Genomic DNA, 56,732 nt, shown 5'->3' on the forward strand with positions numbered 1-56,732 from the left:
GAACCGTAAAGTCGGCAGCGTATCGTCGGCGTCGACGGCCGGAGCGCTACGCCGGGTCCGCGCATACTACGCGTTGCAGCTTTCAGAACCCATGCGTGCTCGGTGACGGCGCACCGCCGGCTATTTTCCGGCTGCGTGTGTGCCGTCGATCTGCGCAGCGTGCGGGCCGCCGTGCTGGAACACGCCCGATTTCCAGATCATCTGCGACGCCGCGACGAGCACGAACAGCAGGACGACCATCCGGAAGATTTTCGGCGACATCCTGTCACGCAGCGGGCGCACCAGCCACATGCCGGCGAGGGCCGGCAGGCTGGCTGCCGCCGAGATCGCCAGGTCCGCGCCGCTTGCATGCGCGGCGCCGCTGAACGTCGTGATCAGCGTGACGATCGACACCACGAGGATGATCGCGATCTGCTTCGTGAACACGCGCCCGGTCGCGCCGGACGAAATCAGGTAGGTCGCGAGCAGCGGCCCGGGAACCGACGCGATGCTTTCCATCAGTGCCGCGCCGAAGCCGAGCGCGAACCCGACGGGCTTTTGCCATGCTTCCGGCAGGTTGAGTTTCGGTGCGGCGAGCATCAGCGCCGCGGCCACGATCAGCAGTGCGCCGGATGCCGCCTGCGCATGGCCGGGATTGAGCGACAGCAGGATCGCGACGCCGACGATATTGCCGATCACGGTGCCCGCGATCGGCGCGGCGATCTTCCGGGCCGTCGCCAGCACCTGGCCGCCTTCCAGCGCCTGCGGAATGTTGCGGAGGATGATCGGCATCGACAGCAGCAGCACCGCGTGCCGGATCGGCAGGAACTGGCTGAGGATCGGCATCGCGATCAGCGGCACGCCGATTCCGGTGATGCCCTTGGCCATGCCGCCCAGCAGCAACGCAATGGCGATGCCGGCCAGGTCGAGCACCGTGAGCGCCTGCAGGCTGGAAACCAGCACACCTTCAGTCAGATTGAAATGAATCATGGAGCGGCCTGTCGCGGCAGATCCGGCAGCGAGCGCTGTCGGTCGAACCCGTTGCGGTCGCGTGCGTTTCGCACGCATTCGTTCTTGTCTGGCTTGAACCGGTCATGCGATCGCATGGCACCGCCTCGTGTGCGGCCGGCGGGCGCGCGGCTCCGGTCCGGGCCGGCAGGTCGTGCCGGCAAGCATGAGCAACGCGGTGGCGTGGTTCAACATCGATTGTCGACCGCCGGCCGGTGCGCATGCAAGGGCGCGGCGGATCGAGCGTGCATCTTACCTGAGCGATGCGGACACGGCGTTTCATGCGATGGTGTCGATTCAATATAATTCATGACGGCTTGCCGCGTCATGCGGCGAATACATGCCATCGACACAAGGAAATCCGATGACGCTTGCCCAGTTGCAGGCCCTCGCGGCCGTAGTCGAACTCGGTTCGCTGACGGCGGCTGCCGATCGGCTCAGCCGCAGCCAGTCCGCGATCAGTCACGCGCTGACCGAGCTGGAGGACATCACGCAGGTCAAGCTGCTGTGGCGTGACCGGCAGCCGGTCGTCCTGACGGCGGCGGGCGAACGCCTGTGGCCGTACGTCCAGAGTGTCGTCCGTGAAGCGCAGATGCTGCGCCAGCAGTTCAGCCTGTCGCGCGGGAAGCTCGAAGGGCGGCTGGTGGTCGCGTCGTTGCCGAGCGTGTCGCTGGCGTTCGTCGTCCCCGCGCTCGAGGCGTTGAAGGCGCTGCACGAGGGCGTATCGGCGGTGCTGCTCGAAGGCACGGACAGCGAAGTCGAAGGGTGGATCGACGACGGGACCGCCGACATCGGCGTCGTGGCCGGCACGAAGACGTTCGCGCACAACCTGCCGCTGCTCGACGAGGATTTCGTCGCAGTGGCGGCGAACGGGATGTTCGCCGGCCGCAAGAGCGTGTCGGCCAGGCAGTTGTCCGCGGCGCCGTTCATTTTTTCGAAGGGCGGGTGCGGGCCGGTGATCGCGGATTACTTCGCGCGCGGCGGCGCGCCGCTGCAGGCGGCGTTCAACGTGGTCGAGATGCGCACCATCCTGTCGATGGCGGAGGCCGGCATGGGCGTATCGATCGTGCCGCGCATCACGCTCACGTATACGCCGTTCGGCGGCCGCGTACTGGAACTGTCGCCGCGGCTGCATCGTTCCGTGCGGCTGGCGTGGAATACGGCCGGCAACGCGGTAGCCGATGAATTCGTGAGGCTCGTCGACGCACAACGTGCGAAGGCGGGGAAGGCGATCCACGCACGCGCAAGGAGGGCCGGTAGCAAGCAGGCGGCACGATGAACGGCGTTCATGGGTGACTTGCAGTTTATTCATGCTGACGATGCCAAAAATGCAATACATTGATCGGACCTCATTCCCGTCGCCCCGAAGGAGATTGCCGTGCCGGCCTTGCCTACCCTGTTTGCGTTCGGACTCGTAGCGCTCGGCATGGTGCTGACGCCTGGACCGAACATGATCTACCTGGTGTCGCGTTCGATCTGCCAGGGCCGCCGTGCCGGGCTCGTGTCGCTCGGCGGCGTCGCGCTGGGCTTCGTGTTCTACATGGTGTGTGCGGCGCTGGGCATTACCGCGCTGGTGATGACCGTGCCGTATGCATACGATGCGCTGCGCTTTGCCGGCGCGCTGTATCTGGCCTACCTGGCGTGGCAGGCGCTGAAGCCCGGTGGCCGTTCGGCGTTCCAGGTCCGGCAGTTGCCGCACGACAGCCGCGTCAGGCTGTTCGCGATGGGGTTCGTCACGAACCTGGCGAACCCGAAGATCGCGGTGATGTATCTGTCGCTGTTGCCGCAGTTCATTTCGCCGGGCCACGGCAGCGTGCTCGCGCAATCGCTGGTGCTGGGCTGCGTGCAGATCGCGGTGAGCGTCAGCGTGAACGCGCTGATCGCGTGCATGGCCGGTTCCATCGCGGGCTTTCTGGCGGGCCGGCCGTTCTGGGCGTCGGTTCAGCGCTGGTTGATGGGCACCGTATTGGCCGGGCTGGCCGTGCGTATCGCGCTGGAGTCGCAACGCTAGAACACGGTGGCCGGCGCCCGGGAGAGCGGCCGGCAGCAAGCCGGCCTTGCGTCGACAGCTTCGGGCAACGTCACCCGTTGCAATTGCCTTCGGCCGCTTTGCCGACGCGAACGGGCGCGGCCTTGGCCTGGCGCCGGCTGCGCGTCGAGAGCCAGCACAGGATCGACCCGCCGCACACCATCGATGCGCCTTGCCAGAATTCGACCGACAGCGGCGCATGCAGCAGCGTCGCGGCGAACGCGGCGGCGAGCACCGGCGTGAAGTACGACGCGCCGACGATGACCGTCACGTTGCCGTGCATGATGCCGGTGTTCCAGGCCGCATAGCCGAACCCCAGCGCCGACGCCGCCAGCACGAGATACAGGACCGCGTGAAAGCTGAACGTCATGCCGCCGCCGCCTTCGATCGCGAACTTGATCCAGAGCGCCGCGGCGACCAGCATGAAGAACGGCGTGACGCCGTTCTTGCCGTCGGCGAGGCGTGCGGTGACCGTGCAATAGCCGGCCCAGATCAGCGCGCCGATGAACGCGAGGCCATAGCTCAGCGGATTGTCCGCGACGTTGCGGAGCATGCCGGCCGGATCGAGGCCGCGGTCGCCGCCGAGCACCCAGCAGATGCCGAGCATCGACAGCAGGACGCCCGGCACGACCAGCAGGTTTGCCCGCTGCTTGTTGAACACGATGGCGGCGACCAGCGTGAGGCTCGGCCACAGATAGTTGACCATTGCGACTTCGATCGCCTGCTGCCCGTTGCTCGCATAGCCGATCGACAGTGCGAGGCACAGTTCGTACGACACGAACAGCAGGCCGCCCCAGAGCAGATAGCTTCTCGGGAATCTGCTCAGATCGGGGAAGCCGACCGAAAACAGCAGCAGCACGGACGCCACCGTATAGATCATCGCGGCGCCGCCGGTCGCGCCGAGACTTTCGCTGACGCCGCGGACGAGCGCGACCACCGAGGCCCATAACAGCACCGCGCCGAGCCCGGCGAGCGTTGCCTTGTTCTTGCGTTTCATGCTTCCTGCCTGCTTCGACATGCCGATTCGATTGCGGATGATACGAGGCCGTTCGCGCGTGCTGCTGTCGCGAGCGGAAATGCGATGGAGTGATTTCGCCGGAAGCGCGCATTTTAACGGGGCGAAGCCGTTGCAGCGATCCGGCCGGACTCGTGTGTACGGCCTGCGGTCGATTCAGGCGCGCGAATCGGTCACGCGTCGTCGATCCGCCATGCGGCGCCGGTTGCCTGCCGCAGGGCTTGCGCGATGGCATCGAATGCGGCGGCTGACGGGATCGTGTGGATGCGATATTCGAAACTCATCTGCGCGGCCCGGTGTGCGAGCCGGGCAGCCTAACCCGTGCCGCGGCATCCCGTCCTCGCAGGCAGCGCAACCGGCGCCCGCCGCAGCGGGCGCCGGCGTGATTACCGCTCGCGCCGCTTCTTGCTCAGCTCGATCGTTTCGAACAGCTCGTACTGCGCGGTCGGGTGCTGGTCGGCACCCGGCGCGTGGTAGTAGCGCATCGTGATCGTCGTGTGCCCGCCCGGCTTGCCCGGATCGTGGTCGAACACGGCAATCCCGTAGCCGGTGCCCGTATCGCGGCGCGCGGACCAGATCGCATCCTCGAGCGCATCGGCCGGCTGGCGCACGAACGTGTTCGGCGTGCTGCCCGGCACCGGCCGGTTCGGCTTCGTGAACACCTTCGCACGCGCGAAACCGGTCGACGGGTTTTCGCCGTACACGTCGAGCGGTGCGCTGGTGCCGCCGCCGCCGAGGATCAGGTGGATCGTGCCGTGGCTCGTGTCGAACTTCGTGCGGTCCGGGTCGTTCGAGCCGACCGGGCGCGGCTGCAGCGTCTCGACCACTTCGCCGGTCGTCGCGTCGACGCCTGCGCGGTGATTGCAGCCGCGCACCGGGTAGCTGCGTTCGTAGTCGTGATCGTGGCCGCACAGCACGAGGTCGACGCCGTAACGATCGAACAGCGGCAGCCACGCTTCGCGAATGCCCTTGTCGGAGCCGTTGCCCGTCTTCGACGAACTGAGCGCGTCCTGGTGCATCTGCACGACGATCCAGTCGATGTCGTCGTCATGGGCGGCGTGACGCAGCGTGCGTTCGAGCCAGCGCGTCTGCTCGCCGTTGCTGTAGCCGCGCACGTAGAACGACGTGCCGGGTTCGATCGGCGGGCGGCCCGTGCTCGCGGCCGGCACGAGCGGCGCCGGGCCGCCGACGAATGCGGCGGCATCCTGGTACACGACATCGTCGGCATCGAGCGACACGAACAGCACCGAGCTCACGCGGAAGCTGTACCAGCGGCCGGGGAAGTGCGTGCCGTTCTCCGGCAGCGTATAGCGCGCGAGATACGAGTCGAGCCCCTGCGGGCCGTTGTTGAACTCGATCTCGTGATTGCCGGGGCAGGGCATCCACGGGCGGTTCGCAGCCGACGTCTGGTTGTTGTTGCCGAAATCGCGCCACACCTCGGGCTGGTGCGCGGGGTTCAGGTTCGCGTAGCAGAGGTCGCCGTTCAGCAGGTGGAACAGCGGCTGGAACTGCTCGACGGCCTGCACCGCGAAGCGGCTTTGCGGTGACGACAGCACCCACGCGCCGTTCGGCGTCGCGAGATCGCCGTAGCTCGTGAAGCGGAACGGCGCACGGCCGCGCGGCGCCGTCGAGAAGGTCGCGGAGAACGGCTGCGCGGCGTTGCCGTCGTTGTCGGCGGTGATCTCGTAGCGGTAGTGCGTATCGGGCTTCAGCCCGTGCACGCGCGCGTGGTACGCAAACACGGTTTCGCCGTTCAGGCCGTCGGTGTACAGGCGCTGGACGCCGTGCACGGTACGCGCCGGCTCGCCGTCGGCGACGATGCGCGCACGCGGGTTGACGGCCGGCGCGAGCGATGCCCACGAGATCACGACCTCGGACGTCGGGTCGTTGCCCCACGTCAGGTGGACCTGTTCGGGCGTGCCGTCCGGATTCGAGGCGGCGGCGCGCGCGGCCGCGAGGCCGCCGGCAGCGGTGGCGAGGCCGGAGACGCCGGCCAGTTTCAGGAAGCCGCGACGCGATACCGAGGCGGCCGGCTCGTTCGGCTGATCAGGGGAGGTGTCCTGGTTCGACATGGTCGGTGTTTTCGTGGGTGGGGACGCGAGAGGGTGGAACCGCGCGGCCATGCGCGAGCGCGGCCGGGGCGTGGGCCGGAAACGAGCGGGATCCCGGTCGCATGCATTGTCGAAGGGCAGTTTTGCCGCGATGTGACAGCCCCGCAACCCGGCGCGGGCGGCCGCCAATACGCAGGATCTTGCAGGATCTTGCCGAGCGGCACCGCGGCACATGCCGACGCCACGTCGGTCTCCCCGAAATTTATTTGCAGACTCCGCGACGGATTCCGTTCGCCGGCGCCGTTTAACGCATGAACGACCGCAACCGGTCGATGCCCGTTACTTCGGAGTCTTTCATGAAACTTTCTGTTCCACTGCGATTCGCTGCGGCATGCGTGGCCGCGCTGGCGGCCTCCGCGTCGTTCGCGCAGGCCGTGATCGTCGCGCCTTACGCGCCGCCGCCGCCGCGCGTCGAAGTGCTGCCGGCGCCGCGTGCGGGCTACGTCTGGGATCAGGGCCACTGGCACTGGCGGCAGGGCCGCTACGTCTGGATTCCGGGCCACTGGCAAGTGGTGCGCGCCGGTTACCACTGGGTGCCCGGCCATTGGGCCGCGCGCGGGCCGGCCTGGCGCTGGGTGCCCGGTCACTGGGCGTGACGCATGCGCCGCCGCATGGCACGCGGTGCCGGCGCGGCAGTTACTTCGTGCAACATCATGAGTCGAAGCCATGCCTTTTCGAACCATCGTGATCCTCGCGGCCGCAGCCATCGTGCTGGCCGGCTGCGTCGTGGTGCCGGCCCGTCCGGTGTATTACCGGCCCGCGCCGGTCGTCGTATATTGAGCGCGCCGGCCGCCGGTCGCGCGGCCGGCCGACAGGATCGACATGCCGCGCGAACCGGATGTCGATGAAACGGACATGGCCGACGCCGTGTGCGACGCCGGGCGCGATGCGCGCGGCAGTGCCGAACAGTCGGTGTGGCGCCGTCCGGTGATGGCCCGACGCATGCAAGGAGAGCACGACGATGAGCTTCAGCCGGGCGGCGGGTACCCCTGCCGTGACAGTGCGGCGCCCGCGCGCCGCGCGACGGAGCAGGCGGCGTTGAACGATCGCGGCGACCGCGATCCGGACGCGGAACTCGTCGCGCGCGTCGGCGCGCGCGATTCGTCGGCCGTGCGCGTGCTCGTCGCACGCAAGCTGCCGCGGCTGCTCGCATTGGCGACGCGCATGCTCGGCGACCGGAACGAAGCCGAGGACGTCGCACAGGAGACGTTCTTGCGAATCTGGAACCAGGCGCCGCGCTGGCGCGAAGGCGAGGCGCGCTTCGACACGTGGCTGCATCGCGTCGTGCTGAACCTGTGCTACGACCGCCTGCGCGGCCGGCGCGAGGAGCCCGTCGATACGCTGCCCGACGTGCCCGACACGCAGCCGGAGCCGGCCGCGCAGGCGGAGCTGCGTTCGCGCGATGCGCGCGTGCGGCAGGCGCTGGCCGCATTGCCGCCGAGGCAGCGGGAAGCGCTCGTGCTCCAGTACTATCAGGAAATGTCGAATGTGGAAGCGGCCAACCTGATGGGCATCACCGTCGATGCGCTGGAAAGCCTGCTCGCCCGCGCGAGGCGCAACCTGCGCGCGCAGCTGGCCGGCGACCCACCTAGCGAGGACAAGCGATGACACCCGAACGATTTCGCACCATCGTCGCCGCGTACGGCTCGGACGCGCGGCGCTGGCCGGCCGGCGAGCGCGCGGCCGCCGAGGCGTGGGCGCACGCGAACCCGCGCGAAGCGCTGCTCGCACTGGACGACGCAGCCGACCTCGATGCGTGGCTTGCATGCGATACGGTCGCGCCGCCCGCGCCGTCGCTGGTCGAGCGCATCGTCGCGACGGCGCCCGCGCCGCAGCGCGCACGCAGGCGCGGCAAAGTCTGGTGGTCGGGCGCGGCGTTCGCGGGCGTCGGCCTGGCCGGTGCGCTCGCGGGCGCGGTGGCCGTGTCGATGCTGATGCTCGGCGGCGCGCCGATGTCGCAGCATGAACCGGGCTATCTGACGACGACGTTCGGCGGCCCGAGCATCGACTGGAGCGATGAATGACTGAACGTGGCTGGAAATTCATCCTCGTCGGCTCGGTCGTGCTGAACGTGTTCATGCTCGGCGCGATCGGCGGCGGCGCCTATCAGTGGTTCTCGACGCATCGCGACCTGCATGCGGCGGGCGCCCCTGCATCGCGCACCGCGTTGCGTTTCGCGGCGGACGAATTGCCCGATGCACGGCAGCGCGAATTCGCGGCCGCGCTGAAGGCGGCGCGCAAGACCGGCCGCGATTTCGCGCGGGAAGGGCGCGACGGCCGGATCACCGTGCTGGACCTGCTCGCCGCGCCGCAACTCGATCGTGCGGCGATCGATGCCGCGCTCGACCGCACACGCGCGGCCGATACCGCGATGCGTGCGCAGGTCGAACGCAGCGTCGTCGATTTCGCGGCGACGCTGACACCCGACGAGCGCGCGAAGTTCGTCGACGGGTTGCAGCGCAGCGGGAACTGGCGGTTGCCGCCGAAGAAGCGGGGCGTACCGGAGAGTCAGTAATCGTCGTCGCGAGCCGGCATTGCGGCGGGCGTCACCGAGCGCACGGTCCTACTTGCCGACGCTGTTATCGAGGCGGCTCGCCGTTGCCGTCCGGCTGATTCGCACCGCGGACGCGTCGTCGGGAAAATGCGCGAGTCGTGCCGCCAGCGCCCGATCGAAGCCGGGTGTCGTTCTCGCGAGATCCAGCCAATTCCGCAGATAGGGAGAGTCCGGCGCATCGTATCGCACGTGCGACAGCACCATCGCCGCCGCCGCGTTGCCACCGGCGGCGCGCACCAGGGTCTCGGGTGCGACGACATTGCCTGCGTCCAGCACGGTGCGCGTCGTGCCGCCGTCCTTCGTGCGAATGCTGGCCGGCGGCCGGGTAAAGACGTAGTCGGCCGAAGCGGGCTGCCATCGCAGCGGCGCGAGCCAGTGCGGCGGCGGCGCGGCTGCGCTGCCGTAGGCGGCCGTCCACAGGCGCAGCGGCGCAGCGGCGGCGACGGTGTAGACGAACCGCGCATGCAGAAAACCGAGCGGCGCATCGAACGACTCGATCGGCTCGCCATCGGAAGTCGCGCTGACGATACGGATATCGCGGCCGCCGTGAACGGTCACGTCGGCTGACGCACCCGGTTGCAGTTCGACGTGCCGTCCGTCGATCGTCGCGGACACGGTGCGCGCGAGGCCGTTGTACACGGAGACGGTGACGCGGCCTTGCATCCAGCCGAACACGAGCACGGATCCGACGATTCCGAGTGCCACGGCCGCGCGCGCAATCCCGGGAAGCACGCCGCTGGCCGTGCCGAAGCGCTCGCGAAAGGTCGGCTGGTCGACGTGCAGCACGCGCTCGGTGCCGACGACCAGCGTGTCGTACGCGGCCGGAACGGATGGCGCCGGCGGCGGCGCATCCGTCGCCGGTGCGCCGGAACCCGCATGGGCGGCGGCGACGATCGCTTCCGCGCGTAGCAGTTCGTCGAGCGTGGCGCGGCGCAACGCGGAAAGTTGACCGGCCGCATGCTTGACCCAGCCGCCGGCGGCACGCAGCCAGTCGTCTATGTTGCTTCGTACAGGCTCGCCGAGCGCGAAATACCCGAGCGCGTCGGGCCAGGTGTCGATGCCGAGCGCGTCCAGCACGGGCGCGCCCGGGCGTACATCCTCCGCATGGTGGAAGACTTGTGCCAATGCACGCTGCAGCTGCTCGGCCGCGCGGACGATATGGCCGATGCCGTGCTCGGTGATCGTCCCGCCTGCCGTGGCGCGCTGCCGCCACAGCGACAGATGCGCGTGAGCGTCGCGCACATTCGCTTCGGTGTGCTCCGCATAGTGAAGCAGGCTCAGCAAGCCTTCGAGATACGCGCGCCATGCGGGCGACAGCGTGTCGGCGGCGGCCAGGTGGGCGCTGCGTACCGCCTTCAGCACCGCATGCAGGCGGCCGCGGGCGATGGATCGCTCGGCATCGACCGCATCGATCGCGCCGGGCAACTCGGCGCGCCGGAGTACCCGGCCGCGGTGGCGGATGACCCCGTCGATCGCTTGATAGCGCCCGTCGCGCAGCGAGCAAAGCAGCGCATGCTCGCGATCGAGCTTGCGCAGCCGCTCGAGGTCGTGGCCGATGGTGGCAGCGTACAGCGTGTCGGTATCGAGCGGACCGACGCGAGTAACGCGCTCCGTCAACGACTGCACGGACCGCGCGTGCCGGGTAGCCGGGAAACCCATGTAGATGCCGCGATATTGCGGCCCAAGATGTTCCTGCACGAAATGTTCGTCCAGTTGCCGCAGCGAAACGTCGGGATCCACCGGCGCGTGTCCGGTGTCGCCGACCAGCGCGGCCGTCAGGTGCTCGCGCAGGCTGGGCGCGTCGTCGAACAGGAGCCACGCGCTGCGTTCGTCCACGGGCGCGGCGAGATACGTGCGTTTCGCGTTTTCCTCCCGTTCGTGATTCTGCGGGTGCGTGGCCCACATGCGCGGCGGCTGCGCGATTTCCCGGTCGAACACGCGGAATGCGTCGGCTGCGTCCGCCGGCACCTGCGGGCGCTGGCCGTAAGCCGGATCGTTGTAGATGCGGCCGAGGCGATCGGCAAAAGCCAGCTGCACGACGAATGCATCGCGCGGCGGCCGGCCGTTGGCGACTTCTCCACGCAGCAGGCCCAATGTGCGGTCCCATGCGTCGTCCGCAATCTGCAACCGGTGCAACGCATGCACGATGGCATCGCTGCCGGTCAGCGACACGGCGACCAGGTCGGCTTGCATCTCCATTTCACGCGACAGCGCACGTTGCGCGACGACAACCAGGCGGAACGCCATGTCGATGATCGATCGCAATGCCCAGACGGCGAGACCGAGCAGCCAGCCGATCCACGAGATGCGCACGTCCACGTTCGACAGGCGGTGCAGCACGCGGTCGAGGAGGTCGCGCTGCGCCACGATATGGACGGCGATCTGCTGCGCGGTGTAGACCCATCGGCCCAGCGCCATCGACCGCTGCGCGAAATGCCCGAACTCATGCGCACACACCGCCTTGAATTCAGTGAGATTGAGCATGTTGACGAGCGCGAGCCCGATCTCCAGATGCTTGAGCGAAGGCCGAACCAGATTCAGCAGCGACAGGTCGTAGAACACGGCCGCATTGACCCGCGCACTGACGAACACCTTGTTCGGGGGCGGCGCGCCGGCGTCTTCCGCGATACGTTCGAGGAATGCGAACAGCCGCGGCTGCTGTGCGCGCGTCAATTCAACGCGGCCCGTACTCTCGTCTTTCCGGACGAAGAAGAGCGCCTTGGCCAGGAATACCGCCAGGAACAGGCTGCCGCCGCACGAGAGCCATTCGGGCAACCCGGCCGACCCGCCATCCAGCGCGAGCCGCAGTGCACCGGTGATTGCCGAGAAGGCGAACCACGCGGTCAGCGCGAAATACAGCAGGATGAACAGCACGAGGCCCGCGACCGCCAGCCACACGTTGCGGCGATACGCGGTGCTCGCGCGCGTGAGTCCGGCCGGCACGTCGCGTGGCCCGGCGGGGTAAAGAGTGACCATCGTGTTATCGACCCATGAGCGTAAGCAGCGCGTCTGTCGCGCGATTAGGACATCGGACTGTGACAGCCGATCGATCGTGCCGGCATGGCGTTTCCTGGAATCGCGAGGCCTTCGAAGGCGAAATGAAAACCGGATGAAAGCATTCGCGCCGCGTTGCGTATTCGAAACGCCCGACCGGCAAAAATCGCCACCCACCGAAAAAAAAGATCAGGCAGAATAAGCCGCCGTGTCGTTTCGGACTGGCAAACAAATATCAATGAAACGCGCATGCCGGAGCGTATTCCGGAATTCGGGGGAATGCCATGTTCGTCTTCTGGGGGCGGAAGTTAGTCTATCGCAAGCAAGGCTACGTAGCGGACTTCTGTCCGATCTGCCGAACGCCGCGTACGTTCGAATTGCAGCGGGTCGGCTCCGCCGGTCATGTCTACAACATCTCGGTTGGGGAAGGGCGGCTGGTCGGATATCAGCGAACTTGCCAGACTTGCCGAACGCCGGTCAAGAGCGAGCTGTCCACCTATGCGAGCGTGTCGCCGAAGGCCGCGCCGCTGCCGGAGCTGACCGCGCAGACCTTTCCGAATCTGGAATCGGCATGGAGAGACCGGCTCGTTCTCGAAGAGCGGGTACGCACCGCGCTCCCATCGCTGCAGCCCGACGAGCGACAGACGCTGATTCGCGATCCGTTCGTTGTGCTATCGACGAAGGTCGAACGCTATTTCGCATCGAGCCGGGTCAACTGGCGAGACATACTCGCGATATTCGTCGCCTTCGCCGTCGCGATCGTAGGGTCCGTGACGGTCGGCATGGTCGCACCGGACGCGACGAACTACGGCATCTATTTCTTCATCGCGCTTGGCATATTGATCGTTGTCATGCAGATCAAGGCGACGGGGCGTCGTTATATGGTCAAGCAGATTGTCCCGCCGCTCGCGTCTGCGCTTGCGCCATTGCAGCCGACCCGGGAGGAAATCGATTCGGCGTTTCGCGAACTGGGTCTTTCGCAGCCGCGGATGGCGCGCAAGCTGCCGATCGAGGCGTTGATGTCGAGCCTGTCCGGCAAGCATGCTGCGGGGCTCGGCGACGCGGGTGCCGGCCGCTGAGGTAACCGTACGCGCCTGACGGCGATTGAAAGCAAACAGCAAGCCATCTGGTTCACCGGCCGCGAAGCACAAATATTTCGCAGTCCCGCGACGGATTTCCCGGCGCTCCCGCGTTGAACGTGGGTACGCACCGCGAGAGAGCCCGTCATGGATCACCCGAACGACATCACGCCGGCCGCGATCGCGCTGAACCGCTTCGGTCTCGGCGCGCGGGCCGACGAAGCGCCGCCAGCAGACCCGAAGGCGGCACTCGTCGCGCAATTCGATCGTTACGACGCACGGCCCGCCGCGTGGGCCGGCGAGCCCGATGCGGTGGCGCTCGCCACGCGTTTCGCGAATGCACGCAACGCGATGACGGGCGACGACGCGGCCGCGAAGCGTGCGATCGGGCAATCGATCCGGCGCGACGGCTACGACGCCTATCGCAGTGCCGTCGCCGCCCGCATGAACAGCGCGCTGAACACGCCCGCGCCGTTCGTCGAGCGTCTCGTGCATTTCTGGGCGAACCATTTCGCGGTCTCGGTCGACAAGGGGCAGGTGGCTGCCTATGCGGGCGCGTTCGAACGCGACGCGATCCGACCGCACGTGCTCGGCCGCTTCGAGGACATGCTCGTCGCCGTCGAGCGGCATCCCGCGATGCAGGTGTTCCTCGACCAGGCACGCTCGGCCGGCCCCGACAGCCCGGCCGCGTTGCGCGCCGAAGCGCGCAATCCTTCGGCAAAGCGCGGGCTCAACGAGAACCTCGCGCGCGAAATCATGGAGCTGCACACGCTCGGCGTGCGCACCGGATACACGCAAGCCGACGTGACGGAATTCGCGCGCGCGCTGACCGGCTGGAGCATCGCCGGCGGCCGCGGCCCGCAGCCGGGCGATGCCGCTCCCGGTGCATTCGTGTTCCGCCCGAAGCTGCACGAACCGGGCACGCGCACGGTGATGGGACGCACCTACGACCAGACGGGCGAAGCGCAGGCGCGCGCGATCCTGCACGACCTCGCGCACTCGGACGCAACGGGCCGGCACATCGCGTTCCAGCTCGCACGTCATTTCGTCGCCGACAATCCGCCGCCCGCGCTGACCGACCGGCTGGCCCGCGCCTTCGATGCGAGCGGCGGCGACCTGCCGACCGTCTATCGCGCGCTCGTCGATGCGCCCGACGCGTGGTCGCCGGTCAACCGCAAGTTCAAGACGCCGTGGGAGTGGGCCGTATCGTCGCTGCGCGGGCTCGGCTGGAGTGATACGGGCGACCTGAAGGCCGCGCCGCTGCTCGCTCAGCTCGGCCAGCCGGTGTGGCGGCCGGGCTCGCCGGCCGGCTACGACGATGTCGACGCGAGCTGGGCTGCGCCCGACGCGCTCGTGCGCCGCGTCGAGATTGCACAGCGGCTGGCCGCGCGCACGGGCGACCGCCTCGATCCGCGCACGCTCGGCAACACGCTGCTGGCCGGTTCGATGAGCGCGGCGACCGCGACTGCGCTGTCGCGTGCCGAAAGCGCGACCACGTCGCTCGCGCTGCTGCTCGTTTCGCCCGATTTCCAACGGAGATGACCATGGCCCTGTCACGCCGACAATTCCTGAGCGTTGCCGCCGCGGGTGCGGGCGCGATCCTCGTCGCGCCGCGGATCGTGTTCGCGAACGTCGCGACCGACCGGCGCTTCGTGTTCGTGATCCAGCGCGGCGCGGCCGACGGCCTGAACATCGTCGTCCCGTATGCGGAACCCGCGTATGCGTCGCTGCGCGGCCCGCTCGCGATCGACACGGCGGCCGCGACGCGGCTCGACGGCACGTTCGCGCTGCATCCGTCGCTCGCGCAAACCGCGCAGCTGTATCGCGACGGGCAGGCGCTGTTCGTTCATGCAATCGCGTCGCCGTATCGCGACCGCTCGCATTTCGACGGCCAGAACGTGCTCGAAACGGGCGGCCGCGCGCCATACCAGGTGAAGGACGGCTGGCTGAACCGGCTCGCCGCGCTGCTGCCGGCGACACGCGAAAACGCGATCGCGTTCGCGCCGACCGTGCCGCTCGCGTTGCGCGGCGCCGTGCAGGCCGCGTCGTATGCGCCGTCCGGTTTGCCGGCCGCGCCGGACGACCTGCTCGCGCGCGTGTCGTCGCTCTACGAGGCCGACGCACAGCTCGGCCCGCTGTGGCAGTCGGCGATGGATGCGCGCGGCCTCGCCGGCGACGCGCATGCGCGCCAGGACCCGACCGGCGTCGGCAAGCTCGCGGCGACGTTCCTCGCGCGCGACGACGGCCCGCGGATCGCGATGATCGAGACAGGCGGCTGGGACACGCACAGCGCGCAGAACGCGCGGCTCGCGAACCAGTTGAAGGCGCTCGACACGATGCTCGCCGCGCTGCGCGACGGCCTCGGGCCCGCCTGGCAGCAGACCACGGTGCTGGTCGCGACCGAGTTCGGCCGCACGGCGGCCGCGAACGGCACGGGCGGCACCGACCACGGACAGGCGTCGGTCGCGATGCTCGCAGGCGGCGCGGTGGCCGGCGGCCGCGTGATCGCCGACTGGCCGGGGCTGCGGCCGGGCGACCTGTACGAAGGGCGCGACCTGAAGCCGACTGCGTCGCTCGACGCGCTGATCTCGGGCGCAGCGGCCGAAAGCCTGCGGCTCGATCCGCGCCGCACGGCAGCCGCATTGTTCGCGGAAAGCGGCACGACGCGGCCGCTGAGCGGCCTGATTCGCGGGGCCGCGTGACGCGGCGCATGCCGCGTTCGTGCTGTCGACCGATTACACGATTACACAACAGGGAGAATTGACGATGAAGATGCGATCCGTTTCGCTTGCGGTGCTGGTGAGCGCGAGTTCCGTGCTGATGTCCGCCTGCGTGGTCGAACCCGTGCGGCCGCCGCAGCCGGCGCCGCTCGTCGAGGTGGCACCGCCGCCGCCTGCACCGGGCTATCGCTGGGCCAAGGGGCATTACCGGTGGGCAGGCAATCACTGGGCGTGGGTGCCGGGGCACTGGGTGGCGGTGTACTGAGCGGGCGTGACGTGCCTGACGGTGCGGATAGCGGCTACCACCCGATCCGGTGCTTCTCCTCCGTTTCGCGATGCCGCCAGTCGTCGTCCGCGTGCAGGTACTGGCTCGTCGTCGTCAGCGACACATGGCCGAGATTGTCGCGCACGAGCCGCAGGTCGACGCGGCCGTCGGCCATGTGCGAGCCTGCGCTGTGGCGCAGCCAGTGCGCGGACGCCTGTTCGAGCACGCGTGCCTGCTGGTCGCCGGCTTCGCCGTTCGCGCGCAGCCGGTCGGCCGCGTGCCGGAATACCTGCTTCACGATCCGGTGCAGCGCTGCGCGCGTGAGCGGCTTGTGCGTCCGGCCGACCGGCAGCACGAGCGGCGTGGGCTCGCCGTCCGACGGCAGCGCGGCCAGGCCATGCGCGCGCCGGTAGCGCGACAGCTCGGCCATCATCTCGTCGGTGGCCGGCACGAGCCGCTGCCGTCCGCCTTTGCCCGTCACGTCGAGCCACCAGCGGTCGTGCCCGTTCGCATCGCGCCGGCAGAAGAACTGCCCCATCGTCGTGTCGGCCGCTTCGGTGATGCGCAGCCCGCCGAGATACAGCAGCGTGAACAGCCAGCGCGCGCGATCCGCATGGAAGCACGCGCGCGCATCGTCGCGCGGCATCGCGGCGATCGCCTCCTTGACCGACTGCCACAGCGGCTGCCCGAGATGGCGCGTGACGCGCGGCGCGGGCCGGCGCTGCCGTTGCCGCGACAACGCGAGCGGGTTGCCGGCCAGATAGCCGGCCTGCACGAGCCACGAGAACATCACGTTCAGGATCACCAGCGCCTGCCGCTGGCTGGCCGCCGACAGCGGCCCGTAGAACGGCCGCCAGCGCGGATCGTCGCGCGGATGCTTGCGGCCGCCGTTCGCGCACCACAGGTCCGCCGGCGCGGGCGCGAGCAGGAACTGCCGGTAGACGACGAGATCCTCGTGCGTGAGCGACGACAGCGGCTTGCCGCACGCGATCACGGCCCACAGCAGCAGGCGCTCGGCTTCCTTGCGGTAGTTCTGGAACGTGGTCGGCGTATCGACGAAGCGTGCGAGCCACGCGCGCACGGCGTCGAGATCGTTGGTCGCGGCGATCTGCGGATGCGCGCTGCCGGAACGGTTGGAGCCGGTGCGTCCGTCGAGCGCAGCCGGTACGGTCAGCGTATCGATCGGCAGCGGGCGCAGCGCGGCGTCGGACGGAACGGGTGAGGGCATGCGAAGGGCGGCGCGTTGCGCGAACCGCACGGGCGTGGCCGGGCGGACACAGGCAACGAACGCGTCAAGGCGTATCGGGAAGCGCCGATGGTACACGATCACCACACGGTGAAACCGCCGTCGATCGCGATCGCCTGGCCGGTGACGAAGCGTGCGGCCGGCGAGCACAGCCATAACACCGTTTCCGCGATGTCGCGCGGTTCGCCGAGCCGCGCCATCGGCGTGGCCTGCATCAGCCGCGCCATGTCGTCGCGATTGTCCGGCCGCTCGGTGATCGCCGTGTTCGCGATGCCGCCCGGACACACGGCATTCACGCGGATGCCGCGGCTCGCATAGTCGATCGCCACCGCTTTCGTGAGGCCGATAACGCCGCTTTTCGACGCCGAATACGCAGCGAGCCCGGGCCCGCTGACGAGCCCCATGATCGACGACGTATTGACGATCGCGCCACCGCCGGATTGCAGCATGTACCGGCATTCGTGCTTCAGGCACAGCCACACGCCTTTCAGGTTCACGGCGATCGTGCGGTCCCATTCGCCTTCGTCGAACTCGGCGGCGGGGGCTCCGCGCGGTGCGATGCCCGCGTTGTTGAAGGCGAAGTCGAGGTGGCCGAACGTGGCGACCGTCGTGTCGATTGCCGCGCGCACGTCATCGTCGCGCGACACGTCGGCGCGTAGCACGATCGCCTTTGCGCCGAGGCGCTCGATTTCGTGCGCGGTGTCGTCCGCGGCGGATTCGACGGTGTCCAGCAGCGCGACCTGCGCACCGGCTTCGGCGAAGCACAGGGCGGCCTGGCGTCCGATACCGGTCGCTGCACCGGTCACGACGGCGACTTTTCCTGCGAAATGTTCCATACCTGTCTCCTGAGGCGGGGGGAGCGACAGGTTAGGCGGCACGGGCCGGTGCTTCGACGTTGAAACGGACTAGGCGGATTCGACGGCGGGCATGCTTCGCGCAGCGCCCCTCATCCCAGCGACAGCACGCTGTTCAACAACATCCGCACCAGCGTGGCCTGCCGCGTGACGCCCGTCTTCGAAAAGATCGCACGCAGGTGCGAACGCGCGGTGTTCTTGCTGATCGCGAGTTCGTCGGCCGCTTCCTCGAGCGTCTGCCCGTTGACGAGCGCGAGCGCCAGCGCCGTTTCGGCCGGCGTGAGGTCGAACAGCTTGCGCACGATGTCGTGAGACGCCTGCGACTTGCGCTCGGCATCGCGGATGAAGATCGCGCACGCCGGCCGGCGCGGGTTGTCCTCCGACCATTCGCTCAACGGGACCGCACGGATCAGCACGCCAAGCCGCGGCTTGCCGGACGGGCGCGGCACCGCGATCGCGTGCGCGACCGACGGCGTGACGCCCGTGCGTTCCGCGAGCACCTGGCGGATCAGCTTCTGCAGCTTGCGATCCTCGAGCGGATACGACGCCTCGAGCGTGCCGCCGCGCACGCGCAGGCCGTCGCATTCGGCGAAGATCTCGTCGGCGACGGAGTTGGTCCTCATGATCGTGCCGCGCTCGTCGAGAATCGCGGTGCCGACGAGCATGCGGTCGATCGTGCTCGCATACAGCGTGCGCTCGGATTCGACCATCCCGAACTTCGCGTGCAGCCGCACCGCGCGCTTCAGGTGCGGCAGCAGCGCGTTGCACACGGCCTTGTCGGCCGCCGAGAATGCCTGGCCGCGATGCGGACGGCAGACGCGAAACCGGCACTCGACGCCGTCGTGCGTGCGCAGGTCTGCGCCCATGAGATAGCCGACGTCGAACGGCTTCAGGAATTCGGCATACATCGCGCTGTTGCGCCAGACGCCGACGCCGAGCAGCTCGTCGACGGTGACGACGCGATCGCCCGGCAGGTTCACGAACGGATCGAGTGCGTAGTAATAATTGTTGTAAGACGCGACGCCCGTCAGCGGCGCACTCTCCGCGGATGCGTTGATCATCAGCCCCGTATGGCCGCTGGCGGGCCAGCGCAGGATCATCGTCACGTAGTTCGCGTGGAGGTGCACGCGGATCTGTTCGAGCGCGGCGCCCCACGGCACGTCTTCGAGCGGGCCTTCGTAGATGGTCGTGAGCAACGCGTCGAACTGCTCGAGCGTCAGTTTCGATTGGGCAAGGTTTGGCGGCAGGGCCGGGGGCGCCGTGATCATTCGGGTTGTCTCCTGTTGCGGCCGCCGGGTCGCAGGGCGCCTGGCGTGCACGTTCGGACCGCCGGCGGCGATGCGCGTGGCGGAACCGGAACACGGTAGCGTATCGGCTCGCGCGCGACATCCCATGAATGAGGGTGGTTGAGTGCGTTTTGTAAGGTATTTGTGAACCTTCTCGCCGCGCCGGTCGTCTAACCGGCCCTCCAACGCTCCCAGAGGAACATCTGATGATTCACAAGACCCGAACGCTGCTCGGCGCGGCCGTGATTGCCGGCAGCACGCTCCTCGCCGGATGCCAGACCGACGCGGCCGCCACGGCGCCGAGCGCGGCCCGCCCGGTCGACGGCAAGCCCGTGACCAAAACCGTCTACGTCGCGCCGCAGTCGGCGCGCTGCACGGGCGTCGCGCCGATGGAGTGCCTGCAGGTGCGCAGCAGCCCGAGCGAGCCGTGGAGCCTGTGGTACGCGGGGATCGAAGGGTTTGCCTACCAGCCCGGTTACCTGTACACGCTCGAAATCGACGAATACCGCGTCGCGCAGCCGCCGGCCGACGGTTCGTCGATCCGCTGGGTGCTCAAGCGTGTCGTCGAACGCCGTCAGGTGAACTGACGGCCGCGTTCAAGCGGACGGCCGCGCCGCCGCACCGGCCGGCGGCGCGGCCGTATCGATCCGCCGGAATACGGCGGACGACAGCAGCGTCACGCCGCCCATGCACGCGAACGACAGCATGAATCCGTGCGCCATCGAGCCCCAATAGGCGGCGAACAGGTTGACGAGCCCGCCGCCGATCGACACGCCCAGGCCCATCGCGAGCATCTGCATCATCGTGAACAGGCTGTTGCCGCTGCCGGCGTCGGCATGCGACAGCCCCTTGAGCGTCACGCTGTTCATTGCCGCGAACTGCATCGAGTTCGCCGTGCCGAACACGATCAGCAGCACACTCTCCAGCACCGGCGCGGGCCGCGCCGACACCAGCGCGAATCCCGTGATCGCGCAGCCGACGATCACCGTGTTCACGACCAGGAACGTCGCATAGCCGAAGCGCTTCACGAGCGGCGCGATCCAGCGTTTCGCGATGACGCCCGCGATCGCGGCCGGCAGCATCATCAACCCCGATTGCAGCGGCGTATAGCCGAGCTGCACCTGCATCAGCAGCGGCAGCATGAACGGCACCGAGCTCGTGCCGATCCGGCACAGCAGGTTGCCGAGCAGCCCCGAACCGAAGTTCGGTTCGCGAAACAGCCCGAGCCGGAACAGCGGCTGCGCACGCCGCCGCGCATGCGGCAGGTAGGCGAGCGCGCTCGCGAGCCCGACCACGGCCAGCCCGGCCGCCCACGCGGTGCGATGCGCGGGCGTCGGCGGGTCAATCGCGAGCGACAGCGCGATCATCGCGACCGACAGCAGCGCACAGCCGACGAAGTCGAACGGCGGCGGCTGCGTCGCCTGGTCGTGCGGCAGGTAGCGCTGCACCGCGACGAAGCCGACCACGCCGACCGGCACGTTGACGATGAACACCCAGTGCCATGACATCGCCTGCGTGAGCCAGCCGCCGAGCGTCGGCCCGACGATCGGGCCGAGCTGGCCTGCGGTCGACACGAACGCGATCGCCGCGACGTACTGTTCGCCCGGCACGCGGCGCAGCACGGCGAGCCGCCCGATCGGCAGCAGCATCGAGCCGCCGATGCCCTGCACGGCGCGCGCAATGACGAGCTGGCCGAGCGTATGCGACGCCGCGCAGCCGATCGACGCGAGCACGAACACGAGGATCGCGACCGAAAACACGCGGCGCGTGCCGAAGCGGTCGGCGAGCCAGCCGGACGCCGGCGTGAGCATTGCCATCGTCAGCGTATAGACGACCACGACGGGCTGCATCGCGAGCGGCGACGCGTGCAGGCTTTGGGCGATCGAGGGCAGCGCGGTGTTGACGATCGTCGTGTCGAGCGACTGCATGAAGAATGCAGCGGCGACGATCCAGAGCAGCACGGCGTGTGTGGGTTCCCGGGACATGGCGAAATCGGTGGTGCGAAAGCCCGGCGGGGGGGCGCCGGTGCGCGGTTGCGCGGCGCCTGCCGGACTTCAAGCGCTCGATGGTACCGATTCCGGCGGTTATCGGGAAGCTGTCTGAGGAAATCGAGGCCGAGCCGGGCGTCACGCACGCGGTCGTGCCGAAGGCGCTCGCGAAAAAAGGGGGCAGGTGACGCACGCCATGCGCCGGCATCCGGCATTCGGCGCCCGCGCCGCGCATCGTCAGGCCGACCGCTTCTGCGAGATCACGAGCAGCGCGCCGTTCTTGTCCTCCAGTACCGCGCGGTATTCGTGCGGCCCGGCCTGCACGGGCACGCGCACCGATGCGCCGGCCTTCACGACCCGCGCCATCGCCGCATACAGGTCGTCGTTTTCGTCGACGCGCAGCGTGAGCGCCGCGCGCTCGACGATCTGCTCGTCGCCCGCGACCAGCGCGATCGTCAGCGGGCCGCCGTCGAGCGCGCAATAGCGGTCGCCGTCGCGGAATTTCACGTTCAGCCCCAGCCCGTCGACGAACAGCGGCAGCGCCGTGTCGATGTCGTCGACCGGATACAGCAGCATCGATACCTTCATCCCGGTTCTCCCTTGTCTTGATGTGGGCGGCGTGCAATGCGCCGCCGGTCGATGCTAGCGCGTCGCCCGCGGGCTCACGCAGTCCGATCGGATGACCGTGAAACCCCTCTGTCCCCGCAGGCGGGCAGCTACTCCGAACAGATGATGCCCACGCCAGCCGGCGCGCCGACACTCCCATTCGTGGACCGTCGCTATTCGTCCGTATCGTGCGGGCGGCCTGCGCGACCCCGACTCGTCCAACACACATGGAGACGCACGCAATGAAGTTTTCCCTCATCTACGAAGCCCAGACCACCGACGCATCGCGCGAGGGCGACCACCGGGTGTTCAAGGAGACGGTCGAGCAGGCGCTGCTCGCCGAGCAGGTCGGTTTCGACACGATCTGGTGCGTGGAGCACACGTCGCTGACCCACTATGCGCACATGAGCGCGCCGGAGACCTTCCTTGCGTACCTGGCCGGCCGCACGACGCGCATCGGCCTCGGCCACGGCGTCGTGTGCCTGCCGCCGGCGATGAACCACCCGATCAAGGTGGCGGAACGCGTCGCGCTGCTCGACATCCTGTCGGGCGGTCGCGTGCATTTCGGCGTCGGCAAGGGCGGCAGCCAGCAGGAAGCCGGCGCGTTCGGCTACGACCTCAACGAACTGCAGCCGATGATCGACGAATCGATGTACCTCGTGCCGAAGATGTTCGTGCAGGACGAGATCGAGCACGACGGCAAGTACATCAAGATCCCGAAGCGCCCGATCCACCCGAAGCCGTTCCAGGATCCGCACCCGCCGATGTACCTCGCGTGTACGAACACCGATGCGCTGCTGCGCGCCGGCCAGCGCGGGATGGGCGCGCTGGTGCTCGGCTTCGGCGGCCCGGACGAGGTCGCGAAGAAGAATGCCGTGTACCGAGAGGCATGGGCGAACCGCAAGCCGGAAGACCAGGTCGGCTTCCGCCCGACCCGGCACCTCGCGGCGCTGTGCCCGACGGTCGTGATGGCCGACGGCCAGGCCGCCCGCAAGATCGGCATCCGCGGCCAGCGCTACTTCATGGAATCGCTCGCGTACTGGTACACGGGCGGCGAGCGTCCGGACCCGGCGAAGTGGGACGACGATCTCGTGCAGGCCGACACCGGCGAGATGGTGATCCGCTCGCGCTTCGCGTCGGAGGAAGTCGTCGTCAACTTCGCCGACCCCGCGCTCGCGATGATGAACCCGAACCACGCGTACGGCACGGTGGACGACTGCATCGGCTATGTCGGCCGCCTGCAGGAAGCCGGTGTCGACGAAGTGCTGTTCCTGTGCCAGATGGGCACGGTGCCGCACGAAGCGCAGATGGAGACGATCCGCAACATCGGCGAGCACGTGATCCCGTTCTTCAACCGCGAGAAGGAACGCGCCTGCGCGTGATGCACGGGGCCGCGCCCGTCGTCCCGTCCGGTCGGACGATGCGGCGCGGTCGCGCGAAGCCGACCATCGGTGGTGGCGAGCATCGCCCGCGGCCAGGCCGCGCCGAACAACTTTGAACGAGAGCGGGGCGCGCACCACGGCGCAGCCCCCGTTCCACAGGAGACATTCGTGCATCGCGACAACGATTCGAACGCATTGGCCGCCACGCTGGTCGCCCGGGCCGAGGCACTGGCGCCGGTGCTGGCCGGCCGCGCCGCGCAGGCGGACGCGCAGGGCCGGATCCCGGCCGAGACGATCGCCGACATGCAGGCCGCCGGCTTCTTCAAGGTGCTGCAGCCGAAGCGCTACGGCGGCTACGAGCTCGATCCGCAGGCCTTCTTCGACATCCAGATGGCACTCGCGCGCGGCTGCATGTCGACCGCGTGGGTGTACGGCGTCGTCGGCGTGCACAACTGGCAGCTCGCGCTGTTCGACGAACGCGCGCAGCAGGATGTCTGGGGCAACGACCCGGCCACGCTGATCGCGTCGACCTACATGCCGGTCGGCCGCGTGACGCCGGTCGACGGCGGCTTCCGCCTGTCGGGCCACTGGAAGTTCTCGAGCGGCAGCGAACTGTGCGAATGGGTGTTCCTCGGCGCGCTGGTGCCGCCGGCCGAGGCCGGCCAGCCGCCCGAATACCGGACCTTCCTGCTGCCGAAAACCGACTACCGGATCCAGCAGGACTGGGACGTGCTCGGCCTGCGCGCGACGGGCAGCCACGACATCGTCGTCGACGACGTGTTCGTGCCCGCGTACCGCACGCACAAGGCGATCGACGGGATGATGGGCACGAGCCCCGGTCTCGCCGTCAACGCTGCACCGCTGTTCAAGCTGCCGTTCGCGCAGATCTTCGTGCGCGCGGTGTGCACGTCGTGCATCGGCGCGCTGCAGGGTGCGCTCGACGATTTCACCGGCTATGCGGCGACGCGCGTGTCGGCGAACAGCGGCGCGAAGACGACCGACGATCCGGGCGCGCAGAGCGCGTGCGCGAACGCGGCCGTCGCGATCGACGAGATGAAGGTGCTGCTCCAGCGCAATTTCGCGGAACTGATGGCGTCGGTGACGGGCGGCCCGGCCGTGTCGATCGAGCGCCGCGTGCATTTCCGCTACCAGTCGGCGCAGGTCGCCGAGCGCTGCGCGCAGGCCGCGAACACGCTGCTGCGCTACGCGGGCGGCAACGGCATCTATCACCGCAATCCGCTGGTGCGCCGTTTCCTCGACCTGCATGCGGCCCGCGCGCACTACGCGAACAACGTCGACCGCTTCGGCCAGAACCTCGGCGCGGTGATGCTCGGTCGCGACAACACGGACTTCTTCATCTGACGAGGCCGCGATGAACGACACGCAAGCACAGCAATACACGTTCGACGTGATCGTCGTCGGTTCGGGCGCGGGCGCGCTGCTCGCCGCGTGCCGCGCGGCCGACCACGGGCTGTCCGTCGTCGTGATCGAGAAGACGGCGCTGTACGGCGGCACATCGGCCGTATCGGGCGGCGGCATCTGGATTCCGTGCAACCACCATATCGCCGAGCTCGGCGCGACCGATTCGCGCGAGGCCGCGCGCCGCTATGTCGACGCGTGCGTGGCCGGCGCGTCGACACAAGAACGGCTCGACGCCTATCTCGATCGCGCGCCGGAGATGCTGCGCTATCTGGAAGCGAAGACGCCCGTGCGCTTCCAGGCGCTGCCGAAATACGCGGACTATTTCCAGAAGCTGCCGGGCGCGATGCCCGGTTATCGTGCGCTCGATCCGCTGCCGTTCGACGGCGGCCTGCTCGGCGACGAGTTCGACCGGCTGCGGCCGCCGTCGCCCGGCACGCTGATCTTCGGGCGTCTGTCGGTGACGTCGAAGGAAGCGCACACCTTGTTCTCGCGCGGGCCCGGCTTCATGACGCTCACGATCAGGCAGTTCGGCCGCTACTGGCTCGATTTCCGCATGCGCCGCCACACGCGGCGCGACCGGCGCCTGACGCTCGGCAACGCATTGATCGGCGGGCTGCGCCGTGCGCTGCTCGACCGCAACGTGCCGGTGTGGCTCGACACGCCGATGCGCGACCTGCTCGACGCGGACGGCCGCGTGACGGGCGTGCGTGCGCAGCGCTTCGGGCAGCCGGTGACGATCGCCGCGCGGCATGGCGTGATCCTCGGCGCGGGCGGTTTCGAGCGCAACCAGCCGATGCGCGAGCGCTACCTGCCGCAGCCGACCCGGGCGCAATGGAGTGCGACGCCGCCATCCAACACCGGCGACGCGATCGCCGAAGGCCACCGGCTCGGCGGCGCGCTGGCGCTGATGGAGCACGTGTGGGGCGCGCCGACGGTCCGCGTCGCGGGCGAGGAGAAGCAGCGTGCGCTGTTCGTCGAACGCAACCTGCCGGGCTGTGTGATCGTCAACGGCCTCGGCAAGCGCTTCGTCAACGAAGCCGCGCCGTATTCCGAATTCGTGCCCGCGATGTATCGCGACCATGCGCGCACCGGCGCGACCGTGCCCGCATGGATGGTGTTCGACGCGCGTTTTCGCCGCAAGTATCCGTGCGGGCCGGTCATGCCGGCGTCGATGATGCCCGATGCGCGGATACCGGAAGCCTTTCGCGACGTGCTCGTGAAAGCCGACACGATCGATGCGTTGGCCGCGAAGATCGGCGTCGACGCGGCCGGCCTGCACGACACGCTGCGCGACATGGCGCGCTACGCGGCCACCGGCGTCGACGAAGCGTTCGGCAAGGGTGACAACGCGTTCGACACGTACTACGGCGATCCGCGCAATACGCCGAACCCGTGTCTCGGGCCGGTCGACGAAGCGCCGTTCTACGCGGCGCGGATCGACGCGGGCGATATCGGCACGAAGGGCGGGCTCGTCACCGACGTGCACGCCCGCGTGCTGCGCGCCGACGGCGAGCCGATCGACGGCCTCTACGCGATCGGCAACACCAGCGCATCGGTGATGGGCGCGAGCTACCCCGGCGCGGGCTCGACGCTCGGCCCGGCGATGACCTTCGGGTATCTCGCCGCCGACCACCTGGCTGCTCGCGCAGCCGACGCCGGAGGCCGGCAGGCCCGGCCATCCACGACTGAACTTGACGGAGTCCGATCATGAGCGATCTCACCACCCACCCGCTGCGCACCGACATGCTGCTCGCGATGCGCCGCCTCGCGCGCTCCGTCACGGTCATCAGCAGCACGCACGACGGCCGGCGCTACTCGATGTCCGCGACGGCGGTCGACTCGCTGTCGACCGATCCGCCTTCGCTGCTGATCTGCATCAACCGCAGTGCGTCGCTGTATCCGCCACTCGATGCGGGCGCGCCGTTCTGCGTGAACGTGCTGTCCGCGCGCCACGAAGGCATCGCGATCGACTGCAGCGGCCGCCTGAAGGGCGAGGCACGCTTCACGACCGGCGAATGGCATACGTCGCCGCACGGCGTGCCGTATCTGCGCGACGCGCAGGCGAGCCTCGTGTGCGAGCAGGACGGCCGCTTCGAATACGGCACGCATACGGTGTTCATCGGGCGCATCCGCGAGGTGCTGATGAGCGGCGACGTCGATCCGCTCGTCTATCTCGACGGCGCGTATACGACGCCCGGCGCGCCGGTGGCCCGTGCGGTCGCGTGACGCAAGGAACCGGCGATGAGCGATCCACGCTTCCACCGGCTGACCGTGGCCGACGTGATTGCCGAAAGCGACGACGCGTGCTCGTTCGTATTCGACGTCCCGGCCGCGCTGCGTGACGCATTCACGTACCGGCCCGGGCAGTTCCTGACGCTGAACGTGCCGTGCGCGGACGCGACCGTCGCGCGCTGCTATTCGCTGTCGAGCGCACCGGGTATCGACGCGGCGCCGAAGATCACCGTCAAGCGCGTGCGTGACGGCCGCGCGTCGAACTGGCTGTGCGACCGCGTGAAGGCCGGCGACACGCTCGACGTGTTGCCGCCGGCCGGCATGTTCACGCCGCGCACGCTCGACGGCGACCTGCTGCTGTTCGCGGGCGGCAGCGGCATCACGCCCGTGCTGTCGATCCTGAAATCGGCGCTCGTGCACGGCCGCGGGATGCTGACGCTGATCTATGCGAACCGCGACGAACGCTCGGTGATCTTCCGCGCCGAGTTGCAGCAGCTTGCGCAGCGCCATCCGGGCCGCGTGCGCGCGATCCACTGGCTCGACAGCGTGCAGGGCATCCCGCAGCAGCGCCATCTCGAGGAACTCGCGCGGCCGTTCAGCCGGCAGGAGACGTTCATCTGCGGGCCCGCGCTGTTCATGGAGAACGCGCTGGCCGCGATGCTCGGCCTCGGGTTGCCGCGGGCCCGCGTGCATGTCGAGCGGTTCGCGTCGCTGCCCGATGCACCGGCGCAGGCTGCCGATACGGCGCCGTCGAGCGCAGCGGTGGCGGTTGTGTCCGGCGACGGCGCGGCGATCGAGACGGTGCTCGACGGCGACGCGTTCGCATTCGACAGCGCGCCCGGCGAAACGCTGCTCGATGCGATGCTGCGTGCGGGCGTGCCGGCGCCGAATTCCTGCCGGATGGGGCAGTGCGGCGCGTGCATGTGCCGGATCGAGCGCGGCGAGGTCGCGCTCGACAGCAACCACGTGCTCGACGACGACGAGATCGCGGCCGGCTGGACGCTCGCCTGCTGCGCGCGGCCCGCGAGCGGCGCGCTGCGCGTGGTGTTTCCCGACTGAGCCGCGACGCGCCGGCGGCGCGCACGGCCATCCTGATCTATGACGATGGACAATGAAATCCTGACCACGCCCGCGCTGATCGCACGGGCTGCCGCGCGCCACGGCGCGCATCCGGCGATCGAGTCGGAGCACGGCCGGCTGACTTACGCGGAACTCGACGCCGCGCGACTCGACGCGGCCCGTGCGCTGCTGGCGAGCGGCATCGACGCCGGCGACCGCATCGCGGTCTGGGCGCCGAACCTGCCGCAATGGATCGTCGCGGCGCTGGCGATCCACACCGTCGGCGCGATCCTCGTGCCGGTCAATACGCGGATGAAGGGAATGGAGGTCGGCGGCATCCTGCATGACAGCGGTGCGCGGCTGCTGTTCTGCTGCGGCGCCTTCCTCGGCGAATCGTATCCGGCGATGCTCGCGCCGCACCGGCCCGCGACGCTCGAGCGGGTCGTCGTGTTCGACGGAGAGCCGCCGTCCGGTGCGCGCGACGAGACGTGGAACGCGTTCCTCGCGCACGGTGCGGCGGTATCGCTGGCCGCGGTGCGCGAACGCGAGGCGCAGGTCACACCCGACACCGTGATGGACCTGATGTTCACGTCCGGCACGACGGGCCGTCCGAAGGGCGTGATGACCGCGCACGGCCAGAACCTGCGCGCCGCGCAGGCGTGGGCCGCGATCGCGGGCGTGCGCCAGGACGACCGCTACCTGATCGTCAATCCGTTCTTCCATACGTTCGGCTACAAGGCCGGCTGGCTCGCCGCGCTGTCGAGCGGCGCGACCGTGCTGCCGCATCTCGTGTTCCAGCCGGCCGACGTGCTGCGACGCGTCGCCGATGATCGCGTGTCGGTGCTGCCCGGGCCGCCGACGCTGTACTACGCGCTGCTCGACGCGCCCGATCGTGCGACGCGCGACCTGTCGTCGCTGCGGATCGCGGTGACGGGCGCGGCGGCGATCGCACCGAGCCTGATCGAACGGATGCGCGCGGAGCTCGGCTTCGAGACGGTACTGACCGGCTACGGGCTGACCGAATCGTGCGGCTTCGCGACGCTGTGCCGTCACGGCGACGATGCGGAGACGGTCGCCTACACGTCGGGCCGGCCGATGCCGGACGTCGAGCTGCGCATCGCCGGGCCGGGCGGCGTGCCGCTCGGCCCGGACGAGACCGGCGAGATCTGGGTGCGCGGCTACAACGTGATGCGCGGCTACTTCAACCAGCCGGACGCGACGCGCGAGACGGTCGATACCGATGGCTGGCTGCATACCGGCGATCTCGGCTGCGTCGATGCGAACGGCAACCTGAAGATCACCGACCGCATCAAGGACATGTTCATCGTCGGCGGCTTCAACTGCTATCCGGCGGAGATCGAACGGCTGCTCGCCGCGCATCCGGCGATCGCGCAGGTCGCGCTGGTCGGTGTGCCCGATACGCGGCTCGGCGAGGTCGGTCATGCGTATGTCGTGCTGCGTCCGGGCGCGCATGTCGATGCCGGCGAATTGAACGACTGGGCGCGCAGCAACATGGCGAACTACAAGGTGCCGCGATTTTTCACGTTCGTCGAGCAGCTGCCGACGAGCGCCGCGGGGAAGGTGCTGAAGTACCGGTTGCGCGCGGCGGCCGACGCGGCTGCCTGAGCGACGACGGATTTCCGCAGGGCGCGGTGCTCGTGTTCGCGCGCGGCGGCGTCCCTTCTTGAAGTCATCGATGACGCGAGCCGAGACGCCGATCGGCTCGCTTGTCGCATCCGTACCCGGTGCGGGCAAGATGCATGCGCACGCATCGGTATTCACCCTGCCTCGTCACGCACGAGGGTGCATCGGCACCGCTTGCGCACGCCACGAGGTCACACTTTTGCAACGCTTTTCCAACGTATTCCTCTGCACACGATCGATCGCGATGGCGACGCGCGTGCGCTGACGCGCCGTCCGGCCTCGTTCTGCTGACGTTGTGCGACCGATGCGCGATTCCGCCGATCGCGTATTTCGGCCTGGCGTGCCGAATACGGATACGTTCCTGAAACATTTCCCCACCATTGCGACCCGCAGTGTCGCGCGTGCGCGGCCGTCACGCTTTTCCCGCTTCGATTTGCGCCGCATGGCACGTGCCTTGCGGTTGACCCGGTGCCGCCGGCGCAGACGGATTCGCCAGAACGATCAGCACATCGGCGGCGTGTAACGACATCGAAACAAACCGGGGATCGGATCGGGTCGCGGGCGCCGCGTGTCGTGGCGCAAGCGCCGCGCATGTCGTATCGGTCATGCGCACGGTGCAACGCGTTCCCGATCCGTCGAACAGCAAGCTTGCTTGCAAGGTGTCGTGCCGGGGTTCGCACCGCGCATCGCGACGAAGGCCGCGTGCGGCGGGACGCTGCGCCCGGCACGTGTCGGGGGAGGCGCCCGTGAAAACGACGGTGAATCAATGGGCATTCGTCGCGGTGGCGTTTGCCGCGAGTGCGCACGCGCAGGAAATCTATCTGCAGGGCGGTACGCAGGGCGTCGGCATCGGCGCGGCCGTGAGCTTCAATTCGATGCTGGGTGCGCATGCGGATTTCAACGCGATCGATCTTTCGCATGACTTCACGGTGGCCGGCAATCGCTATCAGGACGACCTGAAGCTGCGCCAGGGCGGCTTGTACGCCGACATCTTTCCGTGGCGGGGCAGCGGCTTCCGCGCGACGCTCGGGCTGCGCTTCAACGACGACGAGCTTCGCGGCGTGTCGGTACCGACCAACGGCACGTACGTGTTCGGCGGCAAGCGCTATCCGGCGCTGCCGGGGATGTATGCGGTCGCGGAAGCGCGCTATCCGACCGTGATGCCGTATGCGGGAATCGGCTACGGGCACCGGCCGGCGTCGAAAGGGCTCGGATTCGTCGCCGATATCGGCGTCGCGTACGGGATCCCGAAATGTTCGTACTCGCTGTCGCCGGAACTGGCGGCCGCGGCCGGACCGGTGAAGAGCCAGATCCTGGTCGCGAGCGGGCTCGACCAGCTGCGGCGGGTGATGTCGCGATACCGGTGGTATCCGGTCTTGCAGATCGGGATTTCGTACCGGTTCTGAACTGCGCATCCGTCACGACGTGACCGTGTGATGCTCGCGAACGGGGTCGGCCGCGCGGCGCGCGGGGCGCGCATCGTCGCGCTTCGCGATGAACGGGTGCTCGATGTAGCGGTAGGTCAGCAGCGCGCAGAAGACGGCGATCAGCGCGCATGCAAGCGCGAGCGCCCAGATGCCGGAGACGCCGGCCGAATCGATCGGGAACGCGAACTTGTTGGCCGCATGCGTGATCGCGTACACGATCACCATGTGGATCATGTAGATGCTGAAACTGGCGGTGCCGAGCAGCGCGAGCGGCCGCGTGCCGAGCACACCGTAGAACGTGTTCCCGCATGCGACGCAGAGGAATACCGGTAGCAGCGGCAGCGCGCCCTCGATCGAATAGCGTTCGGTCGGGGACGGGGACACGGCGAGGATCAGCAGCGCGACGGTAGCCGCCGATTTCGTGCCGAGCCGTGCACGGATCACGGGGTGCCGCGATACCTCGTATGCCGCGGCGCCGAACGCGAACAGCAGCGCCATGCCGGCTGGCGGTCCGAACAGCGCGGCGCAGGCCATGACGATCGCGAGCGCGAGCAGCTTGCGCCACGCGTGCGTGGCGACGAACCATGCGAGCAGCGGAACGGCGACGTAGAAGCGCCATTCGTATGCGAGGGTCCACCACACGCCACTCAGATAACTGGTTCGCGCCGCACCGTTGATCGGGAACGCTCCGAACCAGCCGAGCGACACCGCTTTGAGCAGGTCGCCCAGCAATTGCGCCGGAGCGCCGACGGCGTTGCGGGGAAACCAGTACAGCGTGCACGCGACGATGACGACCGCGTAAGACAGGTAGAGCGGCGCGAGGCGTCGCACGCGTCCGACGAAGAAGGTCCGCACGTCGAACGAGCGTCGGCATGCGCGTTCCCAGAACAGGAAACCGGTGACCATGAAGAACATCGCGACGGGAATCGTCCCGAGATTGCGCAGGAAATCGGAGTCGGCTCCCCAGATGCCGGTCGACAGCAACGCCTGGTTGCACGCGAAGTGATGGAAGACGACGGAGGTGGCCAGGATGCCGCGGAATCCGTCCAGGTTGCGATAGCGCATCGACAACGACCGGTCGACGGCCCACCGGTAGAACGGCACGTGCCTGGCGACGAGCCACGCGATGATCGCGACGGCCGCGAGGCATGCCGGGAAGTAGAGTTTGTCGGGGGTTGGGGAGAACAGGGTGGCCGGAGAGAGCGTAACGAAGTCCACTGAAGAGCGTCTCGTGTCTTGGATCGGGGTTTCAGGCACGGAGGGTCCGCGTCGATGCAAGGTCTTCTGCGCGCTTCGTGCGGCGTTCGATCGCCGACTTATGGGCTGATGGTAGCAAACGGTTGCAACGGCCGCAGCCCGTTGTGCAACACGATGTTTCAGCGTGAATCGAGATGGCGCCCGTATTCCATCGCGCATGTCGCCAACGATGCTCGTGTCGCAAATCCCGTTCCCCGCCGGCCGGACATTCGTCGGTGTCGACGGCACTTGACTGGCCATTCGGCCGGCTTCCACATCGTCCCGCTCCGGCTTACCTTGAGCGACAGCAGTTCGACGCGTCGCGCCCGCGGCGGAAGGTGGACGAATTCATGCCGTCCGCTGCCGCGGGTCTGCGCCGACCCCGTTGTCCGTCCGGTCATGAAGGTGATAGCAATGCTTGCAATTCATCCTCATGGCGCTATCATTGATAGCAAATCCGGATGGAGGAACTCATGGCAAATTTATTGGTGCGTAACGTGGATGACACTATCGTTCAGAGCCTGCGCGAGCAGGCTGCGGCAAACGGCAGGAGCGCCGAGGCCGAACATCGGGCCATTCTGGCCGAAGCGCTCGGCCGCCCGAAGCGGCGGACATTCGCGCAAGTGCTGATGAGCATGCCGGAGGTCGGCGAGGACGCGGATTTCCAACGGGTTCAGGATTCCGGCGAGGTCAGGCGTGTTTTTGATTGATACGAACGTCATCAGCGAAATCAGGAAGGGCAAGCGAACCAACCGCGGCGTGCGGGCGTTCTTCAGGCAGGCCGAGGCCGACGCGAGCCCGCTCTACTTGTCCGTCGTGACGGTGGCCGAGCTGCGGCGCGGCGTCGACCTGATCCGTCATCGCGGCGATCACGTCCAGGCGTCGGCGCTCGATGCGTGGATGGCGATGATCCTGTCCGGCTATGCGCCGAACATCCTGCCGGTCGATATCGAGATCAGCCAGATGTGGGGGCATTTGCGCGCGCCCGATCCGGCGCACGAACTCGACAAGCTGATCGCGGCCACCGCGCTGATCAACGATCTCACGGTCGTCACGCGCAACGTCGGCGATTTCGCGCGTACCGGCGTGCGCCTGCTGAATCCGTTCGACTAGCGGCGGCGTGGCCGCGTCTGGTGGTCTGCCGTCGCGTGAAATCGACGCGGGCGGCGGCCCGCAGGCAGGCCGGCACCCATTGCCGGCCGCCGTGACCGCGTCCGGCACGGCCACCGCAATCCACGCTCGAGCACCGAATCTCCCTTCGGCGCCCATTCCGCGCCGCAAACCCCGCTGTTTCCCACCCGTCCTCTCGTCCCAACAGACGATGTAACGCCACCCCCGACCGGCCAGAATCCTTACACGAACAACGGATTCTGAACCAGGAGGAGGCCGACATGATCGATGTCCGTGCGCTTGGCTATGTCGTCGTCGAGGCGACGCGCGTCGATGCGTGGCGCCGCTACGCGGAAGACGTGCTGGGCATGCAGGCGCTCGATGCGCCCGGCGGCGCGTTGTACCTGAAGATGGACGAGCGCGATTTCCGCTACGTGATCGTCCCCGGCGCGGCCGACCGCTATTTCGCGTCGGGCTGGGAGCTGCCCGACGGCGCCGCGTTCGACGCCGCGCTGGCGGCACTGCAGCGCTCGGGCGTCGAGCCCGTGCGCGCGACCCGCGACGAAGCCGCGCTGCGCCGCGTACAGGCAATGGCGTGGTGCACCGACCCGTCCGGCAACCGCCACGAGTTGTACTGGGGCGCGCGCTGCGACTTCCGCCGCTTCGTGTCGCCGCTGGGCGTCGCGTGCTTCGTCACCGGCGACATGGGGCTCGGCCACGCGGTGCTGCCCGCGCCGCAGTTCGACGCGACCGACGCGTTCGTACGCGGCGTGCTCGGCTTTGAACTGTCCGACATCTACCGCGTGAAGTTCACGGCCGATCCGGCCGAACCGGAAAAGCGCATCCATTTCATGCACTGCCGCAACGCGCGCCATCACAGCCTCGCGCTGTTCGAGATGGCCGTGCCGTCGGGTTGCGTGCACGTGATGGCCGAAGTCGATTCGATGGACGAAGTGGGCCGCGCGCTCGACCGTGTCGCCGCGCACGACGTGAAGATGTCCGCGACGCTCGGCCGCCACTGCAACGACCAGATGATCTCTTTCTACATGAAGACCCCCGGCGGCTTCGATCTCGAATACGGCTTCGGCGGCCTCACGGTCGACTGGTCGAAGCACGCGGTGTTCGAGGCCACCAAGGTGAGCCAGTGGGGCCACGATTTCAGCATCGGATACCGGTAAGCCAGCACGATGACGATGAAACCTCTCGACAAGACGATGTCCGCGCGCGACGTGGTCGCGCAACTCGCCGACGGCATGACGATCGGCATCGGCGGATGGGGGCCGCGGCGCAAGCCGATGGCGCTGGTGCGCGAAATCGCGCGCTCGAACCTGCGGGACCTGACGATCGTCGCCTATGGCGGCGCCGATGTCGGCCTGCTGTGCGCCGCGGCCAAGGTTCGCAAGGTGGTGTTCGGCTTCGTGTCGCTCGACGTGATCCCGCTCGAGCCGCATTTCCGCCGTGCGCGCGAACAGGGCCGCATCGACGTGCTCGAACTCGACGAAGGGATGCTGCAGCTCGGCCTGCGCGCCGCCGCCGCGCGCCTGCCGTTCCTGCCGACGCGCGCCGGGCTCGGCACCGCGTTGCTCGATCACGCGCCGGCACTGCGCACCGTGCAATCGCCGTACGACGGCGGCGAGACGCTGCTCGCGATGCCGGCGATCGAACTCGACGTCGCGCTGCTGCACGTGAACGCGGCCGACCGGATGGGCAATACGCGCATCGACGGCCCCGATCCGTTCTTCGATGCGTGGATGGCGCGGGCCGCTCAGCGTTGCTACGTATCGGCGGAAACGGTCGACGCATCGCTCGCGAGCGAAGACCTCGACGCCGCCAGACGCAACCCGTTCGAGCGCTCGCTCGTCAGCGGCGTCGTGCATGCGCCGGGCGGCGCGCACCCGACGTCGTGCGGGCCGGCCTACGGCTGGGACCTGCCGCACCTGCGCGCGTACTGCGCGAGTGCGGAAGACGACGCGAAAACGGCGGCGTACCTGCGCGACGTGGTCGGCCGGGACGAACGCCGGTACCTCGAAGGCGTCGGCGGCCTGTCGCACGTGACGACGCTGCCGTTGCCGATTCTGTAAAGGAGCGCCTGTGAGCGAATTTCTCGACCATTCCCTCGCGGAACTGATGATCGTCGCGTCCGCGCGACTCTGGCGCGACGACGGTGAAGTACTGTCGACCGGCATCGGCACGGGCCCGCGGCTCGCGGCCGGCCTCGCGCGGCTTGCCTACAACAGCGGGCTGATGCTGACCGACGGCGAAGCGTATCTCGTCGAGGAGCCGGTGCCGCTTGGGCCCAGGCCCGACGGCTATCGCGTGAAGGCGAGCGGCTGGATGACCTACGAACGCGTGTTCGACTGCCAGTGGCACGGCCGCCGCCATGCGCTCGTGATGCCGACGCAGATCGACCGTTTCGGCCAGGCCAACATCTCGTGGCTCGGCGACGACTACGCCCGCCCGACAACCCAGCTGCTCGGCGCGCGCGGCTTCCCCGGCAACACGACGAACCACGCGAACTCGTTCTTCGTCAGCGGCCACGGCAAGCGCACGTTCGTCGACGGCGAAGTCGACATGGTGTGCACGGTCGGCTACAACCCGGCGCGCCGGCTGCCGGGGATGAAGACCTTCGTCGACCTGCGCAGCATCGTTACCGACCTGTGCGTGATGGATTTCGGCGGCGCCGACCACGCGATCCGCGTGCGTTCGCTGCACCCGGGCGTGAGCTTCGACGAAGTGCAGGACGCGACCGGCTTCCCGCTGATCGCGGCGCCCGAGCTCGGCACGACGGCCCCGCCGAACGCGGAGGACCTGCGCATCGTGCGCGCGCTCGATCCGCACAACCTGCGCGCGACGATCGTGCGCAACAATCCGGCGCCGCGCCGGCGATGAGGTCCGACATGGAAGCGACCCAGATGGCGTTCGGCGACGGTGTCGTCGACTACGCGGTCGAGGACGGCATCGCGACGATCACGATGAACCGCCCCGAGTATCACAACGCGCAGAATTCGAAGATGACGTATGCGCTCGATGCGGCGTTCCGGCGCGCGGCGCACGACGACGCGGTGAAGGCGATCGTGCTCGCGGGCGCCGGCAAGCATTTCTCGGCGGGCCACGACATCGGCACGCCGGGCCGCGACATCCATGAGTCGTTCGATCGTGCGTCGCTGTGGTACGACCACGTCGACAAGGAAGGCGGCGAATTCCTGTATGCACGCGAGCAGGAGGTGTACCTCGGAATGTGCCGGCGCTGGCGCGACCTGCCGAAGCCGACGATCGCGATGGTGCAGGGCGCATGCGTCGCGGGCGGTCTGATGCTCGCGTGGGTGTGCGACCTGATCGTCGCGTCCGAGGACGCGTTCTTCGCCGATCCGGTCGTGCGGATGGGGATTCCGGGCGTCGAGTATTTCGCGCATGCCTACGAGCTGAACCCGCGCATCGCGAAGGAATTCCTGTTCCTGGGCGAGCGGATGCCGGCCGAGCGCGCATACCAGATGGGGATGGTCAACCGCGTGGTGCCGCGCGAGCGGCTACGCGACGCGACCTACGCGATCGCCGCGAAGATCGCGACGATGCCGCGCCTCGGGCTCACGCTGACCAAGCAGGCGCTGAACCACGTCGAGGAACTGCAGGGCAAGCGCGCGGCGATGGACGCGGCGTTCGCATGGCATCACTTCGCGCATGCGCACAACGAACTGGTGAGCGGCGACCGCCTCGGCGGCTACGACGCGCGCAGCATGGCCAGCTCGCAGCGCCAGCCGAACGGCGCGGATCGCGGCGACGTTCCGGCCCCGGTCGCCGTCAACGGAGCCGCCGCATGAGCACGACGCTGCAAAGCCCGCTGCATACGCCGCTGTGCGACCTGCTCGGCTGCCGCTACCCGATCGTGCAGACCGCGATGGGCTGGGTGGCCGACGCGCGGCTCGTCGCGGCGACCGCGAACGCCGGCGGCTTCGGCTTCCTGGCCGGCGCGACGCTCGAACCCGGGCAGGTCGAGGCCGAGATCCTGAAGGTGAAGTCGCTGACCGACCAGCCGTTCGGCATCAATTTCCACATGTTCCAGAAGAACGCCGCGCAGGTGGTCGATCTCGCGATCAAGCACCGGCTGCGCGCGGTCAGCTACGGCCGCGGGCCCGATGCGAAGACGATTCGCCGCTTCAAGGACGCCGGCATCGTCTGCATGCCGACGGTCGGCGCGCCGAAGCACGCGGCGAAGGCCGTCGAACTCGGCGCGGACATCGTGACGGTGCAGGGCGCGGAAGGCGGCGGCCACACGGGCTCGGTGCCGACCACGCTGCTGCTGCCGAAGGTGCTCGACGCGGTGCGCGTGCCGGTGGTCGCGGCCGGCGGGTTCTTCGACGGGCGCGGGCTGGCTGCCGCGCTCGCATACGGCGCGGCCGGCATCGCGATGGGCACGCGCTTCCTGATGAGCGCCGAATCGCCGGTGCCGCGCGAAACGCTCGACCGCTACGTCGCGGTCGGCGACCCGGCGCGCATCCGCGTGTCGGACGCGCTCGACGGGCTGCCGCAACGGATGATCGACAACCCGTACCTGCTGAAGCTCGAACGCTTCGGCCCGCTGCGCCGCACGTGGTTCGCGCTGAAGACGGCCGAAGCGTGGCGGCGCCAGAACGGCCTCGGCACGGGCGACATGCTCGGCCTCGCGCTCAAGGCGCTGCGTTCGCACGACTACACGGCGAGCCAGACGCTGATGGCCGCGAACGCGCCGTTCCTGATCCAGCGCGCGATCGTCGAGGGCCGCCCGGATGAAGGCGTGCTGCCGAGCGGCCAGGCGGCCGCGATGATCGGCGCGATCGAGTCGTGCGACGCGCTGATCGCGCGGATCGTCGCGGAAGCCTGCGAGCGAATCGATGCACTGGCCGCGTTGCGCGGCGCGGCAGCGGTGCAGGCCGCATGAACAACCATCACAGGGAGGCCAAGGAGATGACAGCATCCAACCAACCGGCCGGCGCGATGCCGTTCCGGATCGATCGCGCCGACGGCATCGCCGAACTGGTGATCGCCCATCCGCCCGTGAACGCGCTCGACGCGCAGGGCTGGCATGCGCTCTCGCGTGCGCTCGACGCGCTCGGCGCGGACGACGACGTCCGCGTGATCGTGGTGCGCGGCGAAGGCCGCGGCTTCTGCGCGGGCGTCGACATCAAGGAACTGGCCGCGCATCCGGAGCGGATCGTGCCGGTCAACGCGGGCAACTACGAGACGTTCCGCGCAGTGCACCGCAACCCGAAGCCGGTGATCGCGGCCGTGCACGGCTTCGTGCTCGGCGGCGGGATCGGCATCTGCGGCGCAGCGGACATCGTCGTCGCGGCCGATTGCGCGCGCTTCGGCGTGCCCGAGATCGATCGCGGCGCGATGGGCGGCGGCGCGCACCTGCAGCGGTTGTTCGGCGTACAGAAGGTCCGCGCGATGTACTTCACCGGCGACATGATCGACGCGGCCGAAGCGTACCGGCTCGGCGCGGTCGAGCAGGTCGTCACGCGCGCCACGCTGCGCGACGCCGCGCTCGCGATCGCCCGCAAGATCGCGGAGAAGAGCCCGGCGATGGTGCGGCTCGCGAAGGAGGCGCTGAACGGCGTGGAGGACGGCGATCTCGAGGACAAGTACCGCTGGGAGCAGGGCTTCACGCTGCAGGCGTACATGACGAACGACTCGACGGAAGCGCGCGCCGCGTTCGTCGAGAAGCGCGATGCGCGCTTCGACGCGCAGGCAACCGCCGGGGAGGCACGCGCATGAACCTGACCTATACGCCGCAACAGCAGGCGTTCCGCGCGGAAATCCGCGAATGGCTTGCCGCGCACGTGCCGCGCGAGCGGCTGCCGAGCTTCGACACCGAGGAAGGCTTCGCCGCACACCGCGAATGGGAGCGCACGCTGCACTCGGGCCGCTGGAGCATGGTCACGTGGCCGCGCGAGCTGGGCGGGCGCGGCTGCGACCTGATCGAGTGGCTGATCTTCGAGGAAGAGTACTGGCGTGCCGACGCGCCGATGCGCGTGAACCAGAACGGCATCTTCCTGCTCGGCCCGACGCTGATGGATTTCGGCACCGACGCGCAGAAGGCGCGCTTCCTGCCCGCGATGGCGGCCGGCGAGCACGTGTGGGCGCAGGGCTGGTCGGAACCCAACGCGGGTTCGGACATGGCCGCGATCCGCACGACGGCCACCCGCATCGGCGACGAATACGTGCTGAACGGCCAGAAGATCTGGTCGACCCGCGCGGTGTGGGCCGACTGGCTGTTCGGGCTGTTCCGCAGCGATCCCGAATCGTCGCGCCACCACGGGCTGACGTTCCTGATGGTGCCGCTGTCCGCGCCGGGCATTACGGTGCGGCCGATCCGGCAGCTCAACGGGCAGACCGGTTTCGCTGAAATCTTCTTCGACGACGTGCGCGTGCCGGTCGAGAACCGGCTCGCGGCCGAAGGCGCGGGCTGGCAGGTCGCGATGGCGACGGCCGGGTTCGAGCGCGGGCTGATGCTGCGGTCTCCCGCACGCTTCCAGCGCACCGCGCAGGCGCTGCGCGACCTGTATCTCGCGCACCGCGACAGCGCGGACCGCGACCCGACGCTGCGCGAACGCGTGGTGCAGGCCTGGATGGACGCGCAGGCCTATGCGCTGTCGACCTACGCGACCGCGAGCCGGCTGCTGAAGGGCGGCCACATCGGCGCGGAGTCGAGCACCAACAAGGTGTTCTGGTCGGAGCTCGACCTGCGCATGCACCAGACCGCGCTCGACATTCTCGGTGCGCACGGCGAGGTCGTCCCGCAGACGGCCGCGCAGCACGCGGCGCTCGGCCACTGGCTCGACGGCTTCCTGTTCGCGCAGGCCGGCACGATCTACGCGGGCACCAACGAGATCCAGCGCAACATCGTCGCCGAACGGATGCTCGGCATGCCGCGCGCGTAACGGCGCCACCCTCACAGAACGGACATCGTATGGATTTCGTATTCGATGAAGACCAGGAAGCACTCGCGGACAGCGTGAAGCGCCTGCTGATGACCGAGATGACGCCCGAGCTGATCCGCGAGCTCTGGGCGACGCCGACCGGGCGCTCGGACGACCTGTGGGCGCTGTTCGCGTCGCAGGGGCTGACCGCCGTGTCGGTGCCCGAGCCGCAGGGCGGCCTCGGCCTGACCGAAGTGGAATGGGCGCTACTCGCGCAGGCCTACGGCTATTTCGGCAGCCCCGAGCCGCTGCTCGACACGGCGCTCGTGTCGGCCGGCGTGCTGGCGCGGCTGCCCGCGAGCGACTGGCGCGACGCGCTGCTGCGCGACATCGCCGAAGGGCGCGCGCGTGTCGCGCTCGTGCATCCGGTGAATCCGTATGCGGCCGACGTGCACGTCGCGCAGACGCTCCTGTGCGAACACCGCGGCGAGCTGCACCGCGTCGATCCCGCGCAGTGCGCGTGGCGTGCGGTCGACAGCGTCGACCCGTCGCGGCGCCTGTTCACGCTCGACTGGGAGCCGTCGGCGGCTACCCGCGTCGCGCGTGCGGACGACGCAGCGCCGCTGCTGAATCGCGCGCTCGACCGCGGCGCGTTCGCGGTCGCCGCACAGCTGCTCGGCCTCACGCAGCGCGTGCTCGACGTCGCGCTCGACTACAGCGCGCAGCGCAAGCAGTTCGGCAAGGCAATCGGCTCGTACCAGGCGCTCAAGCACCTGCTCGCCGACGTCGCGATCCGCTACGAGTTCGCGCGGCCGGTGGTGGCGCGCGCCGCACAGGCGATCGCCGACGATCATCCGCAGCGCGCGGTGTTCGTGTCGCACGCGAAGCTCGCGGCGATGTCGGCCGCGCAACTGGCCGCGCGCCACTCGATGCAGGTGCACGGTGCGATCGGCTACACGTGGGAGCTCGACCTGCAGATCTTCATGAAGCGGATCTGGGCGCTCTCGGGCAGCTGGGGCGACGCCGCCTTCCACAAGGCCCGCGTGGCCGACGCGATCCTCGGCGACGCATTGCCGATCGGCCCCGCGCAGACCTTCGACCTCGAGGAATCGAACGCATGAAACAGGCTTATATCGTCGACGCGCTGCGCACGCCGACCGGCCGCCGCAAGGGCGGGCTCGCGCACGTCCATGCAGCGGACCTCGGCGGCTTCGTGTTGAAGACGCTCGTCGAACGCAACGCAATTCCCGCCGACGCATACGACGACGTGGTGTTCGGCTGCGTCGACACGATCGGCCCGCTCGCGGGCAACATCGCGCGCACCTGCTGGCTGGCAGCCGGGCTGCCGCTGCAGGTACCGGGCGTGACGGTCGACCGCCAGTGCGGGTCGTCGCAGCAGGCCGTGCACTTCGCCGCGCAGGCCGTGATGAGCGGCGTGCAGGATGTGGTCGTCGCGGGCGGCGTGCAGACGATGACGCAGATCCCGATCTCGTCCGCGATGACCAGCGCGGCGCCGCTCGGCTTCACCGATCCGTTCTCGGGCAGCACCGGCTGGCGCGCGCGTTTCGGCGATGCACCGGTGTCGCAGTTCGTCGCCGCGCAGCGGATCGCCGATCACTGGAACCTGTCGCGCGGCGCGATGGAGCGTTATGCGCTGGAAAGCCACCGCCGTGCGGTCGCGGCGATCGAGGCCGGCCATTTCAGGCGGGAGATCGTGCCGTTCGAAGGCGTGACGCACGACGAGACGCCGCGCCCCGATACGTCGCTGGAGAAGATGGCGACGCTCGCGCCGCTGACGCCGGGCGGCTCGCTGACGGCGGCCGTCGCGAGCCAGACCTGCGATGCGGCGGCCGCGCTGCTGATCGTGTCGGAAGAGGCGCTGAAGCGCTACGGCCTCACGCCGCGTGCGCGTATCCATCACCTGAGCGTGCTCGGCGACGATCCGCTGTGGATGCTCACCGCGCCGATTCCGGCAACGAAGGCCGCGTTGAAGAAGAGCGGGCTCGATCTGGCGCAGATCGACGTCGTCGAGCTGAACGAGGCGTTCGCTTCGGTCGCGCAGGCGTGGCTCGCCGACACGCGTTTCCCGCACGAGAAGACCAACCCGAACGGCGGTGCGATCGCGCTCGGCCATCCGCTCGGCGCGACCGGCGCGCGGCTGATGACGACGCTGCTGCACGAGCTGGAGCGCACCGGCGGCCGCTACGGGCTGCAGACGATGTGCGAAGGCGGCGGCCTCGCGAACGTCACGATCATCGAGCGCCTGTGAGCGCGCCACCTTCACGATCCACGAGGCACAAGCATGGGAATCTGTAACGGACGCACGGTCATCATCACCGGCGCGGGCGGCGGGCTCGGGCGCGAATACGCGCTGGCGTTCGCGGCCGAAGGCGCGTCGGTCGTCGTCAACGACATCCGGCACGACGCCGCGCAGGCCGTGTGCGACGAAATCGCCCGGCGTGGCGGCCGCGCGCTCGCGAATGCCGACGACATCACGCAGACCGACACCGCGCAGCGGATCGTCGACGTGGCGCGCGACGCATTCGGCGACGTCCATGTGCTCGTCAACAACGCGGGCATTTGCCGCGACAGGATGTTCACGAGCATGACCGAAGCCGACTGGGACGACGTGATGCGCGTGCACCTGCGCGGCCACTTCTGCCTGTCGAGCGTGCTGGCGCGCGTGTGGCGCGACGCGGCGAAGGCCGGCCGCGCGGTCGACGCACGGATCGTCAACACGAGTTCGGGCGCCGGGCTGCAAGGCTCGATCGGCCAGTCGAACTACGGCGCGGCGAAGGCCGGAATCGCCGCGCTCACGCTGATGCAGGCGGCCGAGCTGCAGCGCTACGGCGTGCGCGTGAATGCGCTTGCGCCGGCCGCGCGCACGTCGATGACGGAAGGCGTGTTCGCCGACATGATGAAGAAGCCCGAGGACGGCGGCTTCGACTATTTCGATCCGGCCAATGTCGCGCCGCTGGTCGTATGGCTCGGCAGCACGCTGTCGGCCGACGTGACGGGCCAGGTGTTCGAGGTCGCGGGCGGGATGATCGCGGTCGCCGAAGGCTGGCGCACGGGCCCGAGCGTCGATCGCGGCGCGCGCTGGGCGGCAGCCGAGATCGGCCCGGCGGTCGCGCAACTGCTGGCCGATGCGCGGCCCGCGCAACGCGTGTACGGGAGCTGACCGATGGATCTGGCGTTCACCGACGAACAGGCGATGATCCGCGACGCGGCGGCCGACGTGCTCGCCGAACGCAGTGCGTCGGCCGACGTGCGCCGCGCGCTCGAACAGTCGGCCGGCCGCGACGACGGGCTGTGGGCGACGCTCGCGGGCGAGCTCGGCTGGAACGCGCTCGCGTTGCCGGAAGCGGCCGGCGGGCTCGGGCTCGGCGCGGTCGAGCAGACGGTGCTGATGGAGCAGCTCGGCCGGCGCGTCGCGTGCGTGCCGTATTTCGCGACCGCATGCCTCGCGGCGACCGCGCTGGCCGGCTGCGACACGCCGCTGGCCAACGGCTGGCTCGCGAAGATCGCCGAAGGCGCGTGCAGCGCGACGCTGGCGCTGCCGTTCGACCTGCCGGTCGGCGCGTGGAAGCTGCCGGTCGTCGCGGCAGAAGCGGCGGGCGGCTATGCGCTGTCCGGCACGGTCGAACAGGCGATCGACGGCGCACGCGCCGACCTGCTGGTGATGCCCGCGCGGATCGCGAACGAAGGGCAATCGATCGGGCTGTTCGCGATCGACGTTGCATCGGCGTCGGGCCTGGCCGTCACGCCGCTCGACACGCTCGACGCGACGCGGCCGATCGCGCGCGTGGTGTTCGACGACACGCGCGTGAGCCGCGAGGGGCTGTTCGCCAGCGGCGCCGCTGCTGCACGGGCGCTCGAACGCGCAGGCTGGTTCGCGGCACTCGCGCTGGCCGCCGAACAGCTCGGCGGCGCGCAGCAGTGCCTCGACCTGACGCTCGACTACACGAGCCAGCGCGTGCAGTTCGGCCGCGTGATCGCATCGTTCCAGGCCGTCAAGCACCGCTGCGCGCAGATGATGGTGCTGATCGAAGCGGCGCGCTCGGCCGTGCTCGGCGCCGCGCATGCATGGGACGCCGAAGCCGGCGCGACGCCGGGCGCCGCGTTGCGCGCCGACATCGCGGCCGCGAAAGCCGCCGCGAACGACGCGTATGCGTTCTGCGCACAGGAAGCGATCCAGCTGCACGGCGGCGTCGGCTTCACGTGGGAATACGACCCGCATCTCTATTTCAAGCGCGCACAGGCGTCGGGCGCGCAGTTCGGCAGTACGCCGCAACTGCTCGAATGGATCGCCCGTCATGCGATCGACGGCAGCGCGTCGCCGCGCGATGCAGCGTTCGAGTCATCGGTTGCCGCCGCATCCCGCCCATCGGCCGCGCGCTCAGGAGCCCTCCAATGAACAGCGACACGCGCGAACAGCAATTGCGGCACGAAGTGGCCGACTGGGTGCAGTCGCACCTGACCGGCGAATTCGCCTGCCTGAAATATCGCGGCGGCCCTGGCGACGAGGAAGCGTGGCCGGCCCTGCGCAAGGCGTGGGAGCAGGTGCTGGCGAAGGGCGGCTGGACCGGGCTCGGCTGGCCGGCGAGCGCGGGTGGGCGCGGCTTCTCGGTCACCGAGCAGGTAATCTTCCACGAGGAATATGCCCGCGCGGGCGGCCCCGGCCGGATGGGCCATATCGGCGAAGGGCTGCTCGGGCCGACGCTCGTCGCGTGCGGCACCGACGACCAGCGCGCGCGCTTCCTGCCCGGCATTCTGGCCGGCACGCAGTTCTGGTGCCAGGGCTATTCGGAGCCGGGCGCGGGTTCCGACCTGGCCAATGTGCGCACGCGCGCCGAACAGGACGCGGACGGCACGTGGCGCGTGGTCGGCCAGAAGGTGTGGACGTCGCTCGCGCACGATTCCGACTGGATCTTCGTGCTGGCGCGCACCGATCCCGCGTCGAAGGGCAACAAGGGGCTGTCGTTCCTGCTGATGCCGCTCGACCAGCCGGGCATCGAGATCCGTCCGATCAGGCAACTCAACGGCGGCGCGGAATTCAACGAAGTGTTCTTCGACGGCGCGCGGGCCGAAGCACGCGACCTCGTCGGCGCGCCGGGCGATGGCTGGCGGATCGCGATGACGCTGCTCGGCTTCGAGCGCGGGATGTCGACGCTCGGCCAGCAGATGCAGTTCGTCCGCGAACTCGAATGGGTGATCGACGCCGCGCGTGCATCGGGCGCGGACCGCGACCCCGTGCTGCGCCAGCGGATCGGCCGCGCATGGGCCGGGCTGCGCGTGATGCGCTACAACGCGCTGCGGATGCTGTCCGGCGCCGACGATGCCGACGCAAGCGCGCCGCTGCGCCGCGAGGCGCTGATCTACAAGTATTTCTGGTCGAACTGGCACCGCGACCTCGGCCAGCTCGCGATGGATGCGCTCGGGGCCCGCGCGAACGTGATCGATCCCGCCGACGACAAGCTCACCCATCTGCAGCGCGTATTCCTGTTCTCCCGTGCGGACACGATCTACGCGGGCACCAACGAAATCCAGCTCAACATCATGGCCGAGCGCGGGCTCGGCATGCCCAGGGAACCACGAGGCACCGCATGACCGAACCCCAGATCCAGAAAGCACCGGCCTACGTGCCGGGCCACCAGCTGCTCGCCGGCAAATCGGTGCTGATCACGGCCGCCGCCGGCGCCGGCATCGGCTTCGCGGCCGCGCGCCGTTGCGCGGAGGAGGGCTGCCGCGCGCTGTTCATCTCCGACATCCACGAAAAGCGTCTCGAACAGGCCGTCGACACGCTACGCGCGGAAACGGGGCTGCAACGGATCCATGGCCGCCTGTGCAATGTCGCGGTCGAGGCCGACGTGCGGGCGCTCGTCGCCGCGGCCGAGGACACGCTCGACGGCGTCGACGTGCTGATCAACAACGCCGGGCTCGGCGGGGCGACCCGCATCGTCGATATGGACGATGCCGAATGGTCGCGCGTGATCGACATTAGCCTGACCGGGACGTTCCGGATGACGCGCGCGATGCTGCCGCACATGCAGGCCCGCGGCCGCGGCGCGATCGTCAACAACGCATCGGTGCTCGGCTGGCGCGCGCAGGCGGAACAGGCGCACTACGCGGCCGCAAAGGCGGGCGTGATGGCGTTCACGCGCTGCGCGGCGCTCGAGGCGTCGCCGTACGGCGTGCGCATCAACGCGGTCGCACCGAGCATCGCGATGCACGATTTTCTGAAGAAGTCGGCTCCGGCCGACCTGCTGAATCAACTGGCGTCGCGCGAGGCCTTCGGGCGCGCCGCCGAAGTCTGGGAGGTCGCGAACGTGATGGTGTTTCTTGCAAGCGATTACGCGTCGTACATGACGGGCGAAGTGCTGTCGGTCAGCAGCCAGCACGCATGATGGACACGACCCTCGACCCCGTGCATGCGACGCCCCGCGTGTTCGCGCATCCCGGCGAACTCGCCGCGGCCGTCGGCGACACGCTCGGCGCGAGCGCGTGGCTCGCGATCGACCAGCCCCGCATCGACGGCTTCGCCGATGCGACGGGCGATCACCAGTGGGTGCACGTCGACCCCGTGCGCGCGAAGGACGGCCCGTTCGGCGCGTGCATCGCGCACGGCTACCTGACGCTGTCGCTCGTCAATCATTTCCTGCCGCAGATCGTGCGCATCGACGGCGCGCGGCTCGGCGTCAACTACGGCTGCGACAGGATCCGCTTCCCGGCGCCGGTGAAGGTCGGTGCGCGCGTGCGCGGCGTCGGCGAGCTGCTGCGCGTCGAGCCGCTCGAAGGCGGCGTGCAGGCGTGGATTCGCGTGACCGTCGAGATCGAGGGCGAAGCGAAACCCGGCTGCGTCGCCGACACGATCAGCCGCTATTACTTGTAGAGAGTCAGAGACATGGAAGACGCAGTCATCGTTTCCGTCGCACGCACGCCGATCGGCAAGGCGTTTCGCGGCATGTTCAACGATACCGAGGCGCCGGCGCTGGGCGGCCACGTCGTGCGCGCGGCGCTCGAACGCGCGGGCGTCGCGCCGGCCGACGTCGACGACGTGCTGATCGGCTGCGCCGCGCAGCAGGGCACGCAAGGCTACAACCTCGGCCGCCTGTCGGCCGCGGCGGCCGGGCTGCCGGCGTCGGTTCCCGGCATGGCGATCGACCGCATGTGCTCGTCGGGCCTGATGTCGATCGCGAACGCCGCGCGCAGCATCGGTGCGGGTGACGCTCGGATCGTCGTCGCGGGCGGCGTCGAGTCGATCTCGCTCACGCAGAACAAGCACAAGAACGCATATCGCGCGCGCTCGCAGGCCGTGCTCGACCACCAGCCGGCCGCGTATATCGCGATGATGGAAACGGCCGAGATCGTGTCGCGCCGCTACGGGATCCCGCGCGCCGAGCAGGACGCCTTCGCGCTGCAGAGCCACCGTCGTACGGCCGACGCCCAGGCGGCCGGACGCTTCGACGCGGAAATCGCGCCGCTCGACGTGCGCCGCGCGCTGTTCGACCAGGAAGGCAACGCGACCGGCCACGAGGATCTGCGCGCAGCGCGCGACGAAGGCGTGCGCGCCGACACGACGGCCGAGCGGCTCGCGGGGCTGAAGCCGTCGTGGAGCGGCGGCAAGGTCGTCGAGCAGGGCGAGTTCGTGACGGCCGGCAATGCGTCGCAGCTGTCGGACGGCGCGGCGGCCGTGGTGGTGATGTCGCGCAGCGAGGCGGTGCGCCGCGGGCTGACGCCGCTCGGCGCATTCCGCGGCCTCGCGGTGGCCGGCTGCGAGCCGGACGAGATGGGCATCGGCCCGGTGTTCGCGATTCCGAAGCTGCTGCAACGCTTCGGGATGACGGTGGCCGACGTCGGGTTGTGGGAGCTGAACGAGGCGTTCGCGTGCCAGGCGCTGTACTGCCGCGACACGCTCGGCATTCCCGACGACCGGCTGAACGTGGACGGCGGCGCGATCGCGCTCGGCCACCCGTTCGGGATGTCGGGCACGCGCATGACGATGCACGCGCTGCTCGAAGGCGCGCGGCGCGGCGTGCGGCACGCGGTGGTGACGATGTGCATCGGCGGCGGGATGGGTGCCGCCGCGCTGTTCGAAGTCGGCGCGTAGCGATACGCGGACAGGCTGCGCCGCACACGCGGCCATCCAGTCGGGACCATTCGAGGCCGCGGCAACGACCGACGGCCCGGAGACTTGCAGTCGACGGCGGCAGGCGCTTCCGAGCGCACCGCCGTCGAACGCAGACACAGGAGACAAGCGATGAAACGAACTTTGCCCGGACTCGCGATGTCGGCGCTGGTGCTCGGCGCCGCGCTGTTCGCGTTTTCGCCGCGCCCGCTGCCGGCGTTCCCGGTCACCGCGATCCACGCGGACCGGCTGCAGATCAACGGGCTTGCCCGCGCCGGCACGACGCGCATCGTCGCGGTCGGCGAACGCGGCGTGATCCTGCTCAGCGACGACGCGGGTGCGCACTGGCGTCCGGCATCGATCGCGCGTGACCAGGCGTCGACGCTCACGCAGGTGCGCTTCATCACGCCGACGCTCGGGATCGCGGTCGGCCACGACGGCCGGATCGTCCGCAGCGACGACGCGGGCGTGCACTGGCGCGAGGTTCACATGGACCCCGCGCATTCCGATCCGCTGCTGTCCGTATGGGGCACCGCCGACGGCCCGCTGTTCGCGGCCGGCAGCTTCGGCCAGCTGCTGCGCTCGGACGACGCCGGCATCAGCTGGCAGACGGTGAAGACACCGGCCGGCGACCGCCACCTGAACGCGATCGTCGGCGATGGCCGCGGCAACCTGCTGATCGCGGGCGAGAGCGGCACGCTGCTGCGCTCGACCGACAACGGCGCCACGTGGGACAAGCTCGCGTCGCCGTATGCCGGCTCGCTGTTCGGCGCGCTGATGCTCGCGAACGGCGACTGGGTCGCGTACGGGATGCGCGGCAACGTCGTGCGCAGCACCGATCACGGCGCGACCTGGACGCACGTCGACAGCCACGTGCCGGTGTCGTATTTCGGCGCGACCCAGCTCGGCGACGGCGAACTCGTGCTGGTCGGCCAGGGCGGCGCGATCGTCGCGTCGCGCGACGGCGGGCTGACCTTCGACGTACGGAAGCTCGGCGGCGTGCAGAGCCTCGCGGCCGTGCTGGACATGGGCCATGGCGCGCTGCTGCTCGGCGGTGAATCCGGCGTCGCGCCGCTCGCCGCGTCGCCGTCCTGATGCGCGCCCATGGCGGCCGCGACCGACGCGACCGCCGGTTTCCGCATGCAACCGTTCGTTTCGCATCGCCCGTCCGTACCGACACGAGAAATCCATGAACGACCTGTCACGCCCCCCTGAAGCGGTTCCCGCGTCGCGTCTCGCGACGTTCGTCGAGCGCTGCGCCGACACGATCATCCGCCGGCGCAAGCTGCTGATGCTGCTGTGCGTCGCGGTGACGCTCGCGCTCGGGCTGTCCGCGACGCGCCTGAAGCTCGATCCGGGCTTCAACAAGATGATCCCGATGCAGCACCCGTACATGCAGGTGTTCGAGCGCTATACGGGCGCGTTCCCCGGCGCGAACACGATCCTCGTGAGCCTGCGCTGGAAGGGCGACGGCGACATCTACAACCAGACGTTCATGGATGCGCTGCGCCATGCGACCGACGACGTGTTCTTCATCCCCGGCGTGAACCGCTCGCGCGTGTTCTCGCTGTTCACGCCGAACGTCCACTACACGGAAGTGACCGAGGCCGGCTTCCGCGGCGACGTGGTCGTGCCCGGCCAGTTCTCCAGCGCGAACCCGGACGATCTCGCTAAGGTGCGCCGCAACGTCGCGCGCTCGGGGCAGATCGGCCGCCTCGTCGGCAACGACCTGAAGTCGGCGCTGATCCGCGCGGAGCTGCGCGAGACCGATCCGGCGACCGGCAAGCGGCTCGACTACAGCGCGGTCGCGCGCCAGCTCGAAGAGATCCGCGCGAAGTATGCGAAGCAGGGCATCGACGTGAACATCATCGGCTTCGCGAAGCTGGTCGGCGACGTCGAGAACGGCATCGCGGGCGTGATGGCGTTCTTCGCGCTCGCGTTCCTCGTGACGGCCGCGCTGCTGTTCGCCTATACGCGCTCGCTGAAGACGACCGTGCTCGCGCTCGTCGTCGCGCTGCTGCCGGTCGTCTGGCTGCTCGGTTCGCTGCCGCTGCTCGGGCTCGGCATCGACCCGATGTCGATCCTCGTGCCGTTCCTGATCTTCTCGATCGGCGTGTCGCACGCCGTGCAGATGACCAACGCGTGGAAGCAGGCGCTGGTGCGCGGCGCGTCGTCGGCCGGCGCCGCACGCGACGCGTTCCGCAAGCTGTTCGTGCCGGGCACCGTCGCGCTGCTGACCAACGCGCTGGGCTTCATGGTGATCATGCGGATCAGGATCGACATCGTGCGCGAGCTCGGCATCACCGCGTGCCTCGGCGTGCTGCTGATGATCGTGACGAACAAGGTGTTCCTGCCGATTCTGCTGTCGTACACGCGCCTCGAACGCGGCACGCTGGCGCGTGCGCAGCGCACGGCGGCGGCCGGCGGCAGCCGGATGTGGTCGCGCTTCGCGGTGTTCGCGCGGCCGGCGCCGGCGCTCGGCGTGTTCGCGGTGGCGCTCGCGCTGCTGGCGTACGGCGCGCTCGAGTCGCGCAAGCTGGAGATCGGCGACATCGGCACGGGCGCGCCGGAGCTGCGCACGAACTCGCGCTACAACGTCGACAACGCGGCGATCACGCACCAGTACAACATCGGCGTCGACGTGCTGTCGGTGATCGTCGAGACGACCGGCTTCGACGACGCGTGCCTGCATTACCCGGTGATGAGCGCGATCGAGAAGTTCGAGATGAACATGCGCGGCGTGGCCGGCGTGCAGTCGGTGACGAGCGTGTCGTCGCAGGGCAAGGTATTCATCGCCGCGTTCAACGAGGGCAACCCGCGCTGGGCCGCGCTGCCGCGCTCCATCGAAGGGCTCACGCAGGGTTCCAGCGCGTTCGACCCCGACAACGGGATGAACACCGCGAACTGCAAGGCGATCCAGGTGCTGATCTACACGAAGAATCACGAAGGCACGACCATCGCGCACATCGTCGACGAGATCAGGCGTTTCGCGGCCGAGGACCGGGTGCCGAACGTCGCGTTCCGGCTCGCGGGCGGCAACGTCGGCGTGATGGCCGCGACCAACGAGGCCGTCGGCGACGCGGAGATCGCGATGCTGCTGTCGATCTTCGGGGCGATCGCGCTGCTCTGCGCGGTGACGTTCCGCTCGTGGCGCGCGGTGCTGTGCATCATCGTGCCGCTCACGCTCGTGTCGATCCTGTGCAATGCGGTGATGGCGCGCCTCGGCATCGGGCTGAAGGTCGCGACGCTGCCGGTGATCACGCTCGGCGTCGGCGTGGGCGTCGACTACGGGATCTACCTGTACGAGCGCCTGCAGCACGACATCCGCCACGGCGCGACGCTCCCCGATGCATTTGCCGACGCGATGCGCCAGCGCGGCACCGCGGCGCTGTTCACGGCCGTCACGATGTTCATCGGCGTCGGCACGTGGGCGTTCTCCGCGCTGAAGTTCCAGGTCGACATGGGCGTGCTGCTCGCGTTCATGTTCCTCGTGAACCTGTTCGGCGCTGTCTTTCTGCTGCCCGCGCTTGCCGCGTGGCTCGGCGTCGAACGTGCCGAGCGCCGCGTGTCGACCCGGCCGCTGGCTTCGGCGGCCCCGGCGCCGCTGAAGCCGTCGCCCGCGCTCGAACCCGGCAACCCGATGCGCTGAACGGCGTGCCCCATTTCCCCTGCGCGCGGCCGGCCGCCGCGCGCTCTCCAACCAAGGAGTCAACCCACATGTCCGCACGCCCTTACAAGATCGAAGCCCAGCCGCTCGCGCAGCGCTATGCGCGCGGCTGGCACTGCCTCGGGCTCGCCCGCGACTACAAGGACGGCAAGCCGCACACGCTGAACGTCTTCGGCCGCAAGCTTGCCGCGTTCGCCGATTCGACCGGCAAGGTCAACATCGTCGACGCGTACTGCCCGCACATGGGCGCCGACCTGAGCCTCGGCACGGTCGAAGGCGACAACCTCGTGTGCCCGTTCCACGGCTGGGCGTGGAGCGGCGCAGGGCAGTGCGCGTCGATCCCGTACTGCAAGCGGATTCCGCCGAAGGCGCGCATCGGCGCGTGGTCGACCTGCGAGGAAAACAACCTGCTGTTCGTGTGGAACGACCCGGAAGGCAATGCGCCGCCGGTCGACGTCGCGATTCCGCGCCTCGACGTGTGCTTTTCCGACGAATGGTCGGACTGGGTCGTCGACAAGATGGTGATCCAGGCCAACTGCCGCGAGCTGGTCGACAACATCTCGGACGTCGCGCATTTCGCGACCGTGCACCATGCGCCGATCGACTATTTCGCGAACCTGTTCGAGGACCACAAGGCGACGCAATTGATGGTCGGCCGCAGCGAGAAGCTCGGCGGCGACAGCCTGACCGCGCTGTCGACCTATTTCGGACCGGCCGTGCACATCACGCAGATGACGGGGCAGAGCAACGGGCAGCCGATCCATTCGGTGCTGCTGAACTGCCACGTGCCGATCGACATGAACAGCTTCGAGCTGCGTTACGGCGTGATCGTGAAGAAGGTGGCCGGCCTGACCGACGAGCAGAACATGGAGATCGCGAACGCGTACGTGAAGGAAGCGCAGCGCGCGTTCTACGAGGACGTCGACATCTGGCACAGCAAGACGCGGATCGACAACCCGCTGCTGTGCGAGGGCGATGGGCCGCTGTACCAGATGCGCGACTGGTATTCGCAGTTCTACCTGGACGTGGCCGACGTGCGGCCGTCCAGCGTCGCGCGCAAGGCGTTCGAGATGCGGATTCGCGACGGCGGCGAGCCGCCGGTGCTGCATCACGTGTTCGAGCCACGGTAAAAAAGCGGGCAGGCCGGCCGAAAACGGGGATGTAACGATAGGTGCCCCGTCGGCCGGTCACGCCCGCCGCATAAGGCGCTCGAGGCGATCGCATGCTGCACTGCATCGAAATGGCTTGACGAACCGGCTGCGACAGCGTAGTGTCTACGGTCGAAGTGTTCAAGAAGTCCGATTGCTCATCATTGGCCGCATTCCGTGCGGCAGTCGTTGGTCTCTCCCTCTTTGAGTCTTTCTGTGCCCGTCGTGGGCGCATGTTCAATTATTTGTATTAAGGAAGTATTTGTGGATACCGGTACCGTCAAGTGGTTCAACGAAACCAAGGGCTTTGGTTTCATTTCCCCGGACAACGGCGGCGACGATCTGTTCGCCCATTTCTCGGAAATTCGCGGCACGGGCTTCAAGACCCTGGCCGAAGGCCAGAAGGTCAGCTTCGAAGTGAAGCGCGGCCCGAAGGGTCTGCAAGCGTCGAACATCACGCCGCAGTAAGCCGCATCGGCATCGGTCGCCAGCGGCGGCCGCTGCCGGATGGAGTTTCGCGCGATGCGCCGCTTTGGCGGCGCCAGCGCGTTCCGATGCGCACGACCGATGCATCGCGACATTCACGATGCATCGGTCGTGACGCCTCCCTCCTCGCATGCCTGAACGGCGTGCGACGTAACGCCCTCGTAAAGCGCTCGCCGCTTCGCGAGCGCATCACCGCTTCAACGCATCAACCTGAGCAGACCGCCGCCATGCCGTAGCCGGCGCGGTCCCGACTTGCGCGGCGCTCATCCCGCCGCCGCCACCGACCGCCCGAACGCCGCAACGCGCCGGGCTCCGATCGCAAGACGGGCCCGTTGCCCGTCTGAACGAACCGATCCCCGGCAGCCTGCCGGCGGCCGTCCCGTTGCGGGATACGGCGCCGGGCAGATCGCCGCGGCCGCGGTCTATCACCTTGTCTGGAGGAATTGGTTTGGCAAAAGAAGAACTGCTGGAACTCGACGGAATCGTCGACGAAGTGCTGCCGGACAGCAAATACCGCGTAACGCTGGAAAACGGCGTCGTGGTTGGCGCGTATGCGTCGGGCCGCATGCGCAAGAACCACATCCGCATTCTCGCGGGCGACCGCGTGACGCTGGAACTGTCGGTCTACGACCTCACGAAGGGCCGCATCAACTTCCGTCACAAGGACGCGAACTCCCCGCGTCCGCCGCGAAGCGGCCAGCCGCGTCGTTAAGCGGCCACGATCGGTGCGCGGCACATCGCGCACGCGGTCGACATCCGTCCGGTCACTCGGCCGGACGAACCGGATGAACGGCACGTTGCATGCCGTTCGTCGGTCGCCGGCGGCGCCATCGCGCCGCGGCGGCCAACCCCGCCTTTACCGGCTACTGCGCGTGCGCAACGCTCAGGCAGCCGCGTCCCGCAGGAAATCCTCGACGATCATCGTGAAGTACTGCGGACATTCCTGCATCGGGTAATGCCCGCAATTCGGTATCGCCACGAGCTGCGCGTTCGGATGCCATGCGAGGAACGTCGCCTGCATCGCCGCCGTGTCGAGCCCCGGATCCTTGTCGCCCACGATCACCAGAAAGCGCGTATCGAGCCCGCGGATGTCGTGACGCTGAAAACCGCATCGGCCGACGGCTGAACCGGCAGGCGGTGACGCCGTTCGTATGACGCTTTACGCGCGGGGTGGCGCGGTCGTACACTCGTCGGCAATTCGCGGCCCGCGCGCCTGGCTTTCAATCCCTTCAGTGGCTTTCAGCGGGCCTGCGACCGTGCCAGCCGGACATTCGTCGCGCGACGCCAGGAGGCGCCATGAGTGCAGACGCAGCCCCCGCATCCCCGTCCGTTCAGGACCGCATCCAGCACGTGTTCGTGCTGATGCTCGAGAACCGCTCCTTCGATCACCTGTTCGCGCTGTCGGGCTATCGCGACATCGTCGCCGCATCGCCGGGCAACAGCAACGCATACGGCGGCGCGGTCTATCCGTTCGGCGGCGGTGCGCCGGACCGGATGCCGACCGATCCGTGCCACGAATTCACCGACGTGCTCGAGCAACTCTGCGGCGCGGGCGTGCCGTTCGTGAAAGGGCAGGCCTATCCGCCCATCGGCAATTCCGGCTTCGTGTCGAATTACGCGACGTCGCATTCGGAAGGCACCCCGCCGCAGCCGGCCGACGCGGGCAAGATCATGCAGGGTGTCGACGTCGCGACGCAGGCGCCGTCGTTGCACGCGCTCGCGAACGCGTTCGTGCTGTGCGACGCGTGGCATGCGTCGATGCCGGGGCCGACCTGGCCGAATCGCTTCTTCCTGCACGGCGCGTCGTCGGCCGGGCTCGACCATTCGCCGACCAAGGAAGAGATGGCCGGATGGGATGCATTCGACGGCTTTCCGTATCCGAAGGGCTCGATCTTCGGCGCGCTCGGCGACGGCAACTGGCGCATCTACCAGGACCAGACGGGCGACCCGCTCGGCCACGTACCGCAGGTCGCGTCGCTGAAGGGCGTCAGCTTCTTCGACATCGACGATCTCGCGCATTTCGAAGCCGATCTCGCGGCCGGCTACACGGCGCGCTACACGTTCATCGAGCCCGGCTACGGCGACATCGTGCACGGCACCTATCGAAACGGCAGTTCGCAGCATCCGATGGACGGACTGGCCGGCGGCGACCAGCTCGCCGCGCGCGTGTACAACGCGATCCGCAATTCACCGGTGTGGAACAGCAGCCTGTTCGTGATCGTCTACGACGAGCACGGCGGCTTCTACGATTCGGTCAAGCCGGGCGCCGCGCCGCCGCCGAACGACGGCGCGGCCGCGACGCTGAACGCGAGCGGCTTCGGCTTCGACGTGTACGGCGTGCGCGTGCCGGCGATCGTGATTTCGCCGTGGGTCGCGGCCGGGCAGGTCGATCACACGCCGTACGACCATGCGTCGGTCGCCGCGACGCTCGAGCGGCTGTTCGGCTTCGCGCCGCTGACCGATCGCGATCGCCTTGCCAACGACCTGCTATCGCTCGTGACGACAACGTGCCGGACGGATTGTCCGCAAAGGATCGGAACATGAGTACGACCCCGGACCCGCGCGATGCGCTGCCCGTGCGCGACGGCACGAGCCTGATCGCGTATCTGCACATCCTGCGCAAAGCGCATGCGGCGCTGGTCGGCCAGGACAAGGCGCATCAGCGTTTCAGCGAGATCGCCACGCGCGGACAGGCGCGGCAATATATCGAGGAACTGATGCCGGCGTTGCTGCAAAAGCGCGCCGAGCATCGGGCGCGCAAGCACGGCGGGAAACATCGTTGAGCGGGTGGAGCGGTGGGTCATGCAGCCTGCTGCACGCTGGTCGCCGACACTGCCGCGCCTGTCAGTTGAACCATCGCGCCGGCAAACATTGCCGCGCGCAATCCTGCCGCGCCGCCGTGCGCGGCCGCGAACAGCGTGCCGAGCACCGCGATCCCGAGTGTCGCGCCCGTCATTCGTGCGACGTTGACGAGCGCGCTCGCGGTACCCGAACGCGCGGCATCGACTGCGCCGACCGCGACGGTCATCAACGGGCCCGTCGCAATTCCCATCCCGAGCCCCGTCAACGCGAGTCCGGTTTCGGCGCCGAGCAGGCTCGGTGAACCGGCGGACGCGCCGATCACGGCGAGTCCGCTCGCGATCACCGCGACGCCGCCGGCC

Annotated in this window: 54 protein-coding genes (1 of these 54 cut by a window edge); 42 read left to right on the plus strand and 12 right to left on the minus strand. The window is 68.8% G+C overall.

Going from position 1 to position 56,732, the window contains the following annotated elements:
* Window positions 1–120 precede the first annotated feature (120 nt).
* On the minus strand, window positions 121–969 hold the full coding sequence (locus tag DIE03_RS02545) for a sulfite exporter TauE/SafE family protein (protein ID WP_124447136.1): 849 nt from the start codon (window positions 967–969) through the stop codon (window positions 121–123).
* A gap of 382 nt (window positions 970–1,351) precedes the next feature.
* Here DIE03_RS02545 and DIE03_RS02550 point away from each other — a divergent pair, with 382 nt between their 5' ends.
* Together DIE03_RS02550 and DIE03_RS02555 are read left to right on the plus strand one after the other, a co-directional pair.
* On the plus strand, window positions 1,352–2,266 hold the full coding sequence (locus DIE03_RS02550) for a LysR family transcriptional regulator (RefSeq protein WP_124447138.1): 915 nt from the start codon (window positions 1,352–1,354) through the stop codon (window positions 2,264–2,266).
* 99 nt (window positions 2,267–2,365) lie between these two features.
* Window positions 2,366–2,998 carry a LysE family translocator gene (locus tag DIE03_RS02555; protein ID WP_124447140.1) on the plus strand — a complete coding sequence of 211 codons (633 nt, stop codon included), beginning with the start codon at window positions 2,366–2,368 and terminating at the stop codon, window positions 2,996–2,998.
* Window positions 2,999–3,068: 70 nt separating this feature from the next.
* On the opposite strand, the gene yddG is transcribed toward DIE03_RS02555, so the two are convergent.
* Complete coding sequence (gene yddG / locus DIE03_RS02560) at window positions 3,069–4,013, minus strand: aromatic amino acid DMT transporter YddG (protein WP_148092899.1); 945 nt, start codon at window positions 4,011–4,013, stop codon at window positions 3,069–3,071.
* 404 nt (window positions 4,014–4,417) lie between these two features.
* The gene (locus tag DIE03_RS02565) at window positions 4,418–6,103 is read right to left on the minus strand and encodes a metallophosphoesterase family protein (protein WP_124447144.1); all 1,686 of its coding nucleotides are present in this window, start codon (window positions 6,101–6,103) and stop codon (window positions 4,418–4,420) included.
* A 335-nt stretch (window positions 6,104–6,438) separates the two neighbouring features.
* Here DIE03_RS02565 and DIE03_RS02575 point away from each other — a divergent pair, with 335 nt between their 5' ends.
* The 4 genes from DIE03_RS02575 (at window position 6,439) to DIE03_RS02590 (ending at window position 8,657) form a co-directional block, all read left to right on the plus strand.
* Complete coding sequence (locus DIE03_RS02575) at window positions 6,439–6,738, plus strand: YXWGXW repeat-containing protein (RefSeq protein ID WP_124447146.1); 300 nt, start codon at window positions 6,439–6,441, stop codon at window positions 6,736–6,738.
* A 226-nt stretch (window positions 6,739–6,964) separates the two neighbouring features.
* Window positions 6,965–7,750, plus strand: coding sequence for an RNA polymerase sigma factor (locus DIE03_RS02580; protein ID WP_124447148.1), 786 nt, complete (start codon window positions 6,965–6,967; stop codon window positions 7,748–7,750).
* Window positions 7,747–8,166, plus strand: a complete 420-nt coding sequence (locus DIE03_RS02585) for a hypothetical protein (RefSeq protein ID WP_124447150.1) — start codon at window positions 7,747–7,749, stop codon at window positions 8,164–8,166. Before DIE03_RS02580 ends, DIE03_RS02585 begins: the two co-directional genes overlap by 4 nt.
* Window positions 8,163–8,657 carry a periplasmic heavy metal sensor gene (locus DIE03_RS02590; RefSeq protein ID WP_124447152.1) on the plus strand — a complete coding sequence of 165 codons (495 nt, stop codon included), beginning with the start codon at window positions 8,163–8,165 and terminating at the stop codon, window positions 8,655–8,657. Before DIE03_RS02585 ends, DIE03_RS02590 begins: the two co-directional genes overlap by 4 nt.
* Before the next feature lie 48 nt (window positions 8,658–8,705).
* Here DIE03_RS02590 and DIE03_RS02595 read toward each other — a convergent pair whose 3' ends face one another.
* Entirely contained in the window at window positions 8,706–11,672 is a 2,967-nt protein-coding gene (locus DIE03_RS02595; protein WP_124447154.1) for a M48 family metallopeptidase, read from the minus strand.
* Between the two features lie 302 nt (window positions 11,673–11,974).
* Here DIE03_RS02595 and DIE03_RS02600 point away from each other — a divergent pair, with 302 nt between their 5' ends.
* The 4 genes from DIE03_RS02600 to DIE03_RS02615 all read left to right on the plus strand — a co-directional run bounded on the left by DIE03_RS02600 (window position 11,975) and on the right by DIE03_RS02615 (window position 15,754).
* Window positions 11,975–12,769: a hypothetical protein gene (locus tag DIE03_RS02600; RefSeq protein ID WP_124447156.1), complete on the plus strand. Its 795-nt coding sequence runs from the start codon at window positions 11,975–11,977 to the stop codon at window positions 12,767–12,769.
* 147 nt (window positions 12,770–12,916) lie between these two features.
* Window positions 12,917–14,311, plus strand: coding sequence for a DUF1800 family protein (locus DIE03_RS02605; protein ID WP_124447158.1), 1,395 nt, complete (start codon window positions 12,917–12,919; stop codon window positions 14,309–14,311).
* Between the two features lie 2 nt (window positions 14,312–14,313).
* Window positions 14,314–15,471 carry a DUF1501 domain-containing protein gene (locus tag DIE03_RS02610; protein ID WP_124447160.1) on the plus strand — a complete coding sequence of 386 codons (1,158 nt, stop codon included), beginning with the start codon at window positions 14,314–14,316 and terminating at the stop codon, window positions 15,469–15,471.
* Between the two features lie 64 nt (window positions 15,472–15,535).
* Window positions 15,536–15,754: a YXWGXW repeat-containing protein gene (locus tag DIE03_RS02615; protein ID WP_124447162.1), complete on the plus strand. Its 219-nt coding sequence runs from the start codon at window positions 15,536–15,538 to the stop codon at window positions 15,752–15,754.
* Window positions 15,755–15,788: 34 nt separating this feature from the next.
* Here the strand turns inward: DIE03_RS02615 and DIE03_RS02620 are convergent, their stop codons facing one another.
* The 3 genes from DIE03_RS02620 to DIE03_RS02630 all read right to left on the minus strand — a co-directional run bounded on the left by DIE03_RS02620 (window position 15,789) and on the right by DIE03_RS02630 (window position 19,122).
* A complete protein-coding gene (locus DIE03_RS02620; RefSeq protein ID WP_124447164.1) occupies window positions 15,789–16,982 on the minus strand; it encodes a tyrosine-type recombinase/integrase in 1,194 nt (397 codons plus the stop codon).
* A gap of 98 nt (window positions 16,983–17,080) precedes the next feature.
* Window positions 17,081–17,836 (minus strand): SDR family NAD(P)-dependent oxidoreductase, encoded by a 756-nt coding sequence (locus DIE03_RS02625; RefSeq protein ID WP_124447166.1) that lies wholly within the window; start codon window positions 17,834–17,836, stop codon window positions 17,081–17,083.
* Between the two features lie 110 nt (window positions 17,837–17,946).
* Entirely contained in the window at window positions 17,947–19,122 is a 1,176-nt protein-coding gene (locus DIE03_RS02630; protein WP_124447167.1) for a helix-turn-helix transcriptional regulator, read from the minus strand.
* Between the two features lie 224 nt (window positions 19,123–19,346).
* Between DIE03_RS02630 and DIE03_RS02635 the strand changes: the two genes are divergently transcribed.
* Complete coding sequence (locus tag DIE03_RS02635) at window positions 19,347–19,727, plus strand: DUF4377 domain-containing protein (RefSeq protein WP_124447169.1); 381 nt, start codon at window positions 19,347–19,349, stop codon at window positions 19,725–19,727.
* Window positions 19,728–19,736: 9 nt separating this feature from the next.
* Here DIE03_RS02635 and DIE03_RS02640 read toward each other — a convergent pair whose 3' ends face one another.
* Together DIE03_RS02640 and DIE03_RS02645 are read right to left on the minus strand one after the other, a co-directional pair.
* A complete protein-coding gene (locus DIE03_RS02640; protein ID WP_124447171.1) occupies window positions 19,737–21,125 on the minus strand; it encodes a DHA2 family efflux MFS transporter permease subunit in 1,389 nt (462 codons plus the stop codon).
* Window positions 21,126–21,365: 240 nt separating this feature from the next.
* Window positions 21,366–21,716 carry a VOC family protein gene (locus DIE03_RS02645; RefSeq protein ID WP_124447173.1) on the minus strand — a complete coding sequence of 117 codons (351 nt, stop codon included), beginning with the start codon at window positions 21,714–21,716 and terminating at the stop codon, window positions 21,366–21,368.
* A 260-nt stretch (window positions 21,717–21,976) separates the two neighbouring features.
* Between DIE03_RS02645 and DIE03_RS02650 the strand changes: the two genes are divergently transcribed.
* From DIE03_RS02650 to DIE03_RS02685, 7 genes are all read left to right on the plus strand, one after another.
* Entirely contained in the window at window positions 21,977–23,116 is a 1,140-nt protein-coding gene (locus tag DIE03_RS02650) for an LLM class flavin-dependent oxidoreductase (RefSeq protein ID WP_124447175.1), read from the plus strand.
* A gap of 168 nt (window positions 23,117–23,284) precedes the next feature.
* Complete coding sequence (locus DIE03_RS02660; protein ID WP_124447177.1) at window positions 23,285–24,478, plus strand: acyl-CoA dehydrogenase family protein; 1,194 nt, start codon at window positions 23,285–23,287, stop codon at window positions 24,476–24,478.
* Window positions 24,479–24,488: 10 nt separating this feature from the next.
* Window positions 24,489–26,249, plus strand: coding sequence for an FAD-dependent oxidoreductase (locus DIE03_RS02665; RefSeq protein WP_124447179.1), 1,761 nt, complete (start codon window positions 24,489–24,491; stop codon window positions 26,247–26,249).
* Window positions 26,246–26,764 carry a flavin reductase family protein gene (locus DIE03_RS02670; RefSeq protein ID WP_124447181.1) on the plus strand — a complete coding sequence of 173 codons (519 nt, stop codon included), beginning with the start codon at window positions 26,246–26,248 and terminating at the stop codon, window positions 26,762–26,764. Before DIE03_RS02665 ends, DIE03_RS02670 begins: the two co-directional genes overlap by 4 nt.
* 15 nt (window positions 26,765–26,779) lie before the next feature.
* Window positions 26,780–27,829 carry a ferredoxin--NADP reductase gene (locus DIE03_RS02675; RefSeq protein ID WP_124447183.1) on the plus strand — a complete coding sequence of 350 codons (1,050 nt, stop codon included), beginning with the start codon at window positions 26,780–26,782 and terminating at the stop codon, window positions 27,827–27,829.
* Window positions 27,830–27,868: 39 nt separating this feature from the next.
* A complete protein-coding gene (locus DIE03_RS02680) occupies window positions 27,869–29,455 on the plus strand; it encodes a FadD3 family acyl-CoA ligase (RefSeq protein ID WP_124447185.1) in 1,587 nt (528 codons plus the stop codon).
* 746 nt (window positions 29,456–30,201) lie between these two features.
* Window positions 30,202–30,879, plus strand: a complete 678-nt coding sequence (locus DIE03_RS02685) for a hypothetical protein (protein ID WP_124447187.1) — start codon at window positions 30,202–30,204, stop codon at window positions 30,877–30,879.
* A 12-nt stretch (window positions 30,880–30,891) separates the two neighbouring features.
* On the opposite strand, the gene DIE03_RS02690 is transcribed toward DIE03_RS02685, so the two are convergent.
* On the minus strand, window positions 30,892–32,118 hold the full coding sequence (locus DIE03_RS02690; protein WP_124447189.1) for an acyltransferase: 1,227 nt from the start codon (window positions 32,116–32,118) through the stop codon (window positions 30,892–30,894).
* Window positions 32,119–32,609: 491 nt separating this feature from the next.
* Here DIE03_RS02690 and DIE03_RS02695 point away from each other — a divergent pair, with 491 nt between their 5' ends.
* The 22 genes from DIE03_RS02695 to infA all read left to right on the plus strand — a co-directional run bounded on the left by DIE03_RS02695 (window position 32,610) and on the right by infA (window position 54,283).
* Window positions 32,610–32,846 carry a FitA-like ribbon-helix-helix domain-containing protein gene (locus DIE03_RS02695; RefSeq protein ID WP_069618041.1) on the plus strand — a complete coding sequence of 79 codons (237 nt, stop codon included), beginning with the start codon at window positions 32,610–32,612 and terminating at the stop codon, window positions 32,844–32,846.
* On the plus strand, window positions 32,833–33,249 hold the full coding sequence (locus DIE03_RS02700; protein WP_260434782.1) for a type II toxin-antitoxin system VapC family toxin: 417 nt from the start codon (window positions 32,833–32,835) through the stop codon (window positions 33,247–33,249). Before DIE03_RS02695 ends, DIE03_RS02700 begins: the two co-directional genes overlap by 14 nt.
* Window positions 33,250–33,527: 278 nt before the next feature.
* On the plus strand, window positions 33,528–34,424 hold the full coding sequence (locus DIE03_RS02705) for a VOC family protein (RefSeq protein WP_124447191.1): 897 nt from the start codon (window positions 33,528–33,530) through the stop codon (window positions 34,422–34,424).
* Between the two features lie 9 nt (window positions 34,425–34,433).
* Window positions 34,434–35,327: a CoA transferase subunit A gene (locus DIE03_RS02710; protein ID WP_124447193.1), complete on the plus strand. Its 894-nt coding sequence runs from the start codon at window positions 34,434–34,436 to the stop codon at window positions 35,325–35,327.
* Between the two features lie 10 nt (window positions 35,328–35,337).
* A complete protein-coding gene (locus DIE03_RS02715) occupies window positions 35,338–36,135 on the plus strand; it encodes a CoA-transferase subunit beta (protein ID WP_124447195.1) in 798 nt (265 codons plus the stop codon).
* Between the two features lie 8 nt (window positions 36,136–36,143).
* Window positions 36,144–37,064, plus strand: a complete 921-nt coding sequence (locus DIE03_RS02720) for an enoyl-CoA hydratase (protein WP_124447197.1) — start codon at window positions 36,144–36,146, stop codon at window positions 37,062–37,064.
* The gene (locus DIE03_RS02725; RefSeq protein WP_124447199.1) at window positions 37,061–38,161 is read left to right on the plus strand and encodes a nitronate monooxygenase family protein; all 1,101 of its coding nucleotides are present in this window, start codon (window positions 37,061–37,063) and stop codon (window positions 38,159–38,161) included. The genes DIE03_RS02720 and DIE03_RS02725 overlap by 4 nt, the downstream gene beginning before the upstream one ends.
* A gap of 26 nt (window positions 38,162–38,187) precedes the next feature.
* The gene (locus DIE03_RS02730; RefSeq protein ID WP_124447201.1) at window positions 38,188–38,997 is read left to right on the plus strand and encodes an enoyl-CoA hydratase family protein; all 810 of its coding nucleotides are present in this window, start codon (window positions 38,188–38,190) and stop codon (window positions 38,995–38,997) included.
* Window positions 38,994–40,163 (plus strand): acyl-CoA dehydrogenase family protein, encoded by a 1,170-nt coding sequence (locus DIE03_RS02735; RefSeq protein WP_124447203.1) that lies wholly within the window; start codon window positions 38,994–38,996, stop codon window positions 40,161–40,163. Before DIE03_RS02730 ends, DIE03_RS02735 begins: the two co-directional genes overlap by 4 nt.
* 29 nt (window positions 40,164–40,192) lie before the next feature.
* Window positions 40,193–41,263, plus strand: coding sequence for an acyl-CoA dehydrogenase family protein (locus DIE03_RS02740; protein ID WP_124447205.1), 1,071 nt, complete (start codon window positions 40,193–40,195; stop codon window positions 41,261–41,263).
* A complete protein-coding gene (locus DIE03_RS02745; protein WP_124447207.1) occupies window positions 41,260–42,411 on the plus strand; it encodes an acetyl-CoA C-acetyltransferase in 1,152 nt (383 codons plus the stop codon). Before DIE03_RS02740 ends, DIE03_RS02745 begins: the two co-directional genes overlap by 4 nt.
* Before the next feature lie 33 nt (window positions 42,412–42,444).
* Window positions 42,445–43,323 (plus strand): SDR family oxidoreductase, encoded by an 879-nt coding sequence (locus DIE03_RS02750; protein WP_124447209.1) that lies wholly within the window; start codon window positions 42,445–42,447, stop codon window positions 43,321–43,323.
* A gap of 3 nt (window positions 43,324–43,326) precedes the next feature.
* Window positions 43,327–44,559: an acyl-CoA dehydrogenase family protein gene (locus DIE03_RS02755; RefSeq protein ID WP_124447211.1), complete on the plus strand. Its 1,233-nt coding sequence runs from the start codon at window positions 43,327–43,329 to the stop codon at window positions 44,557–44,559.
* Window positions 44,556–45,752 carry an acyl-CoA dehydrogenase family protein gene (locus tag DIE03_RS02760; protein ID WP_124447213.1) on the plus strand — a complete coding sequence of 399 codons (1,197 nt, stop codon included), beginning with the start codon at window positions 44,556–44,558 and terminating at the stop codon, window positions 45,750–45,752. The genes DIE03_RS02755 and DIE03_RS02760 overlap by 4 nt, the downstream gene beginning before the upstream one ends.
* On the plus strand, window positions 45,749–46,549 hold the full coding sequence (locus DIE03_RS02765) for an SDR family oxidoreductase (protein WP_124447215.1): 801 nt from the start codon (window positions 45,749–45,751) through the stop codon (window positions 46,547–46,549). The genes DIE03_RS02760 and DIE03_RS02765 overlap by 4 nt, the downstream gene beginning before the upstream one ends.
* Window positions 46,549–47,034 (plus strand): MaoC family dehydratase, encoded by a 486-nt coding sequence (locus tag DIE03_RS02770; protein WP_124447297.1) that lies wholly within the window; start codon window positions 46,549–46,551, stop codon window positions 47,032–47,034. Before DIE03_RS02765 ends, DIE03_RS02770 begins: the two co-directional genes overlap by 1 nt.
* Window positions 47,035–47,046: 12 nt before the next feature.
* Complete coding sequence (locus tag DIE03_RS02775; protein ID WP_124447217.1) at window positions 47,047–48,252, plus strand: acetyl-CoA C-acyltransferase; 1,206 nt, start codon at window positions 47,047–47,049, stop codon at window positions 48,250–48,252.
* A 150-nt stretch (window positions 48,253–48,402) separates the two neighbouring features.
* On the plus strand, window positions 48,403–49,365 hold the full coding sequence (locus DIE03_RS02780; protein WP_124447219.1) for a YCF48-related protein: 963 nt from the start codon (window positions 48,403–48,405) through the stop codon (window positions 49,363–49,365).
* Between the two features lie 94 nt (window positions 49,366–49,459).
* Window positions 49,460–51,919: an RND family transporter gene (locus DIE03_RS02785; protein WP_124447221.1), complete on the plus strand. Its 2,460-nt coding sequence runs from the start codon at window positions 49,460–49,462 to the stop codon at window positions 51,917–51,919.
* 68 nt (window positions 51,920–51,987) lie between these two features.
* The gene (locus DIE03_RS02790) at window positions 51,988–53,067 is read left to right on the plus strand and encodes a Rieske 2Fe-2S domain-containing protein (RefSeq protein ID WP_124447223.1); all 1,080 of its coding nucleotides are present in this window, start codon (window positions 51,988–51,990) and stop codon (window positions 53,065–53,067) included.
* Between the two features lie 282 nt (window positions 53,068–53,349).
* Window positions 53,350–53,553, plus strand: coding sequence for a cold-shock protein (locus DIE03_RS02795; RefSeq protein ID WP_006483056.1), 204 nt, complete (start codon window positions 53,350–53,352; stop codon window positions 53,551–53,553).
* Window positions 53,554–54,019: 466 nt separating this feature from the next.
* Complete coding sequence (gene infA / locus DIE03_RS02800) at window positions 54,020–54,283, plus strand: translation initiation factor IF-1 (protein WP_006483034.1); 264 nt, start codon at window positions 54,020–54,022, stop codon at window positions 54,281–54,283.
* 171 nt (window positions 54,284–54,454) lie between these two features.
* Here the strand turns inward: infA and DIE03_RS02805 are convergent, their stop codons facing one another.
* A complete protein-coding gene (locus DIE03_RS02805) occupies window positions 54,455–54,634 on the minus strand; it encodes an alpha/beta fold hydrolase (RefSeq protein WP_260434783.1) in 180 nt (59 codons plus the stop codon).
* Between the two features lie 233 nt (window positions 54,635–54,867).
* Between DIE03_RS02805 and DIE03_RS02810 the strand changes: the two genes are divergently transcribed.
* Together DIE03_RS02810 and DIE03_RS02815 are read left to right on the plus strand one after the other, a co-directional pair.
* On the plus strand, window positions 54,868–56,115 hold the full coding sequence (locus DIE03_RS02810) for an alkaline phosphatase family protein (protein WP_124447225.1): 1,248 nt from the start codon (window positions 54,868–54,870) through the stop codon (window positions 56,113–56,115).
* On the plus strand, window positions 56,112–56,354 hold the full coding sequence (locus DIE03_RS02815; protein ID WP_124447227.1) for a hypothetical protein: 243 nt from the start codon (window positions 56,112–56,114) through the stop codon (window positions 56,352–56,354). Before DIE03_RS02810 ends, DIE03_RS02815 begins: the two co-directional genes overlap by 4 nt.
* A gap of 17 nt (window positions 56,355–56,371) precedes the next feature.
* Here the strand turns inward: DIE03_RS02815 and DIE03_RS02820 are convergent, their stop codons facing one another.
* On the minus strand, window positions 56,372–56,732 hold the end of the coding sequence (locus tag DIE03_RS02820) for an MFS transporter (RefSeq protein WP_124447229.1). It continues 1,019 nt past the right edge of the window; the window shows 361 of its 1,380 coding nt (coding positions 1,020–1,380); its start codon lies beyond the right edge, outside the window; its stop codon occupies window positions 56,372–56,374.

It is taken from the genome of Burkholderia sp. Bp8992, from assembly GCF_003853705.1.
In the GTDB taxonomy this organism is placed as follows: Bacteria; Pseudomonadota; Gammaproteobacteria; order Burkholderiales; family Burkholderiaceae; genus Burkholderia.

Excerpts from the sequence above, each read along its gene's own strand:
- DIE03_RS02545 (WP_124447136.1), bottom strand. The coding sequence starts at position 969 with ATGATTCATTTCAATCTGACTGAAGGTGTGCTGGTTTCCAGCCTGCAG.
- DIE03_RS02550 (WP_124447138.1), top strand. The coding sequence starts at position 1,352 with ATGACGCTTGCCCAGTTGCAGGCCCTCGCGGCCGTAGTCGAACTCGGT.
- yddG (WP_148092899.1), bottom strand. The coding sequence starts at position 4,013 with ATGAAACGCAAGAACAAGGCAACGCTCGCCGGGCTCGGCGCGGTGCTG.
- DIE03_RS02565 (WP_124447144.1), bottom strand. The coding sequence starts at position 6,103 with ATGTCGAACCAGGACACCTCCCCTGATCAGCCGAACGAGCCGGCCGCC.
- DIE03_RS02575 (WP_124447146.1), top strand. The coding sequence starts at position 6,439 with ATGAAACTTTCTGTTCCACTGCGATTCGCTGCGGCATGCGTGGCCGCG.
- DIE03_RS02580 (WP_124447148.1), top strand. The coding sequence starts at position 6,965 with ATGCCGCGCGAACCGGATGTCGATGAAACGGACATGGCCGACGCCGTG.
- DIE03_RS02585 (WP_124447150.1), top strand. The coding sequence starts at position 7,747 with ATGACACCCGAACGATTTCGCACCATCGTCGCCGCGTACGGCTCGGAC.
- DIE03_RS02590 (WP_124447152.1), top strand. The coding sequence starts at position 8,163 with ATGACTGAACGTGGCTGGAAATTCATCCTCGTCGGCTCGGTCGTGCTG.
- DIE03_RS02595 (WP_124447154.1), bottom strand. The coding sequence starts at position 11,672 with ATGGTCACTCTTTACCCCGCCGGGCCACGCGACGTGCCGGCCGGACTC.
- DIE03_RS02600 (WP_124447156.1), top strand. The coding sequence starts at position 11,975 with ATGTTCGTCTTCTGGGGGCGGAAGTTAGTCTATCGCAAGCAAGGCTAC.
- DIE03_RS02605 (WP_124447158.1), top strand. The coding sequence starts at position 12,917 with ATGGATCACCCGAACGACATCACGCCGGCCGCGATCGCGCTGAACCGC.
- DIE03_RS02610 (WP_124447160.1), top strand. The coding sequence starts at position 14,314 with ATGGCCCTGTCACGCCGACAATTCCTGAGCGTTGCCGCCGCGGGTGCG.
- DIE03_RS02615 (WP_124447162.1), top strand. The coding sequence starts at position 15,536 with ATGAAGATGCGATCCGTTTCGCTTGCGGTGCTGGTGAGCGCGAGTTCC.
- DIE03_RS02620 (WP_124447164.1), bottom strand. The coding sequence starts at position 16,982 with ATGCCCTCACCCGTTCCGTCCGACGCCGCGCTGCGCCCGCTGCCGATC.
- DIE03_RS02625 (WP_124447166.1), bottom strand. The coding sequence starts at position 17,836 with ATGGAACATTTCGCAGGAAAAGTCGCCGTCGTGACCGGTGCAGCGACC.
- DIE03_RS02630 (WP_124447167.1), bottom strand. The coding sequence starts at position 19,122 with ATGATCACGGCGCCCCCGGCCCTGCCGCCAAACCTTGCCCAATCGAAA.
- DIE03_RS02635 (WP_124447169.1), top strand. The coding sequence starts at position 19,347 with ATGATTCACAAGACCCGAACGCTGCTCGGCGCGGCCGTGATTGCCGGC.
- DIE03_RS02640 (WP_124447171.1), bottom strand. The coding sequence starts at position 21,125 with ATGTCCCGGGAACCCACACACGCCGTGCTGCTCTGGATCGTCGCCGCT.
- DIE03_RS02645 (WP_124447173.1), bottom strand. The coding sequence starts at position 21,716 with ATGAAGGTATCGATGCTGCTGTATCCGGTCGACGACATCGACACGGCG.
- DIE03_RS02650 (WP_124447175.1), top strand. The coding sequence starts at position 21,977 with ATGAAGTTTTCCCTCATCTACGAAGCCCAGACCACCGACGCATCGCGC.
- DIE03_RS02665 (WP_124447179.1), top strand. The coding sequence starts at position 24,489 with ATGAACGACACGCAAGCACAGCAATACACGTTCGACGTGATCGTCGTC.
- DIE03_RS02670 (WP_124447181.1), top strand. The coding sequence starts at position 26,246 with ATGAGCGATCTCACCACCCACCCGCTGCGCACCGACATGCTGCTCGCG.
- DIE03_RS02675 (WP_124447183.1), top strand. The coding sequence starts at position 26,780 with ATGAGCGATCCACGCTTCCACCGGCTGACCGTGGCCGACGTGATTGCC.
- DIE03_RS02680 (WP_124447185.1), top strand. The coding sequence starts at position 27,869 with ATGACGATGGACAATGAAATCCTGACCACGCCCGCGCTGATCGCACGG.
- DIE03_RS02695 (WP_069618041.1), top strand. The coding sequence starts at position 32,610 with ATGGCAAATTTATTGGTGCGTAACGTGGATGACACTATCGTTCAGAGC.
- DIE03_RS02705 (WP_124447191.1), top strand. The coding sequence starts at position 33,528 with ATGATCGATGTCCGTGCGCTTGGCTATGTCGTCGTCGAGGCGACGCGC.
- DIE03_RS02710 (WP_124447193.1), top strand. The coding sequence starts at position 34,434 with ATGACGATGAAACCTCTCGACAAGACGATGTCCGCGCGCGACGTGGTC.
- DIE03_RS02720 (WP_124447197.1), top strand. The coding sequence starts at position 36,144 with ATGGAAGCGACCCAGATGGCGTTCGGCGACGGTGTCGTCGACTACGCG.
- DIE03_RS02725 (WP_124447199.1), top strand. The coding sequence starts at position 37,061 with ATGAGCACGACGCTGCAAAGCCCGCTGCATACGCCGCTGTGCGACCTG.
- DIE03_RS02730 (WP_124447201.1), top strand. The coding sequence starts at position 38,188 with ATGACAGCATCCAACCAACCGGCCGGCGCGATGCCGTTCCGGATCGAT.
- DIE03_RS02735 (WP_124447203.1), top strand. The coding sequence starts at position 38,994 with ATGAACCTGACCTATACGCCGCAACAGCAGGCGTTCCGCGCGGAAATC.
- DIE03_RS02740 (WP_124447205.1), top strand. The coding sequence starts at position 40,193 with ATGGATTTCGTATTCGATGAAGACCAGGAAGCACTCGCGGACAGCGTG.
- DIE03_RS02745 (WP_124447207.1), top strand. The coding sequence starts at position 41,260 with ATGAAACAGGCTTATATCGTCGACGCGCTGCGCACGCCGACCGGCCGC.
- DIE03_RS02750 (WP_124447209.1), top strand. The coding sequence starts at position 42,445 with ATGGGAATCTGTAACGGACGCACGGTCATCATCACCGGCGCGGGCGGC.
- DIE03_RS02755 (WP_124447211.1), top strand. The coding sequence starts at position 43,327 with ATGGATCTGGCGTTCACCGACGAACAGGCGATGATCCGCGACGCGGCG.
- DIE03_RS02760 (WP_124447213.1), top strand. The coding sequence starts at position 44,556 with ATGAACAGCGACACGCGCGAACAGCAATTGCGGCACGAAGTGGCCGAC.
- DIE03_RS02765 (WP_124447215.1), top strand. The coding sequence starts at position 45,749 with ATGACCGAACCCCAGATCCAGAAAGCACCGGCCTACGTGCCGGGCCAC.
- DIE03_RS02770 (WP_124447297.1), top strand. The coding sequence starts at position 46,549 with ATGGACACGACCCTCGACCCCGTGCATGCGACGCCCCGCGTGTTCGCG.
- DIE03_RS02775 (WP_124447217.1), top strand. The coding sequence starts at position 47,047 with ATGGAAGACGCAGTCATCGTTTCCGTCGCACGCACGCCGATCGGCAAG.
- DIE03_RS02780 (WP_124447219.1), top strand. The coding sequence starts at position 48,403 with ATGAAACGAACTTTGCCCGGACTCGCGATGTCGGCGCTGGTGCTCGGC.
- DIE03_RS02785 (WP_124447221.1), top strand. The coding sequence starts at position 49,460 with ATGAACGACCTGTCACGCCCCCCTGAAGCGGTTCCCGCGTCGCGTCTC.
- DIE03_RS02790 (WP_124447223.1), top strand. The coding sequence starts at position 51,988 with ATGTCCGCACGCCCTTACAAGATCGAAGCCCAGCCGCTCGCGCAGCGC.
- DIE03_RS02810 (WP_124447225.1), top strand. The coding sequence starts at position 54,868 with ATGAGTGCAGACGCAGCCCCCGCATCCCCGTCCGTTCAGGACCGCATC.
- DIE03_RS02815 (WP_124447227.1), top strand. The coding sequence starts at position 56,112 with ATGAGTACGACCCCGGACCCGCGCGATGCGCTGCCCGTGCGCGACGGC.